General features: G+C 41.6%; 43 protein-coding genes, 7 tRNA genes, 1 pseudogene and 1 riboswitch. Of the genes and pseudogenes, 38 read left to right on the forward strand and 13 right to left on the reverse strand.

Translation table 11 applies throughout. The annotated features are described in order from the left end of the window. Positions 1-242: 242 nt before the first annotated feature. The 9 genes from AC3A54_RS19025 to AC3A54_RS19065 all read left to right on the forward strand — a co-directional run bounded on the left by AC3A54_RS19025 (position 243) and on the right by AC3A54_RS19065 (position 2,962). Positions 243-316, forward strand: a tRNA-Met gene (locus AC3A54_RS19025). Positions 317-454: 138 nt separating this feature from the next. Continuing rightward, positions 455-527, forward strand: a tRNA-Phe gene (locus AC3A54_RS19030). Positions 528-558: 31 nt separating this feature from the next. Then, positions 559-643, forward strand: a tRNA-Tyr gene (locus AC3A54_RS19035). 7 nt (positions 644-650) lie between these two features. Then, positions 651-726 (forward strand) — tRNA-His (locus AC3A54_RS19040). A gap of 17 nt (positions 727-743) precedes the next feature. Beyond that, positions 744-815: transfer RNA gene (locus tag AC3A54_RS19045), tRNA-Gln, on the forward strand. A 4-nt stretch (positions 816-819) separates the two neighbouring features. Then, positions 820-893 (forward strand) — tRNA-Cys (locus AC3A54_RS19050). A 28-nt stretch (positions 894-921) separates the two neighbouring features. Continuing rightward, positions 922-995 (forward strand) — tRNA-Arg (locus AC3A54_RS19055). Positions 996-1,421: 426 nt separating this feature from the next. After that, positions 1,422-1,931 carry a sigma-70 family RNA polymerase sigma factor gene (locus AC3A54_RS19060; protein WP_487655722.1) on the forward strand — a complete coding sequence of 170 codons (510 nt, stop codon included), beginning with the start codon at positions 1,422-1,424 and terminating at the stop codon, positions 1,929-1,931. Then, positions 1,928-2,962 carry a hypothetical protein gene (locus AC3A54_RS19065; RefSeq protein ID WP_487655723.1) on the forward strand — a complete coding sequence of 345 codons (1,035 nt, stop codon included), beginning with the start codon at positions 1,928-1,930 and terminating at the stop codon, positions 2,960-2,962. The genes AC3A54_RS19060 and AC3A54_RS19065 overlap by 4 nt, the downstream gene beginning before the upstream one ends. Here the strand turns inward: AC3A54_RS19065 and AC3A54_RS19070 are convergent. Genes AC3A54_RS19070 through AC3A54_RS19080 form a run of 3 tightly spaced genes read right to left on the reverse strand, consistent with a single transcriptional unit; the run spans position 2,933 to position 4,452 of the window. After that, positions 2,933-3,184, reverse strand: coding sequence for a hypothetical protein (locus tag AC3A54_RS19070; RefSeq protein ID WP_487655724.1), 252 nt, complete (start codon positions 3,182-3,184; stop codon positions 2,933-2,935). The two genes, AC3A54_RS19065 and AC3A54_RS19070, sit on opposite strands and share 30 nt — an antisense overlap. Before the next feature lie 4 nt (positions 3,185-3,188). Beyond that, on the reverse strand, positions 3,189-3,833 hold the full coding sequence (locus AC3A54_RS19075) for a PspA/IM30 family protein (RefSeq protein WP_487655725.1): 645 nt from the start codon (positions 3,831-3,833) through the stop codon (positions 3,189-3,191). A gap of 1 nt (position 3,834) precedes the next feature. After that, the gene (locus tag AC3A54_RS19080; RefSeq protein WP_487655726.1) at positions 3,835-4,452 is read right to left on the reverse strand and encodes a hypothetical protein; all 618 of its coding nucleotides are present in this window, start codon (positions 4,450-4,452) and stop codon (positions 3,835-3,837) included. Between the two features lie 350 nt (positions 4,453-4,802). Here AC3A54_RS19080 and AC3A54_RS19085 point away from each other — a divergent pair, with 350 nt between their 5' ends. From AC3A54_RS19085 to AC3A54_RS19145, 13 genes are all read left to right on the forward strand, one after another. After that, positions 4,803-5,534 (forward strand): GntR family transcriptional regulator, encoded by a 732-nt coding sequence (locus AC3A54_RS19085; protein ID WP_487655727.1) that lies wholly within the window; start codon positions 4,803-4,805, stop codon positions 5,532-5,534. A gap of 36 nt (positions 5,535-5,570) precedes the next feature. Beyond that, positions 5,571-6,743: an SIS domain-containing protein gene (locus tag AC3A54_RS19090; protein ID WP_487655728.1), complete on the forward strand. Its 1,173-nt coding sequence runs from the start codon at positions 5,571-5,573 to the stop codon at positions 6,741-6,743. A 38-nt stretch (positions 6,744-6,781) separates the two neighbouring features. Beyond that, a complete protein-coding gene (locus AC3A54_RS19095; protein WP_487655729.1) occupies positions 6,782-7,651 on the forward strand; it encodes a tagatose bisphosphate family class II aldolase in 870 nt (289 codons plus the stop codon). 11 nt (positions 7,652-7,662) lie between these two features. After that, positions 7,663-8,595, forward strand: a complete 933-nt coding sequence (locus tag AC3A54_RS19100; protein ID WP_487655730.1) for a 1-phosphofructokinase family hexose kinase — start codon at positions 7,663-7,665, stop codon at positions 8,593-8,595. Positions 8,596-8,669: 74 nt separating this feature from the next. Then, positions 8,670-9,956, forward strand: a complete 1,287-nt coding sequence (locus tag AC3A54_RS19105; protein WP_487655731.1) for an ABC transporter substrate-binding protein — start codon at positions 8,670-8,672, stop codon at positions 9,954-9,956. Positions 9,957-10,058: 102 nt separating this feature from the next. After that, a complete protein-coding gene (locus AC3A54_RS19110) occupies positions 10,059-11,000 on the forward strand; it encodes a carbohydrate ABC transporter permease (RefSeq protein ID WP_487655732.1) in 942 nt (313 codons plus the stop codon). A gap of 12 nt (positions 11,001-11,012) precedes the next feature. Continuing rightward, positions 11,013-11,840: a carbohydrate ABC transporter permease gene (locus AC3A54_RS19115; protein WP_487655733.1), complete on the forward strand. Its 828-nt coding sequence runs from the start codon at positions 11,013-11,015 to the stop codon at positions 11,838-11,840. 34 nt (positions 11,841-11,874) lie between these two features. Beyond that, positions 11,875-12,828, forward strand: a complete 954-nt coding sequence (locus AC3A54_RS19120) for a carbohydrate kinase family protein (protein ID WP_487655734.1) — start codon at positions 11,875-11,877, stop codon at positions 12,826-12,828. Beyond that, a complete protein-coding gene (locus AC3A54_RS19125) occupies positions 12,825-14,219 on the forward strand; it encodes a family 4 glycosyl hydrolase (RefSeq protein WP_487655735.1) in 1,395 nt (464 codons plus the stop codon). Before AC3A54_RS19120 ends, AC3A54_RS19125 begins: the two co-directional genes overlap by 4 nt. A 61-nt stretch (positions 14,220-14,280) precedes the next feature. Beyond that, positions 14,281-15,576 (forward strand): alpha-galactosidase, encoded by a 1,296-nt coding sequence (gene melA, locus AC3A54_RS19130; protein ID WP_487655736.1) that lies wholly within the window; start codon positions 14,281-14,283, stop codon positions 15,574-15,576. Between the two features lie 88 nt (positions 15,577-15,664). Next, positions 15,665-17,461: a glycoside hydrolase family 2 protein gene (locus AC3A54_RS19135; protein ID WP_487655737.1), complete on the forward strand. Its 1,797-nt coding sequence runs from the start codon at positions 15,665-15,667 to the stop codon at positions 17,459-17,461. Positions 17,462-17,699: 238 nt separating this feature from the next. Further along, a complete protein-coding gene (locus AC3A54_RS19140) occupies positions 17,700-18,059 on the forward strand; it encodes a PadR family transcriptional regulator (RefSeq protein WP_487655738.1) in 360 nt (119 codons plus the stop codon). Further along, positions 18,023-18,784: a VanZ family protein gene (locus tag AC3A54_RS19145; protein WP_487655739.1), complete on the forward strand. Its 762-nt coding sequence runs from the start codon at positions 18,023-18,025 to the stop codon at positions 18,782-18,784. The genes AC3A54_RS19140 and AC3A54_RS19145 overlap by 37 nt, the downstream gene beginning before the upstream one ends. 105 nt (positions 18,785-18,889) lie before the next feature. Here AC3A54_RS19145 and acpP read toward each other — a convergent pair whose 3' ends face one another. After that, positions 18,890-19,117 carry an acyl carrier protein gene (gene acpP / locus AC3A54_RS19150; protein ID WP_487655740.1) on the reverse strand — a complete coding sequence of 76 codons (228 nt, stop codon included), beginning with the start codon at positions 19,115-19,117 and terminating at the stop codon, positions 18,890-18,892. A 128-nt stretch (positions 19,118-19,245) separates the two neighbouring features. After that, on the reverse strand, positions 19,246-19,812 hold the full coding sequence (locus AC3A54_RS19155; RefSeq protein WP_487655741.1) for a methyltransferase family protein: 567 nt from the start codon (positions 19,810-19,812) through the stop codon (positions 19,246-19,248). A gap of 191 nt (positions 19,813-20,003) precedes the next feature. Between AC3A54_RS19155 and AC3A54_RS19160 the strand changes: the two genes are divergently transcribed. Further along, positions 20,004-20,693: a hypothetical protein gene (locus tag AC3A54_RS19160; RefSeq protein ID WP_487655742.1), complete on the forward strand. Its 690-nt coding sequence runs from the start codon at positions 20,004-20,006 to the stop codon at positions 20,691-20,693. A 523-nt stretch (positions 20,694-21,216) separates the two neighbouring features. Next, entirely contained in the window at positions 21,217-21,375 is a 159-nt protein-coding gene (locus tag AC3A54_RS19165; RefSeq protein WP_335533480.1) for a hypothetical protein, read from the forward strand. A 171-nt stretch (positions 21,376-21,546) separates the two neighbouring features. Here AC3A54_RS19165 and AC3A54_RS19170 read toward each other — a convergent pair whose 3' ends face one another. After that, on the reverse strand, positions 21,547-21,654 hold the full coding sequence (locus tag AC3A54_RS19170; RefSeq protein WP_308081978.1) for a YjcZ family sporulation protein: 108 nt from the start codon (positions 21,652-21,654) through the stop codon (positions 21,547-21,549). A gap of 247 nt (positions 21,655-21,901) precedes the next feature. Here AC3A54_RS19170 and AC3A54_RS19175 point away from each other — a divergent pair, with 247 nt between their 5' ends. The 4 genes from AC3A54_RS19175 (at position 21,902) to AC3A54_RS19190 (ending at position 24,797) form a co-directional block, all read left to right on the forward strand. Continuing rightward, a complete protein-coding gene (locus AC3A54_RS19175; RefSeq protein ID WP_487655743.1) occupies positions 21,902-22,462 on the forward strand; it encodes a CBO0543 family protein in 561 nt (186 codons plus the stop codon). Between the two features lie 342 nt (positions 22,463-22,804). Next, positions 22,805-23,536, forward strand: a complete 732-nt coding sequence (locus AC3A54_RS19180) for a hypothetical protein (RefSeq protein ID WP_487655744.1) — start codon at positions 22,805-22,807, stop codon at positions 23,534-23,536. Between the two features lie 53 nt (positions 23,537-23,589). Then, a complete protein-coding gene (locus AC3A54_RS19185) occupies positions 23,590-24,090 on the forward strand; it encodes a CBO0543 family protein (protein WP_487655745.1) in 501 nt (166 codons plus the stop codon). Positions 24,091-24,230: 140 nt separating this feature from the next. After that, complete coding sequence (locus AC3A54_RS19190; protein WP_487655746.1) at positions 24,231-24,797, forward strand: CBO0543 family protein; 567 nt, start codon at positions 24,231-24,233, stop codon at positions 24,795-24,797. A 515-nt stretch (positions 24,798-25,312) separates the two neighbouring features. Here the strand turns inward: AC3A54_RS19190 and AC3A54_RS19195 are convergent. Next, positions 25,313-28,204, reverse strand: coding sequence for a DEAD/DEAH box helicase (locus tag AC3A54_RS19195; RefSeq protein WP_487655747.1), 2,892 nt, complete (start codon positions 28,202-28,204; stop codon positions 25,313-25,315). 346 nt (positions 28,205-28,550) lie between these two features. Further along, a complete protein-coding gene (locus tag AC3A54_RS19200) occupies positions 28,551-30,185 on the reverse strand; it encodes an SWIM zinc finger family protein (protein WP_487655748.1) in 1,635 nt (544 codons plus the stop codon). Between the two features lie 785 nt (positions 30,186-30,970). Here AC3A54_RS19200 and AC3A54_RS19205 point away from each other — a divergent pair. The 9 genes and pseudogenes from AC3A54_RS19205 (at position 30,971) to crcB (AC3A54_RS19245) (ending at position 38,150) form a co-directional block, all read left to right on the forward strand. Beyond that, positions 30,971-32,206: an Ig-like domain-containing protein gene (locus AC3A54_RS19205; RefSeq protein ID WP_487655749.1), complete on the forward strand. Its 1,236-nt coding sequence runs from the start codon at positions 30,971-30,973 to the stop codon at positions 32,204-32,206. Between the two features lie 272 nt (positions 32,207-32,478). Next, positions 32,479-32,961, forward strand: coding sequence for a VOC family protein (locus tag AC3A54_RS19210; protein ID WP_487655750.1), 483 nt, complete (start codon positions 32,479-32,481; stop codon positions 32,959-32,961). A gap of 797 nt (positions 32,962-33,758) precedes the next feature. Continuing rightward, a pseudogene (locus AC3A54_RS19215) lies at positions 33,759-34,802 on the forward strand (DUF3231 family protein). A gap of 20 nt (positions 34,803-34,822) precedes the next feature. After that, complete coding sequence (locus AC3A54_RS19220; protein ID WP_487655751.1) at positions 34,823-35,275, forward strand: CBO0543 family protein; 453 nt, start codon at positions 34,823-34,825, stop codon at positions 35,273-35,275. Between the two features lie 14 nt (positions 35,276-35,289). After that, entirely contained in the window at positions 35,290-36,084 is a 795-nt protein-coding gene (locus tag AC3A54_RS19225; RefSeq protein ID WP_487655752.1) for a hypothetical protein, read from the forward strand. Then, positions 36,084-36,527, forward strand: coding sequence for a hypothetical protein (locus tag AC3A54_RS19230; protein WP_487655753.1), 444 nt, complete (start codon positions 36,084-36,086; stop codon positions 36,525-36,527). The genes AC3A54_RS19225 and AC3A54_RS19230 overlap by 1 nt, the downstream gene beginning before the upstream one ends. 80 nt (positions 36,528-36,607) lie before the next feature. Further along, entirely contained in the window at positions 36,608-37,048 is a 441-nt protein-coding gene (locus AC3A54_RS19235) for a hypothetical protein (protein ID WP_487655754.1), read from the forward strand. Between the two features lie 56 nt (positions 37,049-37,104). After that, a riboswitch (Fluoride riboswitch) is annotated at positions 37,105-37,165 on the forward strand. A gap of 227 nt (positions 37,166-37,392) precedes the next feature. Continuing rightward, positions 37,393-37,794, forward strand: coding sequence for a fluoride efflux transporter CrcB (crcB, locus tag AC3A54_RS19240; RefSeq protein WP_487655755.1), 402 nt, complete (start codon positions 37,393-37,395; stop codon positions 37,792-37,794). After that, entirely contained in the window at positions 37,791-38,150 is a 360-nt protein-coding gene (crcB, locus tag AC3A54_RS19245) for a fluoride efflux transporter CrcB (protein WP_487655756.1), read from the forward strand. The genes crcB (AC3A54_RS19240) and crcB (AC3A54_RS19245) overlap by 4 nt, the downstream gene beginning before the upstream one ends. A gap of 66 nt (positions 38,151-38,216) precedes the next feature. On the opposite strand, the gene AC3A54_RS19250 is transcribed toward crcB (AC3A54_RS19245), so the two are convergent. The 5 genes from AC3A54_RS19250 to AC3A54_RS19270 all read right to left on the reverse strand — a co-directional run bounded on the left by AC3A54_RS19250 (position 38,217) and on the right by AC3A54_RS19270 (position 42,510). Beyond that, entirely contained in the window at positions 38,217-39,143 is a 927-nt protein-coding gene (locus tag AC3A54_RS19250; RefSeq protein ID WP_487655843.1) for a hypothetical protein, read from the reverse strand. Positions 39,144-39,433: 290 nt separating this feature from the next. Then, positions 39,434-39,571, reverse strand: a complete 138-nt coding sequence (locus tag AC3A54_RS19255; RefSeq protein ID WP_308081991.1) for a hypothetical protein — start codon at positions 39,569-39,571, stop codon at positions 39,434-39,436. Positions 39,572-39,795: 224 nt separating this feature from the next. Continuing rightward, positions 39,796-39,918 carry a hypothetical protein gene (locus AC3A54_RS19260; protein WP_487655757.1) on the reverse strand — a complete coding sequence of 41 codons (123 nt, stop codon included), beginning with the start codon at positions 39,916-39,918 and terminating at the stop codon, positions 39,796-39,798. A 176-nt stretch (positions 39,919-40,094) separates the two neighbouring features. Beyond that, complete coding sequence (locus tag AC3A54_RS19265; RefSeq protein WP_487655758.1) at positions 40,095-41,291, reverse strand: C40 family peptidase; 1,197 nt, start codon at positions 41,289-41,291, stop codon at positions 40,095-40,097. A 229-nt stretch (positions 41,292-41,520) separates the two neighbouring features. Then, positions 41,521-42,510, reverse strand: coding sequence for a DUF3231 family protein (locus tag AC3A54_RS19270; protein WP_487655844.1), 990 nt, complete (start codon positions 42,508-42,510; stop codon positions 41,521-41,523). Positions 42,511-42,755: 245 nt separating this feature from the next. Between AC3A54_RS19270 and AC3A54_RS19275 the strand changes: the two genes are divergently transcribed. Continuing rightward, positions 42,756-43,295 carry a hypothetical protein gene (locus AC3A54_RS19275; protein WP_487655759.1) on the forward strand — a complete coding sequence of 180 codons (540 nt, stop codon included), beginning with the start codon at positions 42,756-42,758 and terminating at the stop codon, positions 43,293-43,295. Positions 43,296-43,428: the final 133 nt, after the last annotated feature.

Consider the following 43,428-nt stretch of genomic DNA (forward strand, 5'->3'; position numbering starts at 1 on the left):
GGCTGAAGGGATCGGTCTTGAAAACCGACAGGCGGGTTAAACCGCGCGGGGGTTCGAATCCCTCTTCCTCCTCCATTATATTTTACAAAACAATATTCTATTATCGCGGGGTGGAGTACGTTCGAATAAGCTTCTTCGAATAATCTACAGCGCAACGATTGAGCCACAGCTTGAATATGCAATCCGAAATCGGGGCGGTCTTCAAACTAAGGGCATGCACAAAATGTAATATTTTCTATTATCGCGGGGTGGAGCAGTCTGGTAGCTCGTCGGGCTCATAACCCGAAGGTCGCAGGTTCAAATCCTGTCCCCGCAATATGGCTCAGTAGCTCAGTCGGTAGAGCAGATTGCTCACATCCTGATTTTGCTTCTGCGGCAATCTGCGAAAAAGAACAGAAGTTCTTTTGAGCAAAGGACATATTTTCAATAAATGATTAGTGAATCATCTTATTATGGCTCAGTAGCTCAGTCGGTAGAGCAAAGGACTGAAAATCCTTGTGTCGGCGGTTCGATTCCGTCCTGAGCCACCTTTTAATAGTAAGTAAGTTTTAAATCTGTGGAGGGGTAGCGAAGTGGCTAAACGCGGCGGACTGTAAATCCGCTCCCTCAGGGTTCGGCGGTTCGAATCCGTCCCCCTCCACCACATTATGGCGATTGTGGCGAAGTGGTTAACGCACCTGATTGTGGTTCAGGCATTCGTGGGTTCGATTCCCATCAGTCGCCCCATTTATTTTATAAATTATTGGGCTATAGCCAAGCGGTAAGGCATCGCACTTTGACTGCGACATGCGTTGGTTCAAATCCAGCTAGCCCAGTCATGGCAGCATAGCCAAGTGGTAAGGCAGAGGTCTGCAAAACCTTTATCCCCGGTTCAAATCCGGGTGTTGCCTCCAAATAAACATTATAAATACATATTATCATGCGCCTTTAGCTCAGCTGGATAGAGCATACGCCTTCTAAGCGTACGGTCAGAGGTTCGAATCCTCTAAGGCGCGTAAAAATTAGAAAACGCTAAATTTAGCGTTTTTTTTATGCTCTTATTTGACGTAGAGGGCACACAGGGACGGATCTCGTGGCACTTAAGACCTCCTTGATGGGAAAAAAGCCAACAGAATCTTTAGGACTACACTACCGAATCCTCTTATCGACCGGTTTGAAGAAGATATCATCCACTTTCCGTAGATTATCGTCCACTTTTTGAAATTTATCGTCCACTTTCGACCTCATATCGTCCACTTCCACCAACTTATCGTCCACTACACACTAAAATCGTGGGGACAAATAATCAGGGAAAAACCACCAGAACCGTCCCCCTGGATAAACATCGGGGGACTGCCCCCAAAAAAAATTTTTAAAATTTCTTCGTCCAAAATGAACTTTGTTTTAGTCTAATATTGTAAAGAGAAAAAAGGGGTGAGGAAATGACCTTTTCTGCCAATGATGGAATCCTAGATGAAAAGTTATTTATTAGCTTTTTTGAAACACATAAAGATTCTATTTATCGGATGGCCTATATGTATATGAAGAATCAAGCGGACTCACTGGATATTGTCCAGGAGGTTGCTTACCGGGCTTTTAAGAATAGAAACAGTTTAAAGGAATTGAATTACTTTAAGACATGGATCTTGAAAATCACCATTAATGCATCCATTGACTTTTTAAGGAAGAAACAAAAAGTTGTCGAACTGCCTTTTACTAGAGAACTAGGAACACAGCAGACGGAGGACAGATACTCCGATTTATTATTAAATGAGCTGCTGCACTCATTAGACGAAGACGAAAAAAGGTTAATTTATCTCAAGTATTATCAGGAATATACCTTCCAGGAAATCTCGGAGATTGTTGATGCACCAATCAGTACGGTCAAGTCGAAAATTTATAGAACCTTAGAAAAAATCCGCTTGGACTATCCAAAGGAGGAACTTTCATGAACAAGATTCAGAGTGAACTAGAAAAGATTGAAATTCCAGATGAGATAATGGATCGTATGTATAAAGGAATTGAGCAGGCAAAAGGGGAAGAGAAGGTAACGCCGATAAAAGTCAGTGGCATAAGCAAAAGAAAGAAAATCATCGGGTCACTAGCCGGACTTGTGGCTGTTGGTGGATTGTTCTTCGGTTCTACCTATGTCTCTCCGGCGATGGCACAGATGGCATCAAAGATTCCATATTTAAATCAGGTGTTCCTGAAAGACCTGGATAAAGAAGGGGAAAAATCCGTTATGGCCCTTGTTCGAGAGGAAGGATTGAAACGTGGGTACGAAGTTACTGGTTTCCGTGTGGGTCAAGGATTGATGGAAGGCGATGAACCGGAAAAAGTCTATGTCTTTCTAGTAAGTAAAGATTATAACGAAAAAACGAAATTGGATGCTGAAAATCTGACGAAAGAGATGCTCGATCAAAAGGGCTATTATGCAAAATCGATTGAGGTTCTTCCGTTTAAAGCTGACTTTTATGCTTCTATGAGACGAATCAATCGCATCATGCTTGCTGAAGCCCAAAAAATCAAAACATTAATCAAGGATAAAGGGTATAGTGTTGAGTATGTTGGAATGAACCCGGGGCTCGATGAAATATTTGTAATCCTTCCTGAGACAGAAAAACACGTGGATGACGTTCGGACCATCATTCAAGCCTATCAAAAAGAGAAGTATAATGAATTTTCTTTGGATATTCGAACAGTGAACTTAAATAATATGGATGAAGAAACGAAGCTCAAAAAGAATCTTTATACAATTTTTGAAGGGTTGTTAGCTAAAAAAGAGACATACAAAATCAATTCTTTCACTTACTCTACCAAAGGTAAGCTGGTGATTACGATCGAAACCTCCCTTGAGAAAAAGGACCAGAAGCAAATTGAGCAGATTCGTAAGGAAGTGTCTGCACGTTTAGCTAAAGAATACAAACAACCTTACACCATTAACATGGTTGGATTAGAGGATTTGAAGACGGTTGGGGAATAATTTTTCAATCAGAAAAAGACTGCCAGTTGGCAGTCTTTCTGTCTTCATGCTAATGAGATATTTCAACCAATTTTTCTTACTAAACCTACGAATGTACCAGCCAACAACTAAAGCTACTAGAGTGAGTGAAACGAGGAGAATACTGAACAAAGCTAAATAATCAACTCCAATCCCCAACTTTTCGCTCCATTGTGAAACCAATAATTCTAAATTGCCTTTCATTCGATTACTTACTTTCCTTTAGCGCTACCAATTCACGTTCTACTGCTTCTTGAATTTCCAAGTTTACAGTAGGAGCAGTAGGGATAAAGTAGGAGGTAGCTGAAGCTTGTGCCTCTAATTGCTGGACATAATCCTCCGCACGGGTGAAACCCTTCATCGCATGGTCTGTACTGAAGGAAACGATTGCCGCCTGCAACTGCTGTTGTGCTTTTGCTGCATGTGCGCGTGAATTCAGTACAAGACGCTTGTTTGAGAGTTCGTTGTATTTTTCAAGCAATCCATCAATTTGTTCACGAAGGGAGGACGTCTGTTGTTTCATTGCCGCATAATGTTCTTCATAGAGCTTTAACTTCGCTTCCTGTTGCAATTTTTCTTGAAGAGCAATTCTTGCGATGGTGTCGTCACCTTTTTCGACTGCAAGCTCTGCTTGACGTTTCCGCTTGGCAACAACAGCAGAGGTCTCATTTACAAGCAGCTCGTGACGTTTTTCTAAGTACAACTGTTGTCCCAATGTCTGCTTTGCCTTGTCCACCTGCTCGTCCAATTCACGCATATATTGATTTAATAGGCTGATCGGATCTTCCACCTTATCCAATAATTCATGTAAGTCTGCCATAACGATAGTCTTTACTCTTTTAAAAATACCCATTTTACTTTTCCTCCTTAGAAATGTTCTTTTCCCATGCATCTAAAATTTGTGAGTTGTTATTTACCACTGGTGCCGCATAGCTGACTTGGCTGAATCCCTTTTGCTTAGAGGAACCAGCTTTCTTGAACAACCAGTAAGCACCCGCTCCAACGGCAAGAACCGGAAGGGCTGCCTTAAAAGCGGCTACAAGGCCGACACCGATTAATCCGTAACCAGCCCATTTTTTCCAAACTTTATCTTTTGCCTGTTTGCGAAGGGCGACACCAAAGAGTGCAATCCCTACACCAACAAGAATTCTTGACCAACCTAAGTCAAAGCCGAAAGCATGCTTACCACCAAGTCCCATCATGCCGTGACCACGCCCGCCTTGCATCATGCCTTGTACAGGTCCGCCCTGGGTCATGCCGTGACCCTGCCCGCCTTGTGCCATGGCTTGTCCAGGTCCACCTTGCATCATTCCGTGACCTTGCCCGCCTTGTGCCATGGCTTGTCCGGATCCGCCCTGCACCATGTCATGACCGCCGAAGTGGCCAAAGTGTCCGAAGCCTGGAAGTAGATGCGAACCAGCCCAAATCGCAGCGGCTCCGACAAGAACCCAAAATAACCATTTTTTCTTCATTGTGTAATTCCTCCTAAAACTGAAATGTATATATATTTTTTTGTTGTTTCCTCGCTTACAAGATTGATTATGCCTGGCAAGCCTTAACTTTTTCTTAAGATAAAAAAAGATTTATTAATTTATTTTAGTAAACAACCAAAAATGTAGAGAGGCGCTGCTTCCTTCAGTGGTTAGTAACCTTTTAAATCTGGGAACATCTTACCAAGGGAATAACCTAATGGTAATAAATTAATTCGAATAAAGTTTTTAAAAAAATTAAATTTTATTTGAATTTAGCTTTTTATACTTTATAATAGGGTTAACTGGTTATGACAACATAACCAAAATTAGTCGGGAATGGAGGGGATGTAGTGAAGACAATTGATAAAGAGGCAAAAATACCATTGTATTATCAGCTTATGAATATCTTAATTTCTGACATTGAAGCTGGAATTTATGGTGAACAAGAAAAGCTGCCATCAGAACGTGAACTTTGTCAGAAATACGATGTTAGCCGTATTACAGTCAGGCAGACGTTACAGGAGCTGGAGCAAGAGGGATATATTTACAAAAAACACGGCTTAGGAACGTTTGTAGCACCAAAAGCTCACGATCAAAAACTATTAAAGTTTTACAGTTTCACTGAAGAAATGAAAAAATTGAACAAAAACCCTTCTACAAATGTGATTGACTTTGAAATCATTACTTCAGATTCAAATTTATCAAACAAACTTAATTTGCAGCCCTTAGAAGAAGTATACAAAATTGTCCGATTACGTTTGGCTGATGAGGAAGCATTAATTTTTGAAACAAGCTTTTTACCAGTAAGGTATTTTCCTAATCTAACAAAACAGGAACTTACGGAAAAACCAATGTATGATGTACTCCGTGACAAGTATTCGACAAAAATTACTAAAGGGATAGAAAAATTCACCTCTGTTAAAGCAAGAGAGGAAGAAGCAAAATGGCTGAACGTAGAAATAGACGATGCCTGCATGCTTCTGAAGAGATACACCTATGATATTAATGAAAACATTATCGAATACACACGAAGTATCGCTAGAGGAGATAAATTTTACTATACGGTAGAACTAAACTTATAATCATATTAAGTAAGGCATAAAAAAGGTGGTGCAGGAATGAATATATTACTTTCCAATTCAGAACTTGAAACCATGGGGGGCTATAATACTGCTCAAGAAATTAAGCAGCAGCCCCAAGTTTGGAAACAGGTTTATGAATTGATAACTAACCAAAAAGAAGAAATTACCCAGTTTTTCCAGATGATTTCTGACAAACATGAAAATGTAAGAATCATTTTGACAGGGGCGGGGACATCAGCATTTGTAGGAGAAACCTTAAAACCTTATCTTCAAAAGCTAAATGGCTCCTTTCAATCAATTGAATCCATTGCAACAACAGATATCGTTTCTGCTCCGGATTTATATCTAAAGGAAAAAGTTCCAACTGTTTTAGTTTCTTTTGCAAGATCAGGTAATAGCCCTGAAAGTACTGCTGCTGTTGACCTTTCCGAGCAATTAATTAACGATATTTATCAAATTGTTATTACATGTAATCATGAGGGTGCTCTCGCTAAGAGGTCTCAGAATAATCCTAACACTCTCCTTATCGAACTTCCTGAGGAAACAAACGATAAGGGTTTTGCAATGACAAGCAGTTTTACCTCAATGATGCTTTCCTGCCTACTAATATTTGATTTGTTAAATCTGGATGAAAACGAAGGATTAATGAATCAAATTATACACACTGGTAATGACATCATTACATCTAAGGAATTAGAAAGCATTTCGACTCTTTATTTTAACAGAGTGGTGTATTTAGGTTCAGCAGGGCTTGGTGGATTAGCAAAGGAATCAGCATTGAAAATGCTTGAATTGACAGATGGAAAAGTCATCACAATTTATGATACTCCGCTTGGATTCAGACATGGACCTAAATCAGTGTTGAATACAGATACCTTAGTGATTATGTATCTATCAGATAATGAGTATACAAAAAAATACGATGTGGATTTACTAAAAGAAATCTGGCAGGAAAAAAACTATGCCAAAATACTTGTGGTTTCTCCTAAATATAGTGAAGAGCTGGAACAGTATAGTGATCTGTTACTAACAACCCAAATTAGCGATGAGAATGTTTCGGATGCATACTTAGGATTTTGTTATGTTTTAGTTGCACAAATGATTGCGTTTAATAAATCTATTGCTCTATCAATCAGTCCTGACAATCCTTGCACAGACGGTAGTGTAAATAGAGTAGTACAAGGGGTTACTATTTATCCTTTTAATTAACCTGTTTTGAAAGCGTTAACTAAAATGAGGTGATGTTTATGCTAAGAGTAGAATCAAAGCTTGCGAATACAAAAGAAATGCTTATAAAAGCACAAATCGAAGGATATGCTGTACCAGCGTTTAACATCCATAACCTTGAAACACTACAGGTAGTGGTTGAAACAGCAGCAGAGCTAAAGTCTGCAGTGATTTTGGCCGGTACGCCAGGGACTTTTTCTTATGCGGGACGAGATTACGTTCAGGCAATGGCCGAAGTAGCCGCTAAGAAGTACAGTATTCCAATCGCTCTTCATCTGGATCACCACGAAAACATAGAAGATATAAAAAAATCAATTGAGCTTGGTACAAAATCAGTCATGATTGATGGCTCACACCATTCCTTTGAAGAGAATATTAAAATCACCTCTGAAGTGGTTAAATTGGTTCATTCATACGGTGGTACTGTTGAGGCGGAGCTAGGCCGCCTAGGTGGACAAGAGGATGATTTAGTAGTAAGTGAAGCTGATTCCTTTTTTACGGATCCGTTCTCGGCGAAGGAATTTGTGGATAAAACCAACGTTGATTCTTTGGCAGTGGCAATTGGAACAGCACATGGTCTTTATAAATCTACTCCAAAATTAGATTTTACTAGACTAGAGAAGATTAGGGATTTAGTAGATGTCCCATTAGTACTCCATGGAGCTAGTGGAATATCAGTTGAGGATGTGAGGCGTTCGATTGAACTGGGATGCTGTAAAGTAAATATTGCAACCGAATTAAAAATTCCATTTTCAAATCAACTACGGAAATATTTGCAGGATCATGTTGATGAAAATGATCCTCGAAAATACATGGGCCCTGCAAAAGAAGCGATGAAAGAAGCGGTAAAACAAAAGATAATCATGTGTATGAGTAATGACCGATACTAAGGAACTATTCTATGATTTTAACAATTACTCTTAATCCATCCGTTGATATTTCATATAATCTTGATTCTTTTATGCTAAATAAAAGCAATCGTTGCAGCCATTCCATCAAAACAGCAGGGGGAAAAGGCTTAAATGTAGCAAGAGTGGTAAAACAATCAGGGCTGGATGTCATAGCTACGGGATTTAAAGGCGGATCGAATGGATGCTTCTTATCAGAAGAATTAAAGAAATTGGGGATTGATGACCAATTTGTTCAAATTGAGGGACAGACAAGAAACTGTATAGCTATACTTCATGATCGCTTCCAAACAGAGATTTTGGAAAAGGGTCCTTATATTTGTGAACATGAGCAAAAGCTTTTTTTAGAAAGGTTTGAAGAATTACTAGAGAATGCAGAGATTGTAACGGTATCGGGGAGCCTGCCTGAAGGTCTGCCGTCAGATTATTATAAAAGATTGATTGAAATGGCTCATTCTAAAGGGAAAAAGCTGATACTGGATACAAGCGGTATCCCTTTAAGACAAGCTCTTTCCGCAAACCCTTGGCTCATAAAACCCAATTATCAGGAACTTTGCTCTCTTGTCAAAAAAGAAAAGCTTGATGGCACAGAAATAATGGATGTGATGGCCGACATAAACGCAAAGTTTAACGTGAAGTATGTTATGGTATCCCTGGGTTCTGAAGGCGCAATTGGTCTATATAACAATCAATATTACAAGATCATGCCACCAACTATTCAAGCAGTTAATCCAGTTGGTTCTGGTGACGCATCAGTTGCCGGATTTGCAGTAGCTGCAAAAAAAGGCATGTCTGGTGAGGAAGTATTTAGGCTGGGGTGCACCTATGGAACGTTAAATGCCCTTCAAGAACAAACAGGTTTTATTGATAGTACCAAGGTTGAAAAGTATTTCTCCAAGACGATGATAGTCCAAGTAAATAGATGAGTGAAGTGCTATTTTTGGTAACGGTTTCAATATGTGAACGTTCTAATAAATTCCTATCGAGGGGAGCTATACAAATGAGAAAAATAATCTCAATGATTACAGCATTCATTTTATTAGTCGGAATTACAGCGGGGTGCTCTTCCAATTCAGCAAGCAGCAGTGAAAGTGGGAAGAAAGAACTTGTTTGGTGGGCTTTGGATAACCCAGCCTTTGTAAAAACAAATAAAAAACTGATTGCAGATTATGAAAAAACTCACAAAGATGTAACGATTAAGCTGCAAACGTTTCCTTATGATGCGTTTATTCAAAAGTTAAAAGCTTCGTTTGCTTCCAAAAATTCTCCAGATATCGTTCAAATATTTGGTACATGGGCTACTGAATATGCAGAGAATGGGTTATTGGCACCAGTAAGCAGCGAAGATCAAAAGTTAATTAAAGACAAGTTTTATGATGCAACCTATGGAGCATATGTGGTTAAAGATAAAATTTATGGTATTCCTCATGAATATAACCTAGAAAATGGAGGTATCCTTGCTCACCCAGAAATGTTCCAAAAAGCCGGCGTTCCATATCCACCTAAAACATGGGATGAGCTAGTAAATGCTTCAAAAAAATTAACCATCAGAGATGGAAAGAATATTAAACAAAAAGGCTTTGATTTTATTTCCTATGACAATATCACGTTTACGTTCCTTTCCTTGATTCTGCAACAGAATGGAAAGTACTGGACAGCAGATAATCATGTTGATTTTACTTCTCCTGACGCAGTAACAGCGATGACAGAGTTAAAGAAATTTGTCACTGATTATAAAGTAACGGATACTAAATCCTTCGGCGGTAAGCTAGATATTATTGATTACTTCTACAAAAATCAGGACGCAATGGTCATCAGAGGACCATGGACGATTGCCATTGGAAAAGAAAACTATAAGACAGATAAATTTGATTATATTCCGATGCCTTCATTTACAAGCAATCCTCCTTCATTTGCAGCTGAGTCCGGCTGGGGTGAGGTCGTTTCAAATAATAGTAAAAATAAACAAGAAGCATGGGATTTCGTGAAATTTATGACCACTGACAAAGAGAATGCGCACTACTTTAATGTGCAGACTTATACAGTGCCTGCCAATAAAGAGGTGGCTGAAGATCCTTCCTTCTTAAAGGATGCGCCTAAGATGAAAGCATCTCTTGATGTTCTTCCGTATGGTGAATGGATCGGGCCACTACAGGAAAGAGACTTTGTCTTCAAACAAGTCAATGACCAATTCCAATTGATTGCAAATGGAAAATTATCAGTAGAAGACGGCTTGAATAAGATTCAGACATCTGTAAATCAAATGATTGACCGCCATAAAAAGTAAAAAGTAAAGGTAGGCTGCCAATAAATCGTCATGTTTTTTGGCAGCCTCTCCAAGAAGCTGAATCGCTCCAGAATTACGGAATCTTACAAAGGAGTGGAGTGTATGCAAGAAATGATAAATACAAACGTAGAGGAAATACATAATCCTACATCAAATAAGGATAACCCAAAAAAAACGTCCAACAAAAAATTCATTTTCGCTTCATTATCTCCGGTTATGTTAATATTTGCGATTTTCACTATTATTCCAATAGTATGGGGAATTTTGCTCTCATTTTATGATTACAATCCCTTGCAGGCAAAATCAGATTTTGTCGGATTGGAAAATTTTCAGCGATTATTGAAAGAAGAACTATTTATTAAATCCTTCCTTAATACCTTTAAGTTTGTCCTAATTGCTGTACCGGCAAATATCATTCTAACATTGGTAATTGCTTTGGGAATAAGCTCGATCCGGAGCCAAAGGCTTAAAAACATCATCAGAGTATTTTATTTCCTTCCAGTGATTGCACCATTATCAGGTTCAGCTGTAGTATGGGCAACGATGTTTAACTATGACTCAGGCATATTAAATTTGCTTTTAGTAAAAATTGGTATTCACCCTGTAGAATGGCTCTCCGACCCTAAAATGGCGATGATTTCTATTATTATCATGACATTGTGGGCTGACATGGGTTTTAATATTATTATTTATTTGGCCGGCTTGGAGTCCATTCCAACCACCATTTACGAGGCATCGAAACTGGATGGCGCCAACCGATTACGTACTTTTTGGCATATAACATTGCCACTTTTAAGCAGAACTACTTTATTTGTAACGGTAATGACATGTATATCCTATTTTCAAATGTTTCCTCAATTCCAGATCCTCACTAACGGGGAACCTGAAAATGAGACAAGAGTTCTAGCCCTGCATATATATGATACCGCATTTAGTTATATGGATATGGGATACGCTTCTACTATTGCTTCGGTTCTCTTTGTGATTATCTTGATCATTACTTTTATTCAAATGAAATTTGGCCGTTCAAAATGGGATTACTAGGGGGATGATGGAATGAGTTCAAAAAAGATTGATTTACCGTATATCTTTACAGTCGTTTTAGTCATCCTAGGGGCAATTATTATGTTTATTCCTTTCTTTTGGATGGTCGTTTCTTCACTCAAAAGTAATATGGAGATTATCTCAACCACTACCAATATATTGCCGGAAAAAGTAACCTTTGAGGGATATCAAACGGTTCTGAAAGATGCACCATTTCTACGTTGGCTGTCCAACAGTCTGCTAACATCAGTGATCATTACAGCAGCCACGTTATTTTCAAGTGCCTTGGCTGGGTATATTTTTTCAAAGTTCCAGTTTCGCGGAAAAAACTTCATGTTTTTATTAATTCTCGCTACGATGATGGTTCCGTTTCAAGTCTTTATGATTCCTAGATATTTAATCATTTCTGATATGGGTCTGATCAATAGCTTATCAGCTGTAATCATTCCGAATGTAGTAAATGGCTTTGGAATCTTCTTATGTAGGCAGTTCGTTGACTCTATTCCAAATGAATTAATGGAGGCTGCCAGAATGGATGGGGCAAGCGAGTTCAAAACCTTCCTTCATATTGTTTTGCCTCAAATTAAACCAACCCTTGCAGCACTAGGAATTTTTAGCTTTATGGGGGCATGGAATGATTACTTGTGGCCGTTAATTGTTTTGAATGATGAAAGTAAAATGACTGTGCCATTAGCGCTTGTCGTGTTTAATGGGCAGCATGGAGTGAACTACAATGTCGTTATGTCGGCAGCTGTTCTCATTATGATACCGGTTATAGCGGTTTTCTTAATCTTCCAGCGCCAGTTCGTTAAAGGGATGACACTCACAGGAATGAAGTAAGGTAATCAGAAAAAAGTAAAGTGGTGATTTAAATATGAACAAAACAATATATGTCTTGGGAGAGCTAAACGTTGACATGATTATGACAGGTGACAAGGTTGAACCTGAGTGGAACAAAGAAAAACTTGTCGATTCCTTTTCATTAGTATTAGGTTCATCCTCAGCTATTACAGCATGTGCCTTGGCTGGTTTAGGATTGGATGTCAGGTTTGTCGGTGTAGTGGGAGATGACTTGTTTGGCAGGTTTTGTATCGAACGGTTAAAAGAAAAGAACGTAAATACCAACGATATAATTATTGATTCCAACCTGCAAACAGGGACAACATTATCATTATCCACTAGCAGGGACCGTGCGCTGCTTACCTATATGGGAGCTATTTCAAAACTAACGCCTGAGCATTTACCACAGGATCTGTTTGAAAAAGCCGATCATATTCACTTTGGCTCTTACTATTTACAGGATGAAATGAGAGAGCATTGGAAGACCGTTTTTAAAACGGCCAGACAGAAGAATATCACTACCTCTTTCGATACGGGGTGGGATCCAAGCGAAAAGTGGTACAAAGATAAAATAATAGAGTTGTTAGTAGATACAGATTTATTTTTGCCAAGTAAAGATGAGTTTGAACAGATTTTTCCTTCTCAAAGTGTAGAAGATATCTTTGAAAGTGTGGGAATGAACGGGCAAATCGCACTTAAGTGTGGGTCCGAGGGGGCAAAGCTGGTAGGGACAGATGGATGTATTCTTGCTGCTCCATATGCTATTACGCCTATTGATACGACGGGTGCCGGAGATTCTTTTAACGCCGGAATGATTTACGGACTGTTATCTGGAATGACGGGGATCGAGTTGATTCGCTTTGCAAATGCCTGTGGGGCATTGGCGACACTAAGGATTGGCGGTGCTTCAACCGTACCATCTGTTTTAGAAGTAGTAGAATTTATGATTCATAATCAAAGAGAATGGGTACAAGAGGTGAAATCATGAAGAGAAGAAAAATGGTTCTAATTGGTGCTGGAAGTGCTGTTTTTACCCAGGGTCTTGTGGCTGATTTTATCATGAACAAGGAACTTGGGCCATGGGAAATTGCCCTTGTTGACATAGACGAAAAGGTTCTGAACTCTATTACGAAATTAACAAAGAAAATGGTAGAGCAAAGAAATGCGGATATTATTATTACTTCATCTATTAACAGAAGGGAAGTCCTGCCCCATGCAGATGTGGTCGTTACGACAATAGCTGTTGGAGGGAGAAGGAGCTGGGAAGCAGATGTACAAATCCCAAGGAAATATGGCATTTATCAGCCTGTAGGTGATACTTCTATGCCTGGGGGGATTTCCAGAGCACTGCGAATGATTCCTGTTATGCTCGAAATTGGCAGAGATGTACAAGAATTGTGTCCGCAAGCCTATTTCTTCAATTATTCCAACCCTATGACGGCGATTACAACCGCTCTTTTAAGGGAGTTAAACCTACCAGTCGTTGGTTTATGTCATGGAGTGATTCATGTAGAACAATATTTGGCCCGGTTTATTCAAAAGCCTTACTCTGAAGTGACATCACTAGGTGTAGGGTTAAACCACTTAACCTTTATGTATGATTTAAGAGTAAAAGGTGAAAACGCATGGCCGCTTGTGGATGAAGTACTAAACAAGCAAAAGGCGAAAAGCACGGACACGTCTCCTAAAACAGATTCGTTTGCTGAAATGGGCGGGGAAGAAGATCAGACGCCTTTTTATGGAGATAACCCATTCTCATGGGAGTTTTATGAGGAAAACCGTGTGTTCCCTGCCGTGCTTGACCGTCACGTAGTTGAATTTTTCCCTGAGCGATTTAGAACAGGTGAATACTATGGCCAAAAATTAGGTGTGAATGCATTTTCTTTCGAATCAGTTATTGCCGAAGGGGATAAGATTTATGAGGAAATGTTTGAAAAAGCGAATGGTGAGATGGAAATGGACCAAAAACTTTTCGAAAGAACAGAGGGTGAACACGAACAGCTAGTTGAGATCCTCCTCTCTCTTTATGCGGATAAGAGAAAGGTGTTCTCTGTCAATCTTATGAATAATGGCTCCGTGCCAAGCCTTCCATCCAATGCGGTTCTGGAAATGCCTGCAGTTGCAACAGGGAGGGGCTTCATGCCACTGTCAATTACAGACCTGCCTGAAAATTTGGCGGAAATCCTTAGAAAAAGAATTCATGTCATTGATCTGACGGTAGACGCTGCTTTGAAAGGTGATAAAGAGTTATTTATCAAGGCATTACTTGAAGACGGTTCAGTAACCGACCGGGAAACGGCTGTGAAACTTGCAGAAGAGCTATTAGAAGCCCATAAAGAATTCCTTCCGAACTTCTTTGAGCACTCTGATTACGCTTAATAATTTCCAGCCTAGGAACTTGTCCTTTTCTTGTTAACTATTATTTTAGGAGGAACTTGGCATGGTGAAAATTTCAATTATTGGTGCTGGAAGTTTTTTTACCCATAAAATTGTCGTTGATATTTTAAATATAGAGGGGCTTGAAGAAGGAAGCATTGCCCTGGTGGATATAGAAAAAGATCGACTAGAGTATGCCCACCAATTGGTCTCAAAAGTAATTGAATTAAAAAATAAAAACTGGAAGGTCATCTCCTCTTTAGAACGTAGGGAGGTCATTTCTGACTCGGATTTCGTGATCAATCAAATTGAGGTAGCAGGATTAGCTACAGTAAAAGCCGAGTTCGAAATTCCATTAAAATATGGAATCAATCAATGTATCGGCGATACCATGGGTCCTGGAGGATTATTTAAGACATTAAGGACTCTTCCAAAATGGCTGGAAATAGTAAAAGATATCGAGGAACTTTGCCCCAATGCGACAATCCTAAATTATACGAATCCAATGTCTGCTGTAACCCTTGCCACAACGAAATCAACCAGCCTTCCTGTTGTGGGTCTATGCCATTCCATTCAGCATACGTCAAGGCAGCTTGCTGAGTATGCTGGAGTTCCTTATGAGGAAATGAAGTGGAGGGCAGGCGGAATTAATCATATGTCCTGGTTCTTGGAATTAACGCATAATGGCCAGAATTTGTACCCTTCCTTGAAAGAGAAGATGAAGGATAAAGAGTTTGTAAATCAAGATCCTGTTCGATTGGATGCAATGAAATACTTAGGTGCCTTTGTATCCGAATCAAGTGGTCATTTTTCAGAATATATTCCTTATTATAGAAAAAGACAAGATTTGATCGATCAGCACTGTGGTTCTGCGTATAATGGTGGGACTGGTTTCTATGCCAATAACTGGCCAATCTGGAGAGAAGAAAATGACCGGAAAATCCAAAATATTTTGGATGGCAAGGAAGAAATCGATCTTACTCCAAGTCACGAGTATGCAGCTGTCATTATCGAAAGTATGATGAAAAATAAGCCTCAAGTGATCTATGGAAATGTCCTAAATACGAATCTTATCCCTAATTTACCTCAGACGGGTGTAGTGGAAGTGGCGTGTTTAGTGGATCGAAATGGCATTCAGCCCACTCATTTTGGGAATCTGCCTGAACACTTGGCAGCTTTATGCAGAAGCAACATGGCATTCTTTGATTTGGCTGTTTCAGCAGTCATCGAAAAGGATAAGGAAAAAGCACTGCATGCCTTAATGGTGGATCCTTTAACCGCTTCTGTGTGCTCATTATCAGAAATTGAGAATCTATTTAATGAACTTTACCTAGCTGAAAAGGACTTTATTACGATTTAAATAATGGTTTTGAAAAAGTGTCCAGGATTGCTTTGGATACTTTTTCTTTAAAGGACTGAGATCAAAACAATAATAAAGGAGAATTCACATGAGTTATCGGCAGGAGTATCCAAGACCACAGCTGGTTAGAAAAGAGTGGCTCAATTTAAATGGAGCTTGGGGATTTACGTTTGATGATGAAAACATCGGAACTACAGAAAAATGGTACCAAAAACAGATGAATGAGTTTCCAATGCAAATACAGGTACCTTTTGCTTTTCAGACAGAGCTAAGCGGAATCAATGATCCCACTTTCCACGACGTGGTTTGGTATAAAAGAGAATTTGAAACACCTGAAAATTGGGCAGGACAACGGGTGGTCCTTCATTTTGGAGCCGTTGATTATCGGGCCTGGGTATATGTTAATGAACAATTTGTTGGTTTCCATGAAGGAGGAAATACATCCTTTTCTTTTGATATCACGGATTATTTAACTGGAAGTATCGAAACCATCGCTGTTAAGGTAGAAGATCCATCAGAGGAAGAAAGTATTCCTCGGGGTAAACAATACTGGATAGAGAAATCTGCTGGAATCTGGTATACACGGACAACTGGTATTTGGCAGACAGTGTGGTTGGAAGCCATCCATGCTAATCACATAAATAGACTCAAGTTTACACCAGATGTTGATAACGGTGAAGTCATGGTAGAATTTGAGATTGCTGGGAACCTGACTGACAAAGAAGTGGAATTTGATATCCAATTTAACGGGCAAACCATTGTAAAAGATACCTTATCCGTATACGAAACGTATAACAAACGTTCTTTTAATCTATATAATCATAAAATTTTCCGTACAGGATTTCATCATAACGGCTGGAACTGGACACCGGAAAATCCTAATCTGTTTGATGTAACGGTTACACTAAAGCAAAAGGGGTTAGTTTTGGATGAGCTCCAGTCGTATTTTGGCATGAGGAAAATTCACATTGAAAATGGAATGGTGTTTTTAAATAACCGTCCTTATTATCAAAAGCTGGTTCTAGATCAGGGATATTGGCCAGGAGGGTTACTTACCGCTCCAACCGATGAAGACCTCAAAAAGGATATTGTCCTGGCAAAGGAAATGGGCTTTAACGGCTGCCGAAAACACCAAAAGGTAGAAGATCCCCGTTTCCTATATTGGGCGGACCGTTTGGGTTATTTAGTTTGGGGTGAGTGTGCATCTTCGCCTTCTTTTAATGATAAGGCAGCTGCCCGGCTGACACGTGAATGGTTAGAAATTATTGAACGGGACTATAACCATCCATCCATCGTTGCCTGGGTTCCATTAAATGAAAGCTGGGGGATCCCGAATGTACGCGATAACAAACAGCAGCAAAATCATTCCTTAGCCATGTACCATCTGATTCACACCATTGACCCAACTCGTTTGGTCATTTCTAATGATGGTTGGGAGCTAACGAAAACGGACATTTGTGCAGTTCATAATTATAACCACGGTCAAAAAGGTGAGAATGAAAAATACGAAAAGTTTCTATGGGATTTATCAACAAAAGAGGCAGTACTTCAATCGAAACCTGCGAAGAGAAACATCTATGCCAATGGTTTCCACCATCAGGAAGAACCGATTCTTCTTACTGAATTTGGAGGAATTGGTTATAAGGTAGGTGACGATGTAGGCTGGGGTTATACATCTGTTTCAAATGAGGAAGACTTTTTAAATGACTATCAACGGATTATGAAAGCAGTGTATAGTTCAAAGATTCTTTTTGGCTACTGTTATACACAACTCACAGACGTTGAGCAGGAAATTAATGGACTATTAACCTATGATCGAACGCAGAAGTGTAGTTTAGATAAAATTAAACAAATAAATGACAATTGGCTTCCCGGTGTCATTTAAAAGAGTCGATTATTGGAAAGCTGATCAGACCAAGGTGCGTTAATCCAAGAAGGATTAACGCTTATTTATGTTGATTCCAATACAGCCCCATTGTAGCGATACAAATATTGTAATTCAAAATCAAGACAAATCATATTCAATTACAAAAAAAATTGGATTTTTTATCCATTAAACTTGTATAACGAGGTATGTCGTGATACGATGTAAAAAGAAATCAAGTTAAAGTGAGGTGACCTTTTTGGATAAGGAAATTATGAAAGGGAGCATCGATATATTACTTCTTTCCATCGTAAGCAAGAGGGATATGTATGGTTATGAGATGGTAAAGACGTTAAAAGAAAACAGTAACGAGCTATACAACATGAGTGAGGGCACCTTATATCCGGCTTTAAAAAGACTAGAAAACAAGAACTGGATTGAGTCTTACTGGGAAAACCCAGAGGTCGGGTCAAGGAGAAAGTACTACCGCATTACGGAGGATGGCAAGAAGGAACTAGAGAGGAAGCTAACCGAATGGGATAAGGTACACAACTTAATTAAGAAATGTTCGGAGGGAATGGCTTGGATCAAAACATTAAAACCTACGTTAACCAGATAGTAAAGGAACTACAATGCGATAAAAATGAAAAAGCTGAAATAGCGGAGGAAATGATTCACCACCTAGAATTGTTAAAGGCCGAGTACATAGAACAAGGCTTTTCCGAGCAGGAAGCTAGTCAAAAAGCACTGGAGAGTTTTGGTGACAAGAATACCCTAAAAGAAGGATTGCAATCCTCTATGTTTCCAGGCTCTAAAATTTTTAGTGTTGGCATCAAGTTCGCATTCTATCTTTATTCTTTTATCATACTTTGGAATCTAATAGTTCAACGAATCATCGGTAGGTGGATTGACCATAGTTCATTTAATCGTTATTTTTGGTTTCCAGAAAACGTACATAGCCTTTTCAGTGTGGAGGTTTGGAAACTGAATTCGAATCTCATCCCATTCAAGAGCATCGCTCGCTATATTATTGAAAGGGAACACTATAATGTAGATATCATTTTACATAACACCCTAGGGAATATTATGATATTTGTTCCTTTAGGCATATTCCTGCCGATCCTTTTTAAAAAATATAGGTCATTCACCAAACTTCTTGTAAGTGTAGTAGGTCTGACATTTGCTATTGAAACAGGACAATTATTTCTACAAATAGGTCAGTTTGATATCGATGATGTTATTTTAAACGTGAGTGGCGCTTTAATAGGTTTAGCTTTTTTCAAAGGGCTAACCATCATTTCAAGACAAACAAATTGGAAGTTTCTTAAAAGAATCACAAACTAATGCGTTAAATGAAGAGGAAATTTCTGAGGTGATAAGAGCATTTATGTAATAGGAAGATGTAGCGGATGCCTTATGCTGCGTGGGGCGATCCGCCTTCCTTATTTGTTAACGGTTTTCAATATATTTTACAACATCACCGACCGTTTGAAGCTTTGCTGCAACTTTGTCACTAATTTCGATCGCGAATTCATCTTCAATTTCCATCGTCAGGTTCACCATATCAAGCGAATCCGCTTCCAAGTCATCCTTGAAAGATGCGTCCGGTGTAACATTCTCCATTTTGACACCCAGTTGGTCTGCAATAATAGGCCTTAACTTATTAAATGTGTTCATTGCGGTACCCCCCTAATAATATCTTAACAACCATTATAACAACCTTAGTCGTAACGTAAAACACACAAGTATTGCCAATCCTGCGTGAATACCAAAGGGGACGGCTCAAGAACCGTCCCTTTTGAATTTTACCAAACAAACGGAATTAATTTCGTTGTCTTTTGAATATACCGTGGATATTCTTCTGGAAAGCCAGCTTTCAAGGCTTTTTCTTCAATGCGCATACGATAACCGAATACAAAGATGAAGAAGACTAACATGATTAAGGACCCAACCCACGTATTAAAAGCAAGGCCAATACCAATGAACGCCAGCAATTCACCTGTATAAGAAGGATGTCGAACCGCTCGGTAAGGTCCGCTTTGGATGATTTTTTGCTCAGATTCAACAGAGACGACCAACGAGAAATGTCTACCTAATGTTACTACTGCCCAAAGTCGAATGGCTACACCGACGATTATTAAGATGGAACCCAAATCCGAAATGGTTGAATTGACGTACCCGATTTTCATCGAATTACAAATCTGATTGACGAGGATACAGGTAAATATACCGATCGTAATCGCCCAAAAAGAACCCTTATCCTTGTTTTCTGACGCCACATTTTTTCGTTGCACTTTGGTTTTTATTAAAATAGCAATCTCAGACAATAGCCACAAGTAAAACGAAACCTCTGCAAATGAACTAATTTCCATTCTATCCAGCCCCCAATTTCTTTATCTGTTTCTTAGACAAGAAAATTTTCTTTTTTATTACTCAAATCTTACGAAATTCTTAAGAAGGGAACGATTGGCTTTTCCATTTAATTCTAATACATTATTTGGGATATAACCATAAACAGCATGCGAATAATAATAAAAATTTGAGTTGGAAGGGGGGTCTTTTTTTGAAAAAGCTAGCATTGTTGTCCCTGATTAGTCTAGTATTTCTCACCGCAATGGCGAAGCCGCCGGAGGTCTTTCCTTTTTTACGACCGGCCGTAAAGGTGCTCACACAGAATACTAAGGTTCCAGTTTTGTTGCCCACCTATTGGAGTGAGCAACCGAGAAAGTCAAAGAGTTATATGACTTGCAATTATCAGGCCTACGAAAATGAGTACAGGATTGATTTTTTGTCTATGGATAAGCCGTATCCACCGAATGATCCGGCCTTATATAGTCCGCGTGAGTCGAGTAAAATGGGGGATCTGTTTGGAAACGTCGGAACGGTAACATCTGTTGTTCGCCCCAAACATTTTGTTTTTTATAAAAAGAAAAATGGATTCGATTTATGGATTGAACCGAAAGTAAGATCGATGATCCATGCGAAGAAGGGGAAGTGGACGCTTCTATTTGATGGTGATCATGGAGAAGAACCGTACGAGCAGGCAGATGAGCTGTTCAAATATATGAAAAAGGTAAATTGGTTTAAAAATTTGACCATGGAAGAAGGGGAAATTTTTATTCGCGGTACAAGACGGGCTGCATTTGTGAATGTTGTCTGGGAGACCAGTGATGGATTTGTGTATAGCTTTTTTTATAAGGGACCGATTAAGGAGGCAGTGAAAATCGTGGCTAGTCTAAAAAAAGTGGAATAAGGGGCCAGTGCGGTGTTTTTATAACTACATAGTAATCCATTTTCAATTTTTCTTTGATTACAACCATACACTTGTCCACCTTCATGAATATCTTGTTATGAAGGAGGTGGATGGTATATGTCAAAGAAGAAAAAAAAGGACAAGAAGTGCGAGTGTTCCACTCCAAATTTTCAACTGGGTTCACTGCCTAGGTTAAAAATAATCCCTATAAGAGATATTCCAGACAACTGCCAATTAGTTTGTATCGGACCTATTTGCACACTCGCTTGCTTTGGTACTGAAGCGGGGGAAACGAACTGCGATATCATCTGTGATGACGCGGGTAATTGCACGATCAGATGCATGACTGACAACAACGGCTGATGTCTTAGTGGTCAGCTATTCATAAAAGAAATAACTCTAGTCCATTCGGTTGGGTAGAGTTGTTTTTATTTTTTAAATAATGATATTTAGTCGATGTTGTAAAAATTAGTAAAATTTGTACTATAATAGTAATAAACCGTTTATTTATGGAGGTGTTCAAATGATTTGGGTTTACATTATGCTGCCAATCGTTGTCCTTAGTGGCATTGCTATTTATTTTGATAAAAAGACGGGAATGGCTCCAACCGATGATATGAGACAAGCGGATAAATTAGAGGAATATCCGCCAGAACATGGGATGAATTCTTTTGGACCATGACGAATAGGGAGAAGCCAAAGGGGGTCTGACCCCATGACAAATTAGTGAATGTCTCAAACGACATTCCATGTATCATCCTTTTCATATTAGCAGAAAAAGGGCAGACACTAAGTTCTGCCCCTTTTTCCATTGGAATTGTCGCGATCTTGTCCCAATCGATACTTAACTCAACTAGAAAGTAGAAAGCACGATAATTAACAAGATGAACAATACAACAATTAGCACAAAGCTGCTTCCGCCATAGCCACCGCCATAGCCGCCACTGTAACCCCAGCCCATATTTTTCACCCCCTTTGTGGATGAATGGAGTTGAAAACTCCTCTATATAAATATATTTTTAAAGACAATTAGCGTTTGGACAAACATCATGTTGTATGAAAAAAATCTCAGTTCGCTTAAATGTTTTTGGAAAAACGTTTGTTGAGGATGGTTAATCTTTTGGAATAGGGGGGACTTTTTTACTAACGGAATAATTCATATAAACTTGTGCAAGATATGAGTATCAAAACTGAGGGATGAAACGATTATGTACAGTCATTTAGAAAAGGCATTTAATAAGTATCTCACATCGGAAACAGAGATATGGGTTCATCAGGATTTATTTAGTGCCCATTGGTGGAGTATTGTCATTTTAAATGCCATATTTTTTGTGCTTCTACTCATATTAATTGATCGGTATCGAATCGTGCTGATTTCACTGGCTTTCATGGTTAGTTTTGTCATCAGTGGTATTGCGGATGAGATTGGAAATTATTTTGATTATTGGGAATATCCACACCAACTTTTGATTTTTACTCATCGCTTTAATGCAGTGGATTTTGCCGTGATCCCAGTCATTATGACCTTAAGTTATCAATATTTTCGAAAATGGAAAACGTACCTCGTGGCAGAGGTTATTTTATCTGCAGTCATCAGCTTTATAGGAATTCCGCTTTGCGTGTACTTTCATTTATACTCAATGGAAAATTGGAACTACTTTAAGTCATTTATCGTATCAATTATCCTGTTTATTATTTTGAAAATGATGGTTGATTTAATATGGAAGAAAGCAAATAAATATTCACCGAGTGGTCAAAAAAAGAGCTGAAGCCAGCTCTTTTTATTTTTAAACTTCTTCTTTATCCTCTGGTAGTCAACCAAACATATGATTTTGGGACATTGAGTAATTTGTGCATTGAAAATTAGTAGTAATAATAGGGTTTCTGCAGCGACTCTATTTTCTCTTTATATGTGAGTGGGATACGGACAAAGATTCGGAAAAAAAGCTTAGGGTTGTCCGAAAGCGGGGGTGATTCGGACAGGAAGGTGAAAAATAGCAAAAGATTGTCCAAATGCCCAAGCTCAAACCAGCTAAACCATGTGACTATTCTGATCATCTGAAATAACAACATTCAAACAAGGGAACAATAGGTAAAAAAGGGGTGTACCGATGACCAAGAAAATTCCAATCTGCTTTGCTATGCTTTTCCTATTTGTAGGGACCCTCGACAAAGCGAATGCGGTTGAGCGCATAGTCATCTCATCCCTTCCATCAAAGCTGTGGTATGAAAATCTTTTCTTGATGGCCGACACAATTGACGGAAACTGGATGGCTCACAGGAACTTTACCATCCAAGTTGGACTGGGTGGCGGTGAAAGTGTCCTGCTGTACCACTTTCCTAATTGGTACAACGACAAATTTACGCCGGAGCTATTTTATGAGGATCTGAACGGGGACCATTTAAAAGATATTGGGGTTGTGCTGATTTCAGGCGCCGGGTCAGGACTCTCGACGAAAGAAATACATATGTTAAATCAAATCCAGGACCCTAATCGACGATACGAAGAGGTTCCGGTTGAATCCATCAATGACGCCGTCAAACGACTGGTCAAAATGGAGCGGCATGGGAACCTGGCAACCATTTTAATAGGCAAAAAGAAGCATGTGGTCGAACTTTCGAAGTTTCATTATCTGCCGGGAACTTTTTCCCCTAGTCCAGGTGTTGGCCAAGTAGAAAACTATTCTGCGGAAAACGGGGTTCTGTATGGTACGACGGTGGTTTATATTTCTCCTGCTGGCCATATTGGAACCTTGCGAATCAAGTATTTCTTGGATGGAAAAATGTATAAAGCAAAGTCCGTCCAGTTTGAAGAGGCGGAACCGTTTAAAAGAATGAAATAAATTCCTTGTTTTTGGGAATTGCTAAATGAATAAGACAATTAATGAGGGATGAAATGGCTGAAATAATTGGAGTTAGTATGTGGACATTAGTGACCCTAAGGTGGGGGGACTGGAGAAATTTTAAGAAGTATTACGCCACCATTTTATATTTCCTTTTTTGCGATGTGCTCTATTATTACCTCACATATAATCACCGACTCTGGTCCATTACGCCTACACCCCCACTGACAAGTGAATTCGTAGCGTTGATAGGCGAATTTATTGTATTTGCCGGCACCATTTTGCTATTTCTAGGTAGGTATCCAACTAAACAGTTTTTCTCCATTCGGTGGACAAGCTTGTGGGTAGTCCTTTACACAGTGAACGAATGGGTATTGCTCAAGACCGGCACATTCGTTTACGAACATGGCTGGACACTCGTCCATTCCTTTATATTTAACATCTTTATGTTCATTTTCCTTCGATTACATGATCAACGGCCCATCCTTACGATGATCCTTTCGATACCTATACCTTTTATATTAATAAAATTATTTTCGATACCGCTTCGGTAAAATGAGGGCATTTCTTAAGCTGGAGAAGTGCTCTTATTTGTAGTTAAAGGGTAGGTTCGTTGAAAGGTAGGAAATTCAAAAAGGTATAAAAAATCCTTTATTTGGAAGTCTAAGAAAAAGCCTTCTGAGGGAGATAAGGGATGAAGACATTACAGGACCCAGAGAAAATAAGAAAAGTAGGTATTTTTTACGAAAAAGTAACGGATATGAACAAAGACTATTTTCTTTATTGGAAAGAGCACACCCTGTTCCATTGGGATTTTTGGTTAACCTTAGTATTATTCATATTCTTTCCTATTCTTTTCTGGATAAAGTTTCGGAAAAAGGAAAGCTCAAACCGGCTATTATTTGTGGGATTCTTTGTTGCTATTATTTCTTCTTGGATGGATTTTATCGGTGTGCAATGTGGATTGTGGTACTATACGGGCAAAGTTGTACCAACGATTCCATCCTATATTCCTTGGGACTTAATCCTCTTTCCCGTCTTAATTATGACCCTGATTCAGATCAAACCCACTCTATCACCTTTTGTAAAAGCTTTATTTTTTGCAATGCTTAGCGCCTTTATTGGCGAGCCATTGTTTCTCTGGTTGGGATTCTATGTGATCAAGAAATGGAGCATTTTTTATTCCTTCCCCATCTATTTCGTCATCTACCTACTTGCGCATAAATTAAGTAGAGTGGGGAACTTTGCGCCGATTAAATAAGTAAATTCATATGTTTTTTGTAAAAGTAATGCAATTTCACATTGGAAATATAATTCTGTCCAGCAATCCTTGATACCTGTGGTGTTTTTATGGAGGAGTGGATGTAGTTTAGTAGTTGGCGAGTAAAATGGAGTTATTGACGAGTAAAGTGTAAAGTTTGACGAGTAAAATAGAAAATTGACGAGTAAAATCAAATTTTTGACGAGTAATACATTGAAAGTGACGAGTAAGCAAGGAAATCATATAAAAAAAGGTATTTTAAAGGTTCTTCAGAGGTGATTAACACATAATTTAAAAGGAAGATACCTGAGCCAGGCTACACGCCTGGATTTTTAGTGGTATATTCTTTAATTTGGAAATGGATTTCCAAACTTTGTAGAATTGTTCCTCGATTTTGTAGAATAAATCAAAACTTTGTAGAATTCCACCTTAATTTTGTAGAATTCCAATTCAATGTTGCAAAATTCAAGACAAATTACAAAAAATAGCTGAAGAAAGATCCTTCAGCTACTTTTTTACCCCAGATACACTAAATCCTTCAACTCATCAGTAGAAAGCTCGGTAATCCAGTTCTCGCTTTGAATGATTTGGTCGTTGAGGAATTGTTTTTTCTCGAGCATCGCGTCAATTTTTTCCTCCAGCGTGCCGGTGCAAATCAGCTTGTGCACATGCACGAAGCGCGATTGCCCAATTCGATACGCTCGGTCCGTCGCCTGGTTTTCAACGGCCGGATTCCACCAGCGGTCATAGTGAATCACATGATTTGCCGCCGTCAGGTTCAACCCCGTTCCGCCCGCCTTCAACGAAAGCAAGAACACCGGAAACTTCCCATCCTGAAAGCGCTCGATCATCTCATCCCGCTGCGTCTTCGGCACACTTCCGTTCAAAAACGGCACCTCGATACCAAATTTCTTCTTCAGCGTCGCTCGAATCATTTCGCCCATTTCAATATACTGGGTAAAAATCAAACAGCTTTCGCCCTGTTCCAACACCGCATCAATCAACTCGACCAGCTTCTCCATTTTATTCGAACGTTCAAGAAGCTCGCGCGCCGCTGATTTCTCTTTTAAATAAAGCGCCGGATGGTTGCACAGCTGCTTCAAGCGGCTCAACATTTGTAAAATTAACCCCTTGCGCTCAAAACCGGACAATTTTTCAATCTCCGCAAACGTATCGTGGATGAGCTGCTCGTATAACGACGCCTGCTCAGGAGTAAGCGGGCAATACTCTTTTTGCTCGAGCTTATCCGGCAAGTTGAGAGCAACCTCTTCGTCCTTTTTCGTCCGGCGCAGCAAGAACGGCCGGATCAACGATTGCAGCTGCTGCACTTTTTCTTTTTTCTCATCCTTCTCAATCGGAATGACGAACTTTTTCTGGAACTGCCCCAAGCTACCGAGATAGCCGTGGTTGGTAAAATCCAAAATCGACCACAGCTCAGACAGGCGATTTTCCATCGGCGTTCCCGTCAACGCAATATGGTGACGGCCGCGCAACTTGCGAACCGCTTTCGATTGTTTCGTCTGCGCATTCTTAATGTTCTGCGCCTCGTCAATCGCAATCGAACTCCAAATCAATGACCCAAACTCCTCGGAATCCAGATGGCTCAAGCCATACGAGGTCAGCACGACATCGGCGGCCTTCGCTTTTTCGGAAAAAGCCTCCTCTTTCAGACGGTTCGAACCATAATGCAAGTAGACGTTCATCTCCGGTGCAAAGCGCTCGAGCTCCTTCTGCCAGTTGCCGAGAACCGAAGTAGGGCAGATAATCAGTGCCGCTTTCGTCGGAACCTTTGATTGGGGGTCAGGCACCGAAACTAGCTCCTTGCTAGCATCTGATTTTACCTTCAATAAGTAGGAAATGAGCTGAACGGTTTTACCAAGACCCATATCATCGGCGAGCACCGCACCAAATCCGTACTGGCGCAGGAACCAGAGCCAGCTCATGCCAAGCTGCTGGTAGGGACGAAGCTCGCCCTGCAGTCCTGATGGCACATCCACAAGTGGAATTTCATGAACCTCTGACAGCTGCTTGACCATCTGCTTCCATTGGCGGTTCAGCTCAATTTGTATTTTCGCAAACGCCTTCGGATTCTCCAGCTCGTCTTCGGTTGCTTCCGAATCCACGAGCTCCTGCTCGAGAAGGTCGCGTACATGCAAGCCTTCTTTTTCCGCTCGCTTCATTAAATCTTGAATTTGTCGGATGAACTGCGGATCCAGCTTCACCCAGCGCCCGCGAATATATACGAGTCGCCGTTTTTCCTCCACGAGCTGTCCGAACTCTTCCTCAGACAGGTCGACCCCGTTCATCGAGAAACGCCAGTTAAAGTCAAGCATCGCCTGAAGTCCGACGAACGATGGCCGATGGCTTCCAGTACCTTTCAACGACGCTTTGACCTTCAGGTTGGCATTTTTCATCGCCTGCCACCAGGAAGGGAGGAGGATTTCAACATCCAGCGCCAGCATCGTTTCGCTTGCCTCGGTTAGAAACATCCACGCTTCTTCCTCAGTCAGATGCGTTTTGAAGTAGCCATCCTCATTAAGCCATGGGATAAGTCGTACCCAGCGGCCTTGTTCACGATCGACTTTTTCTAAAAATGGTCGCCATTTCGCTGGAATCTTGGTAGCACCTTCGATGTCATAGATTTCATCGGAGTTCTTTTTCCCACGCAAAAAGACGTCCAGTGTCCATGCGCCTTCGCCATCAAGGGGCTCATCTAGTCGGAGACCAATTGTAAATGGGGTATCGTTTTCCTTGATGCCTACCCATTCGAGCCAGCTTTCCTCGTCAAAATAACGAGCGAGCTCGCCGCCAGATATGTTTTGCTTCCTTAATAGATCGAGCTTCGGACCGAACAGTTGCTTCATCGCCGCGTTTCGCGTTAAGTAGGCATCTAAGGCACTATTGTATAAATCAGATATGTAATTTTTAGTTGTTGGGCCGGAGTCATCGTCATCGGCAGGATTGTCTGCACCCGAAACCGGTTGATCCCAAAAAGAGGGATCAAATTCATCCTTCACGCGTTCCGGCAGCTTCCAGCGGAAATCCCCATGCTCCCACACCGAAAAGTCCGGCAGCCAGTCTTTTTCCACGATGCCTTCATGCATGGAATGAGCGGCCGCAAGACAAATCTCGGACTGCTCATTCCAATCCCACTCGATGAAGCGGTTGAACGACTCCTTGGCAAAAAGGGAGACGAGCTGCCAGCCGCTAAGGACCACACCCTCGACGTCGTTTACGGTCTCCGTCTCAAGGAGCGTGCCAAAGAAGCTTTCTTCGTGGCTGCTAAAAACGAGGTTCTTCCACCGAAATGGATTCATAAAGTGACCACGCTCATCCTGGGCCGTAAGCAAAAAGCGGCCATCCACTAATTTAGTTGTCAGCAATTTCATAAACCTTGTTTTAAGCATCGGTACACAAACTCCTTTTATTTGAGAAGGGCATTTTTTAAGTTACCTATTTTAGGGGGTGTTGTTTCCATAAAATGTCTAATGGCACAAAACCCCTGAAAAATGGCACAAAACCCCTGAAAAATGGCACAAAACCCCTGAAAAATGGCACAAAACGATGTGAAAATCGCACAAAACCTACTAAAATTGACACAAAACCACGGCAAAATGACACAAAACACCCGAAAACGCCACAATGCCAAAACTGTCCACCCCGAAAACGACAAATGTCCACACGCGGTGCCTGACCCCACAAAAAAACACGGTGCTTTAATGCGTTAACGCCATGGGGGACTGTCCCCCAAGCTTAACTCTCGATCAACTTACTCCGCTTACATTCCTCATGGAACGCGCGCAACCGCTTTGTCCGTTCCAGCAACGTTTCCATGAAGTACTCCCAGTCATCGACACGCTTCAGTTTCTTGTACAACGTCCGCAGCTTCTTCAAATGCCGCACCGCCAACTTGTAGCTGCTCCGGTTCTTCTGGTCAATCTCCCGCTGCGCGGTCTGATGCAGCATCCCCAGCAACACCTCCGGACGCTCCTTCTCAATCAGCTTCAACCGTTCCTTCGGTAAATCATAAAAATTCAAGCCGACAAACGCCTGGAGCTCGCCCCAACGGTCATACTGTCCGCGCTCAAACAACATATACTCATACTCCCGGAAACTATACGGCAGCGTCTGCAGCAACGCCCGCTCCAACAAATCCACCCGATCAGTCTCCGAACAATAAGGCGTCACCGCCCGAAGCGCATCCCGAACAAACGCCACGCAGCTATGATAGCCGCCCAGCTCCTCCAGATACCCTTTAATTTTTTGCAAAAACAACTCAATTAAAACCCCAACACGGCGCCATGCCTTCAACTGGCTCAAATAATCAATCCAATACAACAGATAAGGCACAATCACCCGATCCTCAAACTGACCCACCAGCTTCAACGCCGCCTCATCGTCACCAAGCAGCAAGTTGATATGTATCCCGGCCACCATCAACGGCGCCGGATTCTCCCAATCATGAAGCACCTTCAGCCGCGCACGAATCTTGCCAACCTCGGCCTCACGCCAACTCTTCTGCTTGAAAAATTGCACCCACAACAGGCGATACAAATAAATCCGTTCGTTCTCAATCCCACTCGTGCACGTCAGCAGATCAAACGCATCGTCCTTCAATTTCTCAATAAACTCATCAAACGCAAACGGCAGCGACTGCACACCAATCTTCACCGCCAGCTCATGCGCATCCTCCAGCAAATTCTGGAACACATGCAAGTAAGCCCGCTTCACCATGTCCTCGCTGTGCTCCAGCTGATCGCTCAGCACCGCCAGCTTCCGGAACGACACCACAATCCAAACCATCTCATATAACAAGCGCCATTCCTGCTCCACCGGGGCGCTCGCATGAACCCGGCGCTCATAAATCCCAAACAGCTCCGGAATCACATACGGGCTTGTGTATTTCTTCGTCGCCAAGAGCGTATCAAAGCTCAACTCAAACGACTGCACCCAGCGGCTGTACTCCGGCTTCATCACACCGTTCGCCTTCACCAAATCCTTCGCCGTCTGCATGCCCCACGTCGAAAACGCCGCTTGCTCCCGTGCCGGTTCGCGCCACTCGGTCACCCAATCCGCGACACTGCCAACCCGGGCATACACCGCAAAAAAGGTCGCCATCTGATGACGGCAAAAGCCTTCCCCCGGACATGAACACGAGCTCTCCGACAAAAACGATAAGATGAGCTTCACATAACAAGGCGTGACGTCCTGGACCGTCGACGTCACTTTTTCATCATGGAAGAGTTGGACCTGCTTCACCAGTCCTTGCCGGTACAGCATTAACCCTTTCGAAACCAGCTTCGCATCCTCCGTCACACTCGAATGCAGCAGCTCCTTCACCTGTTCCGAGAAGAGCTCAATTTTTTCACTAGCCGGTGTCGACTCCATAAACCGTAACCCCCTTTTTTGGAAAAATAAAAATCATCATCTTAGTGCGATCTTTTTTTTAAAAGTCCGTCCATTCATTGGTAAAAATCCATATTCCTTTATTATAACCAAAAATTCGCAATTAGAGGAGGGGGCGGCTTGGTTTTTAAAAAGAATAGAGAGCAAAGCGAACGGACTTTACATCTTTTTTGGAAAACCGTTGCGATAGTGGTCTTTATTTTTCCAAAAAATGTTTCTATTTACTAATAAAGCTACAATATATAATAGGGTAATAGAAAAAAATAGTAGGGGGAAAAGGGTTGGGCAAGCGAATTATTCTTTCATTAATAGCTTTGATACTATGCATACCAGGCCTGGGTATGACAACAGGCGCAGCACGAGTGGCAGCATCCGCAGAAGAACCAATATTGGATTATCTAGAGAGCGCTTCACTTTCACAAACAGAGGTAAATGTCGGCGATACGGTCACCATCAAGGCAAAATTAAACGTCACACCCGACATCTTACGGAGTGTGCAGGCGCACTTATCAGGTGATACCGAAAAGGTAGTTGGCATGACATACAATATCAGTGAAGACAGATGGATCGGCACGTACCAAATTCAGCCGTATGACCATCAAGGAAAATGGAACCTCTCCTTTTATATCGAGAGAAAAGAGGGAGCCTGGGGAGAACCAAAAACGGACCAATACATCACGGTCACCAACCCGAACGAAGACCGGGCGCTTCCGGTCGCTAACAGCGTTAATCTTGACCCGCAAGTAGTCAAGGCTGGCGAGCCGTTCGTGATTGCTGCGAAAATTTCCGATAACTCCGGCGTCGCATCCGTTAAAGCTAATTTTAAAAAGGATGGGGCAACCTGGAACGGTCCGAAGCTAACGTATGACAGCAACAAGAATGAGTGGACGGTACCTTACACATTTGGAACCAACACGAATCCGGGCGATTGGCAGCTGGAGTTAACGATTACAGATTTGGCTAGTAACGTAACGACGGCAACGAAAGATTTTCAGATTACGAACCCGAATCTAGATACGACACCACCAACTTTCAAAAGCTTAAAAATAAGCAAGGAAGTCGTCACTCATAGTGATGAACTGAAAGTGCAGGCAGACATCAGTGATGACAATTCCGGCATCGCCTTGGCCGAAGTAAGGTTCGAATTCATAGATTTAACTCATTTCTATAATTTTAACCTTGAAAAAAATCCTACTACTGGCTTATGGGAAACAACGATAAAAGTTCCTTCGTACTTTGAAACAGGGACGTTTAACGTGTATCTTCACGTAGAGGATAAAGCAGGGAACGCGATTTTTCCAAGAAATGATCAAAGGCTGCAGGTCTATGTGGCAAAGCCAACTGTTAACAAGGTAACGGACAAAGATACGTACGTCCGGGGGCAAGGGGAACCAGGCTTTACGATTGAAGTGAAATCGGGCGAAACGTTGCTCGGGTCTGCGGTGGTAGGCATGGACCGCAAGTTCAGCGTTCCGATTCCAGCTCAAAAAGAGGGCACCGAATTATCGGTGGGCACCATCGACAGCCATGGGACAAAAAGTGTGCCAGCATATGTTACGGTGGAAAAAGCAAAACCGTCTGGCTGGGTGAGCAAGGATGGCAAATGGTACTATTATGATCCTGCCACTTTTAATATGAAAACGGGCTGGTTCAAGGTTGGAACCACTTGGTATTATGCGAACGCTAGCGGCGTGATGCAGACGGGCTGGATTAAGCAAGGTAACACTTGGTATTACTTAGCGAGCAATGGTGCAATGAAGACCGGTTGGCTGCAGCTCGGCAAGACGTGGTACTACTTCAACGGCAGTGGCGCTATGGCGACCGGCTGGTTGAAGAGCGGCACGAAATGGTATTATTTCAACGGAAGCGGTGCTATGGTTACGGGCTGGCTGAAGAGTGGTACCCATTGGTATTACTTGAATAGTACCGGCATCATGGTCACTGGCTGGGTAAAAATCGGCGGAAAATCGTATTATTTTTATAGTACAGGCATTTTAAGATAACGAAGGGAAGCACACGATGTGAAATCGTGTGCTTTTCTTCTGTAAAAATATACTTGGCTGGGGTTTATCAGCGGATTTTTAGTGTTTATCAGCGAATCCTTGGCTGCTTTAACTAGTGTAACAAGAAATCTCTTCGGAAAAATTCAGCCAGAGACGAACACTGAGGCTGAATCTACAACTATAGTTGTAGAAAACTTCCCACTAAAGCTGAATGTCTATTTTTAACAAAAACACTAAAATAAAGGTATCAATAGGGAATGGGGTTGAGCGGTATGAAAATATATGAAACGCATGTAAACACAAGGAATTTAGAACAATCCATTGAATTCTATCAATCACTAGGGCTGGAGCTCGCGTACGTAATTGATGAGAGGAGAGTCGCGTTTTTCTGGTTGGGGGAAGCCGGGAAGAAGGAGCAAATGCTCGGCGTGTGGGAGGTGCCTGCTGAAAAGTTTGTTCCATCACACTTTGCCTTTGGGGTATCACTGGAAGAGTTAATGAAAATACCTTCATTTTTAGAAAAAAAGGGAATCGAGCTGCGCCCGTCGTTCGGGCTGGATACCTCAGAGCCAGTGGTCCACGCTTGGATGCCGGCAGCCTCCTACTATTTCGCGGATCCGGACGGCAACTCGCTAGAGTATTTGGCGTTGCTAGAGGGGGAGGCGCGACCTGAGCTTGGTGCGGTCCACTTGAGCACGTGGATTGAGGCGAGGAATCATGATAAAAGGTCTGTAGGAAGCTCATTGACCTGTTAGCGACCTGGTGCGGTCTATCGATTTTTATAAAAATCTCAATTTAGAATGGGCTTTTCAAAAGGGAAAGGTCGCTTTCATTTGGGTTGAAAGGGTCTCAGCTGGCTGAGGCGGGCACCCACTTTTAGGATTTGGAAGGGGATTTCTAATTTTTGTAGAATTCATTGCTAGTTTTGTAGAATTCCTCTGTAGTTATGTAGAATAAATCTAAATTTTGTAGAATTACCTCTTGAATTTGTAGAATTAATCTAAACCTGAGTCGCTGACCCTTGGATTGGCTAAGAAACTATCCAAATCCGATTAGAAAAAACCTGGATTTGTAGATAAATCCTGAATTTGTGTAGAAATAATCCAAATCTGTGTAGAAAAAACTTGAATTTGTGTAGAAATAATCCAAATTCGTGTAGATAAAACCTGATTTTGTGTAGAAATAATCCAAAAGTGAGTAGAATTCCTCTAAAACGATGGGATGTTCTATTCTGGATCCGGATAAATTCTATAAAAATTAGGTAATATTTCAACTAAGCCTCTGGGGAATTCTTTTAAATTAGGAAGAATTCCATAAGAAACTCTCAAGAATTCTTCCTACCATCGTAAAAACTACAAGAACTCCCCCTAAAACCAGTCCCATCTTATAAATAGGCTTCCTGGCAGACCTTTTGGGGACAGTCCCCCAGCGCTTTAAAGTAGAAGGGGACTGTCCCCCGGTTGGGTAACGCTTTAACGTAGTGGGGGACTGTCCCCAAACTTTGCCCCATAACACTCATATTTTCCCATGAAAATTAGCATAATAACCCCATATGACTAAATGCTGTAAATCTTGGAGGTTTATTGTGGAAGAGATAAATCATACCGTTCGCCTGACGACAGGGGAAATAGCGAATCTTTGGACGCAATACATTAACGATACCATGGCCATGTGTGTACTCACCCATTCAATTGAAACAACGCAGGACCAGCAGATCAAGGATATCCTTCAATTTGCCCTTCAACTAGCCGAATCACATATCGGAAAAATTACTGCCTTTTTCAACGAAGAAAACTTTCCGATTCCAATAGGATTTACGAAAAACGACGTAAATCTTGGTGCACCGGCGTTATTTACAGATAAATTCATGCTGGCGTACATGCTGATTATGGGGATCCACGGCCTGACCGGCTACGCGGGAGCAGTCAGTACATCAGCGCGCGCCGACCAACGAGCCTATTTTATGCAATGTAGCATCGAAACAATGGAGTTACATGACAAAATCGTGGAACTCATGCTGGAAAAAGGAATCTACAGTAAGCCGCCAAGAATCAACACGCCCAAACAAGTTGACTTTGTCAATGAGCAGAGCTATTTAACTGGCTGGTTTGGAAAGAAACGGCCGCTAAATGCGATGGAAATCAGTGGGATTAGCTACAACATGCAAAAAACAGTCGTAAAGGCGGTGCTGGAAATTGCCTTTGCCCAAACCTGTCAATCGAAAGACCTAAGGCAATATTTTCAAAGAGGAAAACAAATTTGTAAAAGGGAGTTCGAAACCTTGAGTTCGATCCTAACAAAAGATGATCTCACCTCACCCGCTTCATGGATATCGGAATTGACCGATTCAACCATTCCACCGTTTTCAGACAAATTGATGTTATCTCACATCGTCATCCTAATATCTGCGGGAGTCGGCTACTTTGGCGCCGGCCTATCAGTTTCACAGTGAAGAGACCTGGCGCTAAAATACACGATTCTTATGGCTGACATCGGAAGATACGCAGAGGATGGGGCCCAGCTATTGATCAAGAATGGCTGGTTGGAACAGCCGCCACTTGCCACAGACCGAGATGACTTGGCCGCCGAAAAATAAAAAGGAAGAGAGGGATAGAAATGGTTTTATTGATAATGACTGTCATCGGATCCATCCTAGCAATCATTTTTATCCCAAAGCGCATTTCCAAGTTAGAAATGTATACAACCTCCTTCTTTGCTATGATTCTAGCCGTCGTCGCGGATGTTTATTTAGATTTAAAATTTGACTTTTACGGTTTTTTTAACAAGGGCGTGGATTGGCTTTACCTGCCGATATTTATCTTTGTCTATCCAGCGGCAAACATCGTGTTCCTAAATTTTTACCCCTTTGAAAGGACATGGAAGAAAAAAGTACTTTATGTGGTGGTCTGGACTTTTCTTACCACTGGCTTTGAATACATCTCATTACATACAGAGGTTTTTTATCATCATGAATGGAAGCTGTGGTATTCCTTCCTTTGCTACCCGTTTCTTTACTGGATCCTGGCCGTGAATTTAAGGTTTATAAGGTTTTTAGCAAAAAATAATTGAAAATGGTGAAAAACATGCCGATCATTACACAAAAGTGGCACCCAAGACGACCGAAGGCGAACCTAACTTCCTTTAACATCAATTATGTACGTGTGGGAAACCCGTTTATGCCTTTGTGGTGGGGAATGGCGATGCCAGGCGCGGGCCACATTATGATTGGAAAAAAATTTAAGGGGTTTTTGTTATTTGTATTTGAGTTCCTCGTCAATACACAAGCCCATTTAAACTTATCCATTTTTTATTCGTGTACCGGACAATTCGAGTTGGCAAAAGCGTGTCTAGATAGCCGATGGTTCTTCATTTATATAGGCGTCTACATTTTTAACGCCTGGGACGCGTACCGATTGACGACGGATATCAACCAATTTTCGATGCTCGCGGTGAGAGAGAAAACACCACTCCAAGCATTTAACATCAGTATCTTGGAAATCAACTACCTTCAAAGGCTCAATCCATGGGTCCCTGTCTTTTGGTCGGTGGTTACGCCGGGCCTGGGGCACCTAATTGTTAGAAATGTCGTCTCCGGTGTCTACATGATAGTTTGGTTCATCATCTCGATTTACCAATCAAGGATACTGGAAGGGGTGTATTTTTGCGTGTTGGGGGAGTTCGAGCAGGCTTCGGCCGTAATGAATATCCAATGGACAATGTATTTACCCTCGGTATATTGTTTCGCAGCCTGTGACAGCTACTATCACGCGGTTGAAATCAATGAGTTGTTTAAGATGGAACAAGCCCGTTATTTGAAAAAGAACTACTTTGGCGCGAAAAATAAACATTATTTTATCAACCAATTGGAGAATGCCTAATGCCTGTCATCTCAATCTTCGAGCATACCTTAGCACTAGAACTCGCCATTAGCGAATTAGAAAATCATCACATCGAAAAAGAAAGAATTTTGGCTGCATCTGTCAATAAAAATGCCGTCGAAAAAAAGTACCTGGACCCCTTCAACGCGGATGGACTCAATCTGTTTTTGGTCTCGGGAATCGGCATGTCAGTTATGCTGCTAGGCACGATGTACGGGTTTGTCCTCTATTGGGGTCCCATCCTCTGGGGCCTGATCGGATTAATTGCCGGGTCAATTGTTGGACTTGCCATTGATTACATATGGAAAAAAACCGTCCGGAAAAAGACGCTCAGAAAAAACATAGCGGACGTCCTGTTAATTGTGAATTGCGAAGAGGACCAGGTGGAGTTGGTGGAGGACATCCTTAAACAGCATCATACGTTGGGAATAGTGAAAATTTAGTTTTTGGAAAAAGAAGGGAGTTTCAAGGCGATTATGGAATAGTATTACTACATATAGAGTGATGGGAAGTGTATGTGGTAATGAAACCAGTGGTACCTATTCTATTAGCATTCATTTTGTTTATGAATTTTTTAATAGTGATAAGGGTATTTAAGCTAGATGAAAAGATTCACAATGGATTTAGGGAAACGGAGTATTCTGCCGCTATAGCAGGTGAATTTATTTCTAGCAATGATCCGAATGAATTAATGTCAAAGCTCCAAATGAAGAACGTGAAGATTACGAACAACGGAAACCTGTATAAAATCACCGGTGACATCAAGAATACCCACAATCAAATCATCGAAGGATGCTTGTATGCTCAGTTATATGAAGACAGTGGAAAATTCGAAAGGGTGGCGGTTCTTCTACCGGAAGGCGGGCTATCTCCTCAACAGACCTTTACCTTCAAAGTGGTAGTGGAAACGGATCTGAAAATTACGAAGGATGGCTGGGGTATCGTCACCCTGAATGCAAGGTAAGGCTGCGCCAGCCGTACCTTGATAACAGTAGGTCCATTTGATAAAATATTGATATTAATTGCAAAGGCGATGGAGTTCGCCATAAACGCTTAGAAAGCTAATGACTCCTACCAGAAAAGTCCCTGGTAGGAGTCTATTTATTTGGCTGTTTTTATTAAAATGAATGTATTCGAAGTGATTTTGTAGTGTAAAATTACACATAGAAGACCGATTTTATGGAATATCAGCGAATTTCAGGGTTCTATCGGCGAATTTCGGGGTTCTATCGGCGAATTTCGGGGTTCTATCGGCGAATTTCAGGGTTCTATCGGCGAATCATATATGTAAGATAGAGGTGGACCAAAGTGAATTTTATTTTAGTCGGTATTGCCGGCATTATCGGAGCCACGCTCCGTTACTTATTGGGTGTTTACTTCAGCCAGTGGTGGCTGAATGACTTTCCGTTAGCAACCTTTGTCACCAACATGGTGGGCAGCTTCATATTAGGCTGGTTCACCCATTTTCTGCCGCGGTTCAAATCGTTGCACCCACATGTCATCACGGCAATGGGCACCGGTTTGATCGGCTCATTTACGACATTCTCCACCTTTAGCGTGGAAACCGTTCACCTAATCCAGGCATCGAAATGGGGCACTGCGATTCTATATGTACTCCTCAGTCTCTGGGGCGGTCTGCTGTTCTCATGGCTCGGCTACCGCTTAGGAATGAAAAAGGATGCTGCAGTAGGCGGAGGTGTACGGTCATGATCATCAATATCGCATTAGTCGCATTGGGCGGGTTTTTCGGAGCGATGTCCCGTTACGGCGTGGGCTTAGTTATAAAGAAAAAGTACCCCTCCAATTTTCCGTTCTCTACCTTGTTTGTCAACCTATTGGGGTCATTTTTGCTAGGACTCATCATGGGGGCGCATACAGATACTACGTTAAGATTGCTTCTAGGAACAGGCTTTATGGGGGCATTTACGACCTTTTCTACGTTTAAATTAGAGAATATCCAGCTGCATGCAAAAGGAAAAATAAAAATAGCAGTGCTGTATTTAGCAATCAGCTACACCTGCGGCATCTTACTCGCCTTTCTCGGCATATGGCTTGGCAGCAATTAAAGGCAAATAAAGAAGGGGACAGTCCCCCGGCGCTTTAGCGCAACGGGGGACTGTCCCCAAAATAACTCAGTTATACACAGTATCAAATTTATACGAATTGTAATTATGGAACCTATGACTGGCATCGAAATAATCCATCGCCACCTGGAACGCCTTTTTCGCGCTATCCCAGAACACGAGCAAATTGATATCCTGCTTACCCGCGGCCAATTCTTCCGCGCCAACTTCCGTGGTATCCCACTTAACGATCTTGAAATTCTTCGCGTCCGTCACCTTAATCGTATACAGCCAGTAATTCTCGCCTTCGACACCTGTCAAATCATGATAGTTTGATCCCAGCTTCGATTTCAAATCAGCCTGCGTAACCCCTACATCAATCCAACTCTTCATGTCATTCACAACCGAAACAACCGCTGCGCTTCCGGAATTCGTCATCCGGCCATCATTCATCAAATAATACCCATCCACAAAATTCTGCCGCACCATCGCACCATCACGCGGACTCAAATAATACCAAGCACCTGAAACATATCGCCAGCCTGTCGCCATCGCACCCGATCCATCAAAGTAATACCAGCTTGTCCCAATCCATCGCCACCCCGTCGCCATCGCACCCTGTTGACTTAAATAATAACTGCGGTTCCCAAGCGTGAGCCACCCCGTCTTCATCACACCATGCGAATCCAAGTAATACCAGGTGCCTGACACCTGGACCCACCCGGTCTTCATCGCCCCGTGCGTATCGAGGTAGTACCACTTGCCACCATCCTTCACCCAGCCCGTTTGCATCACGCCATCTTTAGCGGCCAAATAGTACCAGGTACCTTTGTCGAGCAGCCAACCCGTCTTCTGTGCACCATCAACGCCGTAAAAATGCCACTTTCCATCCTGAAGCGCCCAGCCCACTGGTTTCCCACTTTCTTCCGCACCCACCACACTCGGAAACACATAAAGCAGCACGGCACCAAGCAACACAACCATCAACTTCTTCATTTTTAGCAAATGGACCACCCTTTCGTTGGTATTACTTTGTCTTAACCTAAATATTAGGGCTGGGTCACTGTATTTCCTCCCAATACTTTTAGCCAAATTCCGCAAGAATTTCCGCTACAATCTTGCAAAATCAGCTATTTCCTATGAAAAAAGACCCAAACCACGCAGTATGTATTTAATAGTTTTTATATAGCCATTTCTGGAAGGTTTAAACCTAAAAAAAGCCAACTCCCACACATTATTTCAAGGGGGCACATGGAAGCACAAAAAAAGCCAACCCGACTTGATTGTTATGGGGTTGGCTCGCTATTTGTATTTTGGTTTTTTGATAGAGTAGAGAAGTATTCAAATAATTGATTAATATAGTTGTTTAGCTCAAAACCATCCTCACTAGCAAACTCCGACAATAACAATTTGTTCTCGTTCATTGGTTCGTCCCCCTCGATTACCTTGTTATCCCTATTCTTGCCAAACTATCAGTCTCTTATACAAGCAAAATGAGAATTTTTTAGATTTTTTTTGCTCGACCGGGGGATGAACACAGCCATTTAGCGTATAAGCCCTCGCAATTGGCGGATAGGCGACCATCTTCGGAAATCCAGACCATTTTCCAGGCTAGAATGCTCTACTAAAGTAAATTTTAATTTCCCTTTTATATAAAAATCCATTTATCAACCGCTTTTTGAACTTTATCGACCGGTTTAGTACAAATATCGACCGCTTTTTGAGGTATATCAACCGGTTTTTGAACCTTATCGACCACTTTCAACCACATATCGACCACTCACCAAAATTCAGCTCAATCCCCACATAAAAAAGCCAGTCCCCGCACTTTGGGGACTGGCTCAACTCATTAATCTTTTACGCGTTACCCCGTCGGGGGACAGTCCCCCGACATGGTAACGCACAACCGCGCCGGGGGACAGTCCCCCGAATTTTTACCTAGAAAAACTAATAGAATCTCTTAAACCCATCCAAATGCGCTGTATAGTATGGGCTTTTTAATGTAGAAATCATAATACCGTGTGCTTCGTCGGCGTGGATGAATTGGTCGCCGCCGAGGTAGATGCCCACGTGAGAGATTCCCTGTTTATACGTATTTTCAAAGAATACGAGATCCCCGGCCTTAGGTTGATCAACATAGTAGGCGCGGCTGTAATAACCTTCCGCCGAATAGCGGCCAATCTGCTTACCAGCCTGATTCGCCACATAATAGATAAACCCGCTGCAGTCAAAACCAGACAGGCTGCTGCCGCCCCAAACATACTTAATTCCCATTAAGCTTTTTGCCGTATTCACCATATTCGTTGCAAAATCAGAAGACGTCGCAGGAGCACTGCTCACTTGGCCGCCCTTTACCTTTAACTTTTGTCCAACATAAATCATATCAGAGGTTAAGCCGTTTAGCGATTTCAAATCCTGTACCGACATACCCGTTTGGATGGCGATTTTTCCGAGAGTATCGCCACTTTTAATAACATACTCACTTGTAGTCGACGGCTGAGCGACAACAGGAGGAGTCGTAGCCGGCGGCTTAGCAGGAGTTGAAATCGTGCCGCTCACCTTCAGCTTTTGTCCGACATAAATCATATCCGATTTCAAGTTATTCAGTGTCTTTAACTGCGTAACCGTCACATTAAACTGAACACCGATCTTGCTTAAGCTATCGCCGCTTTTAACCGTATATTCACTCGTCGATCCTTGTGATGCCGGCGTTGGAGCTGGAGTCGGTGCAGGCTTAGGCGTAGACACAGTCCCTGTCCCCGGTGCAGAAACCTTCAACACTTGTCCTACATAAATAATCGTGTTGTCTAAGTTGTTCCACTGCTTTAGCTCGCCGACCGTCACGTTATAACGATTCGCGATTTTGATCAAGGCATCACCCGACACAACAGTATATGTAGTCGTCTTTGGCGCCTGCACACCAATCGGCTCGTTGCTTACCTTCAGCACTTGATTGACGTAAATCATATCCGACTTCAGACCGTTCAATGTCTTCAAGCCACTTACACTAGTATGATATTTTGAGGCAATTTTTGATAGGCTATCGCCATTTTGGACTTGGTATGTATCAGCAAGGGCAGAACCAGCAAAGAGTGTCGAAAAAAGCGCGGCTGTTGATAGAGTACGTACGATGGTTTTCTTCATCTAAAAAAATCACCTCATATAGTTTCATTTTTTTATTAATTTTACCATAGTTTGCTAGTGTTTCGGGTAAAAAGTTGCAAAATCTGACATAAATTAGCGGAAAAATGATAGATTTCAGCAAGCAGAGGATAAAGTGACTGAGATAAAATTGGTATATAACATAATTTTCGGACGCAAAAAAACCAGCTCCCGTTGAGCCGGCTTCCTGTTGTTTATATGAGGATAAAAATCATTTTTCCTCCGAAAGTTCCTCCCGATTAGGGGCAAGAGGGGGCTGTTCTAACCAGCCATATTCCACCATAATATTAAACCATTTCTTAGTGACCAGTAAATTTTTCAAAATGACGCCTTCAAAAGATGCCACCAAATCCGTCCGCATGGCCGATGCGAGACCAGTTCCGTGATAGGCTTGGGCAGCCTGGAATAAAAACCCGATATGATACATCATGAGTTTGTCTGAAAAAGGAGAGTCGGTAGAGTTGGTGACCTCCGTTTCCCATGATTTAGGAACAGGTAAATTATCCGCTTGCATGATTTTAGTAAATGATTTAATTTGGTCATCCGAAGTTTTCTCCGTGTCAGTGAAAAATTCCCTGACCAATTTATTTTGAGCTACCTGACCGAAGGCAATCGCCAACGTTTTCGCCATAATACTCTTTTTCAGATTAAATGAAATACTGATAATTTCAGTTGCAGATAACCGCCGACCCTTACCGAAAAACCCGTCGGTAAAATCTTTGCTGGATATAAATTCAATCTGTTTGCTTGGGTAAAACATAGGGTCTCTTTGAAAGCTTCCTTTTTCCAGCAAGAGCTCAATCGTTTGATGATACATCCTTTTCGCATCATTATCGCAGGAATCGTAAAATTCCCTTAAATCCTTACGAACAGAAACTCCTAAGGATGTGGTGTGTCCGAGCAAGCCATGTAACGTCATAACATGTAAATAATTTAAGCAAAATATATCGGTAAAAAGCCTCTCTGCACCTTTGTTGAGATCTGTTTCAGAAAATCCAATCGGTAGAGGAAATCCCTCATTCTCGATAAAAATAACCAATTGTTTCTTCTGTCTCGCGAAGGTCTCAATTGCATCCTCAAAAATGGCTTTGATGGATGCATCCTCAATAATGGTAACCATATATCTATTTACTGCATCTGTCATCGTCCCGTTTACATACTCTCCCCACAGCGTGCCGATTTCGGAAGATGTGAGTCTCATTTGATTTTTATCCACGATATTCACCTCGTGGATATTATTACCGTTAGTTTCTCGTTTTATGAATGTATAGGCATAAAAATGGATTTGTAAAATAAAAAAGTTCAATTAATTGTCAGATTTTTTAGGAAGCTGGACACTAGTGAAAAAATCTCTGCGACTTTTTTCCTAAAAATTGTAAATAAAGGAGGATTTTTTTCGTTTGTGGTGAAATTATATGGATATAATTCATTCAGGGGGAAACCACCATGAGGCAAAGTCGTCAGTATCGCTCACCATATGCGGCCATGTTGTGGTCGCTTGTTTTACCAGGCTTCGGACAGATGTACAATAAAGATTACATAGTTGGCTTTGTATTAATGGTGTGGGAGATCCTGGTTAATGTGAAATCGCACTTAAATATCGCCTTGTTAAATACCTTTCATGGGGACGCACACTCCGCTCATCAAGTGATTGATTACCAGTGGGGCCTTTTTTATCCTTCAATTTATTGCTTCGCCCTATGGCAGGCGTTTAATTCCTCTGTTGTGAACAACAACAGACTAGCAGGAATAGAAGGGGAGAGGCGGACCTATTTCTCTGGATTTTTCCTCGGAATGGTCGTGGGAATGGATTTCGGTCTCTTCTGGCATGACGCTCACATTTTAAACTATTTTGCGGCAGCTAAGGTCTGGGACTATCCGGTCTTTAACGGCATAATTCTAGGCCTATTCTTGGGTCTTTTGGGTCATCAGCTGGAGATTAAAGTCTACCGCAAATATAAGCGAAAAATAACACCAAATACATAGATAAATACACAAAGATGGGGGACAGTCCCCCGGCGCTTTAATGTGTTACCACATCGGGGGACAGTCCCCCGGCGCTTTAATGTGTTACCACATCGGGGGACAGTCCCCCGGCGCTTTAATGTGTTACCACATC

It is taken from the genome of Neobacillus sp. Soil_C_43 (genome assembly GCF_057656715.1).

Coding starts and splice junctions, on each gene's coding strand:
- AC3A54_RS19175 (WP_487655743.1), top strand. CDS start 21,902: ATGTACAGTCATTTAGAAAAGGCATTTAATAAGTATCTCACATCGGAA.
- AC3A54_RS19100 (WP_487655730.1), top strand. CDS start 7,663: ATGATTTTAACAATTACTCTTAATCCATCCGTTGATATTTCATATAAT.
- AC3A54_RS19225 (WP_487655752.1), top strand. CDS start 35,290: ATGCCGATCATTACACAAAAGTGGCACCCAAGACGACCGAAGGCGAAC.
- AC3A54_RS19255 (WP_308081991.1), bottom strand. CDS start 39,571: ATGAACGAGAACAAATTGTTATTGTCGGAGTTTGCTAGTGAGGATGGT.
- AC3A54_RS19180 (WP_487655744.1), top strand. CDS start 22,805: ATGACCAAGAAAATTCCAATCTGCTTTGCTATGCTTTTCCTATTTGTA.
- AC3A54_RS19075 (WP_487655725.1), bottom strand. CDS start 3,833: ATGGGTATTTTTAAAAGAGTAAAGACTATCGTTATGGCAGACTTACAT.
- AC3A54_RS19185 (WP_487655745.1), top strand. CDS start 23,590: ATGGCTGAAATAATTGGAGTTAGTATGTGGACATTAGTGACCCTAAGG.
- AC3A54_RS19195 (WP_487655747.1), bottom strand. CDS start 28,204: ATGCTTAAAACAAGGTTTATGAAATTGCTGACAACTAAATTAGTGGAT.
- AC3A54_RS19265 (WP_487655758.1), bottom strand. CDS start 41,291: ATGAAGAAAACCATCGTACGTACTCTATCAACAGCCGCGCTTTTTTCG.
- AC3A54_RS19070 (WP_487655724.1), bottom strand. CDS start 3,184: ATGAAAGGCAATTTAGAATTATTGGTTTCACAATGGAGCGAAAAGTTG.
- AC3A54_RS19200 (WP_487655748.1), bottom strand. CDS start 30,185: ATGGAGTCGACACCGGCTAGTGAAAAAATTGAGCTCTTCTCGGAACAG.
- AC3A54_RS19110 (WP_487655732.1), top strand. CDS start 10,059: ATGCAAGAAATGATAAATACAAACGTAGAGGAAATACATAATCCTACA.
- AC3A54_RS19090 (WP_487655728.1), top strand. CDS start 5,571: ATGAATATATTACTTTCCAATTCAGAACTTGAAACCATGGGGGGCTAT.
- AC3A54_RS19095 (WP_487655729.1), top strand. CDS start 6,782: ATGCTAAGAGTAGAATCAAAGCTTGCGAATACAAAAGAAATGCTTATA.
- melA (WP_487655736.1), top strand. CDS start 14,281: ATGGTGAAAATTTCAATTATTGGTGCTGGAAGTTTTTTTACCCATAAA.
- AC3A54_RS19165 (WP_335533480.1), top strand. CDS start 21,217: ATGATTTGGGTTTACATTATGCTGCCAATCGTTGTCCTTAGTGGCATT.
- crcB (WP_487655756.1), top strand. CDS start 37,791: ATGATCATCAATATCGCATTAGTCGCATTGGGCGGGTTTTTCGGAGCG.
- acpP (WP_487655740.1), bottom strand. CDS start 19,117: ATGAACACATTTAATAAGTTAAGGCCTATTATTGCAGACCAACTGGGT.
- AC3A54_RS19080 (WP_487655726.1), bottom strand. CDS start 4,452: ATGAAGAAAAAATGGTTATTTTGGGTTCTTGTCGGAGCCGCTGCGATT.
- AC3A54_RS19135 (WP_487655737.1), top strand. CDS start 15,665: ATGAGTTATCGGCAGGAGTATCCAAGACCACAGCTGGTTAGAAAAGAG.
- AC3A54_RS19155 (WP_487655741.1), bottom strand. CDS start 19,812: ATGGAAATTAGTTCATTTGCAGAGGTTTCGTTTTACTTGTGGCTATTG.
- AC3A54_RS19220 (WP_487655751.1), top strand. CDS start 34,823: ATGGTTTTATTGATAATGACTGTCATCGGATCCATCCTAGCAATCATT.
- AC3A54_RS19065 (WP_487655723.1), top strand. CDS start 1,928: ATGAACAAGATTCAGAGTGAACTAGAAAAGATTGAAATTCCAGATGAG.
- AC3A54_RS19170 (WP_308081978.1), bottom strand. CDS start 21,654: ATGGGCTGGGGTTACAGTGGCGGCTATGGCGGTGGCTATGGCGGAAGC.
- AC3A54_RS19115 (WP_487655733.1), top strand. CDS start 11,013: ATGAGTTCAAAAAAGATTGATTTACCGTATATCTTTACAGTCGTTTTA.
- AC3A54_RS19190 (WP_487655746.1), top strand. CDS start 24,231: ATGAAGACATTACAGGACCCAGAGAAAATAAGAAAAGTAGGTATTTTT.
- AC3A54_RS19275 (WP_487655759.1), top strand. CDS start 42,756: ATGAGGCAAAGTCGTCAGTATCGCTCACCATATGCGGCCATGTTGTGG.
- AC3A54_RS19260 (WP_487655757.1), bottom strand. CDS start 39,918: ATGTGGTTGAAAGTGGTCGATAAGGTTCAAAAACCGGTTGATATACCT.
- AC3A54_RS19210 (WP_487655750.1), top strand. CDS start 32,479: ATGAAAATATATGAAACGCATGTAAACACAAGGAATTTAGAACAATCC.
- AC3A54_RS19105 (WP_487655731.1), top strand. CDS start 8,670: ATGAGAAAAATAATCTCAATGATTACAGCATTCATTTTATTAGTCGGA.
- AC3A54_RS19250 (WP_487655843.1), bottom strand. CDS start 39,143: ATGAAGAAGTTGATGGTTGTGTTGCTTGGTGCCGTGCTGCTTTATGTG.
- AC3A54_RS19230 (WP_487655753.1), top strand. CDS start 36,084: ATGCCTGTCATCTCAATCTTCGAGCATACCTTAGCACTAGAACTCGCC.
- AC3A54_RS19060 (WP_487655722.1), top strand. CDS start 1,422: ATGACCTTTTCTGCCAATGATGGAATCCTAGATGAAAAGTTATTTATT.
- AC3A54_RS19125 (WP_487655735.1), top strand. CDS start 12,825: ATGAAGAGAAGAAAAATGGTTCTAATTGGTGCTGGAAGTGCTGTTTTT.
- AC3A54_RS19235 (WP_487655754.1), top strand. CDS start 36,608: ATGAAACCAGTGGTACCTATTCTATTAGCATTCATTTTGTTTATGAAT.
- AC3A54_RS19270 (WP_487655844.1), bottom strand. CDS start 42,510: ATGAGACTCACATCTTCCGAAATCGGCACGCTGTGGGGAGAGTATGTA.
- AC3A54_RS19120 (WP_487655734.1), top strand. CDS start 11,875: ATGAACAAAACAATATATGTCTTGGGAGAGCTAAACGTTGACATGATT.